Here is a 46,020-nt window from a genome sequence, read left to right as displayed (position 1 = left end):
GGATATCCCCTAGGTCGGGAAGGATATCCCCTAGGTCGGGAAGGATATCCCCTAGGTCGGGAAGGATATCCCCTAGGTCGGGAAGGATATCCCCTAGGTCGGGAAGGATATCCCCTAGGTCGGGAAGGATATCCCCTAGGTCAGGAAGGATATTACCTAGGTCAGGAAGAATATTACCTAGGTCAGGAAGGATATTACCTAGGTCAGAATGAATATTACCTAGGTAAGAATGATTATTATCAGAGTCAGAAGAATAATTTAATAAGAATTGCCCTGTTTTTCCTTATTTTTTTTGATGATCCCTTTGCGATCTCATCATCATGGGGCAATTATTTATTTCAAACTTTGTTAGCAACTACCCGGGTAAGGTTCATAATACTCCTGGCACAGGGTTTTGGGTAAGTATTTATAGAAAGGCATTATTATTTGGATTAAACAATTGTAATATTACAGCAGAAAATGAAAAGAAAGTTATTATTTTTAACAAGATTAACAAATTGGCTGTCCTGGGCTTGATGGAATTATTATTATCTTAGCAGATCACATTATGCTCAAATTCGTTTATATTTTAAAGCTGCCGGACTTAAAGTTGGTATTCTTGTTAACTTTGCTAAGGAGAGTGCAGATTTTAGAAGAATAGAAATTGATCAAATATCTCCAAATCACTTTAATCCCCACATCTACTTGTTTTACACAAAAAGATGTGGGCAGAAGTCAGATGAATGCAGGGGAATGACATTAGCTGGGTAGTCGCGCGCATCTTAAGAGTCACAGAAACAGAAAGTAAACGCAGCATTGACCAATATTTTAATTGTCCCCGTCTCAAATTCATTGAGTTTTTTCGTTAGGCGAGTTATTATTCAGGTAGAATGATGCAATTAAGTAGGAACATCCTTATGGACAGAATAGCGGATGAATTGGGGACGGATCTGACAATGGGGCAGACTATATAGTGTCTTCGAACTTTTGGCTTTTTCATGCTTTTCCAGCATTTTTATCATTGCATTCAAATCAACATAGAATGATCTACATCATGTGCAGTGGAAGTTGGCAGAATGCCTGCTAGTCACCAGAATTACACTCCTTTTCCTTTATATAAATCATTTTTGTTGATATAATTTTGTACAGGATCAGGTGCCATCCCTGCAATAGATTTATCAGATTTTATTCGTAATCTAATTTCAGTAGAAGAGATGGCCAAAAGTGGCACTTCTATTATTGTAATGAAAGGTTTAAAAATATCCGGAATTTTATTTCCAATCTCTATTTCATCATACCCAGGTCTTGTTGCAGCAATAAAATTACATATTCCAGGATATGTCCTCGCTTTATCCCAGTTAATAATAGCAAGAATCACATCAATGCCGCTAATAAAATAGATTTCCTTATCATCTCCATAATTTTTTTTAAATCTTCTTATGGTATCACCCGTGTAGGTTGGGCATCCACTCTCAATATCTATTTTAGATGATTCGAAATATGGCCTATCCCTTATTGCCAGCTCAACCATGGATAAGCGGTGATGTGAAGAAGACAAATCATTTATTGATTTATGAGGAGGGCAATGAGATATTACAAAGAAAACCATATTCAAATCCATCCTTTCTCTGGCGAATTCAGCCACTTGCAGATGGCCAAAATGGATAGGATCAAAAGAGCCTCCCATAATCCCAAACTTATTATTTCTTGCTTTCATATTTATTAATATTTCTTGAAGTAATTAAATTTTAGCATGTCTAGAACATAATCGTATTATAGAACATTTAACCTGCGATTGATCATTTATGGCCACAAGTGTCTCCTCTCCTATCATTTCAAACCTCTAGGTTTACTAAGGCTTGAGTTTCTGAATCTTCTATAAGGGTGAATAATATTTGACTTTATTGAATATAATACTAATATGTCAATCCAAACTATGTGAATAATGCCTCGCCTGTGATTGTATTAAACATATAAAAATCATTAATTAATATTTCAAGTGTGATCAAGTCATCGTGATAAATTGATATGTAGGCTCGCTATGTATGTCATTTATTTATCCTTAAGGTTGCTACATTTTCATTGCCATTAGATGAATTCCCTGAATAAGGCGGGATTTCATTTGTATTTCACTTTGCATATATTACACTGAAATTTTAGTTAATGTTTATATGAGAAAACATTAGATGAATGTGTTCATTATTAACAATTACGTTTGTGATAAGAATAATATTGGCAGCAATATCCAGCTAAACTATCAAAAGGGAGTAGAATATGGGCACTAAGATTAATTCTAGAGTTTTTCATAAGATAAGCTATGGACTCTATATAATAGCTTCTCAAAAAGGAGAGAAAGTTAACGGGCAAATTTGTAATACTGTTATTCAGGTTACAAGCTCGCCGCCTATGGTCGCTGTTGCAATAAATAAACAGAATTTCACACATGAATGCATCTCTAATAGCGATTCTTTTTCAATTTCTATACTCAGTCAGGATGCCCCATTATCGCTTATTGGAAATTTCGGTTTTAAATGCGGTAGAGACTATGATAAATGTAAGGACATTAACTATCGTAAAGGATCAATGGGAACCCCCATAATAATAGAACATGCATTGGGATATCTTGAATTAAAATTGGTCCAGCGTATGGATGTAGGAACTCACACAATTTTTGTGGGGGAGGTGATTGAAGCGGAATTGATTGAAGATGGCGAACCAATGACCTATTCGTATTATCATCAAATTAAGAGGGGGAAAACGCCGGAATCTGCTCCAACATTTATTAAAGATGAGAAGAAAGATGAAAAGCATAAAGAAAATAATATCAGTTACAGATGTACGGTATGCGGATATGTTTATGAGCCTGGGAAAGGCGATCCTGAGAGTGGTGTTGCCCCAGGAACCTCTTTTGCTGATCTTCCAGCAGATTGGGTATGCCCTATATGCGGGGCAGGCAAGGATAAATTTGAAAAATTATAGATTCTACAGAATTGATACAATCAATTGGAGTGAATTTCAGTAGGGAAGGGGGATAAATAAAACATCCTAATATTTAGGCTTTCCAATCACAAAAATGATCTGTTAGATTAATCTGTTAAAAATAGCCTACGAGTATGTTAGATTATAGATGAATTTTGATAATAGAGGAGGATGCGAATGGTTATGGAAAGGCATAGGGTTAGTGCTGATAGATTGCGCTGGCAGTGTGATCCTGATCAGTTACATTTTACTTGTACAGAGGAATTGCCTTCTTTAGAGGAATTTATTGGGCAAAGTAGGGCTATTGAGGCCATACGATTTGGTTTGGAAATGAATCGATCCGGTTACAATATCTATGTTGCTGGCTTGACAGGGACTGGCAAGACAACAGCGGTTCAGGAGCATATAAAGAGGCTCATAAATGAACGACAGGATAGTGAAGAGTCATATCATCCGGATGATTGGTGTTATGTCTATAACTTTGATGATCCTGATCAACCACAGATATTGAAACTTCCTCAGGGGATGGGTAAAACTTTTTCAAATCAGATGTCAACATTATTGCTGAGGCTTAAGGAGGAGTTGGGGAAGGCATTCTCTAGTGAGGAATATGGAGCGGCGAGGGGCAGGATTGTTGAGGAAGGCCAGAATGAGGAGAGACAAATTTTAGATCAACTAGAGAAGAGTGCCCAATCCGAGGGTTTTCTGTTGCAGATAACACCCACTGGGCCATTGTTGATTCCAATGACTGTTAGTGGAACCATGTCTCGAACCGATTACCTTTCGTTACCCGAAGAGCAGAGAAAGGTTTTGGATGAGAAGCGTGATAATCTAATGAAACAGATGGGAGCGAGTTTTGACAGGTTTAGAGAATCGGAAAAAAACATGCAGGACCGATTGCGAGAATTGGACCGCAATATTGGAGAAAATACAATCCATTCAATATTTCATGAATTGCTGAACGATTTTAGGCATTATTATGGTATGGATCGCTATTTAAAAGGCTTGCAAGCCTATACATTGGAATATTTAGGCATATTCAAACAACAGGAGGCGCCGGCTCAGGCCTACCCTGGTATGCCAAATGCTCCAATTTTTGGTGAAAAGGACCCCTTCCTTCCTTTTAAGATCAATTTGTTCGTGGATAACAGCGAAACAGTAGGCCCGCCTGTGATAGTGGAGAGCAATCCCACCTATATTAACCTTTTTGCAAAGGTTGAAATGCGATTTTCCTTTGGGGGTTACTTGAGTGATCACACAATGATAAAGGCTGGCTCGCTAAGTAGAGCTAATGGCGGTTATTTGCTTCTGAATATTAGGGATGTGCTTATGAGGGTAGGAGTATGGGAAGCCTTAAAGCGAGCCATAAGAATAAAAGAGGTACGGGTTGAAAATCCCTACGAGCAATTTGGTTTCATCGCTCCTGTAGGGATGAGGCCTGAACCGATGCCAGTTAATGTTAAGATAATTCTTATTGGTGATAACTATATTTATCATATGCTGTCTGAATATGATGAAGAGTTTTGGGAATTGTTTCGTGTGAAGGCGGAGTTCGACTCACAGGTTGACCGCTCTCCAGATAATATGCAAGCTTATGCATGTTTTATTGCTAATTGTTGCAAGGAGGAAAAACTTCTCCCTTTTGACTCCTCAGGGGTTGCTAAGATGCTTGAGTATGCAGCTCGGATGGTGGCTGATCAACAAAAGCTTTCCTCAAGATTCGGGCAATTGAAGGAGTTGCTTTTGGAATCTGATTACTGGGCTGTCAAAGCTGGGGTGTCATTGATTTCTGCTGAGCATGTGCAAAGGGCGTTTGATGAAAAGATATTCAGACATAATCTTATCGATGAGAGGATGCGTGAACATATTGATGATGGCACGGTTATGATTGATGTTGAGGGTTTTGAGGTTGGGCATGTAAATGGGCTTAGCGTATATAATATGGGCGATATTATGTTTGGTCGTCCATCAAGGATTTCTGCCAAAACCTTCATGGGGCGTAGCGGTGTGATAAATATTGAACGCGAATCGGAGCTTAGCGGTAGAATACACAATAAGGGTGTTATGATATTGAGCGGATATCTCGGATGGAAATATGCGCAGGAGAAACCTCTCTCCCTTTCGGCAAGCCTTTGTTTTGAGCAGTCCTATCAGGGGATAGAGGGGGATAGCGCTTCCTCTACAGAGCTATATGCAATACTCTCTAGCCTTTCAGGAGTGCCATTGAAGCAGGGGATCGCTGTTACCGGATCAGTGAATCAAACTGGCGAGGTTCAGCCGATCGGTGGGGTCAATTACAAAATTGAGGGATTCTATAAGGTATGCAAGGCAAGAGGGCTTACAGGGGAACAGGGTGTCATGATACCTCACACAAATATACGCAATCTGATGCTGCATGAGGAGATCGTGGATGCTGTATCTAAAGGCATGTTCCATATCTATGCAGTTAAGACCATTGATGAGGGGATTGAAGTTTTAACAGATATTGAGGCTGGGGAGAGAAGGGAGGACAACACCTATCCTGAGGGCAGCATAAATTATTTAGTGAACAAACGGTTAAAAGAGATCGCAGATGGATTAAAATCATATTCATCAGGGGATGAGGAGAAATAGATTACATTTTTTGCAACAATGATCTAATAAATGGAATAATGAAAGCTGAAGAACGTCAGGAGTTACTGATTAAACTGCTGGAGTCGCTCAATCAATCAGGCGAAAAGAATGATACAATTAGAGATATCCTTTTGTTGATAAAAAAATATACGGGATTTCAAGCTGTAGGCATACGTTTAAGGGAGGGAGAAGACTATCCATATTATGAAACATCCGGATTTACAGAGGAATTTGTTGAGGCTGAAAGAAATCTCTGCGTTTATACAGGTGAGGATGAATTAGTACGCGACTTTGATGGATTCCCAGTTCTTGAATGCCTGTGTGGTAATATAATCAGGAATAGAATGGATTATAATATGAAATATATTGCCAAAGGCAGTAGTCTTTGGATAAACGACTCAACCGAGTTTATGGCTTCAATTTCACATAGAGACAGCTTGGCCTATTTCAGGGGTCGCTGCTTTAGCGAGGGATATGAATCTGTAGCTCTGATTCCCCTTTCATCGGATGGAGATATAATTGGACTCCTTCAATTGAATGACAGGCGTAAAAATATGTTTACCTGCGATATGATACAATATTTTGAGGGAATTGGGGCCAGCATCGGGATTGCCATGAATCGGAAGCTCGCTGAGGAGAGTCTTCAAAAGTCGGAGTATGAACACAGAGATCTTTATAATTATGCACCAAACGCATATTTTACAGTTGGAATAGATGGCGTTATTCGCAGATGCAACAAGAAGGCAGGAGAAATCTTGGGTTTTGATGTAATGGATATAACCGGTAAATCTGTTTTTTCGCTATATGCTGACACATTACACGGTAAGGTTAAAGCATCTAATATCTTCGAACGATTTCGGGCAGGTGAGAGGATAACCGATGAAGAGTTGCAGATGCAGAGGTCGGATGGAACCCCGGTGTGGATTAGTCTCACCAATAATCCTGTGATGGATGAGTATGGAAGGGTTGTTGAAAGCCGTTCAATGGTTGTGGATATTACCAATCACAAGGAAGCCAAGGAGGCGTTAGAGAAGAGTGAGGAGAGATATAAACTTGCTCAGCGGGCTGCCAATATAGGCAGTTGGGACTGGGATATCACAACCGGTAATCTTGAGTGGTCCGAGACAATAGAGCCGATGTTTGGTTTTAAGCGCGGAGAGTTCGGATCAACCTATGAGGCATTTTTAGAGTGTGTGCACCCATGTGACAGAGAGAATGTAATTGATTCGGTCAACGCATGTATAGAATTTGATGAAGAGTACTCAATTGAGCATCGCATCATATGGCCGGACGGCACAATTCGCTGGATTTCCGAAAATGGTGATGTTGTGCGTGATAAGGATGGAAACGCAATTCGAATGCTTGGCATAGTTCAAGATATTACAAAGCGAAAGGAGGCGGATGATGTTTTAAAAAAGTATCAAGACATGCTAGATGAGACTGTAAAGGAACGCACTACTGAGCTTAGAAGGGTTAATGAGCAACTTCACAGGGAGATAGCTGAACGCAAGCTGGCTGAAGTGGAGAAGAGTAAGGCTTACGCTGAATTAAATCAAATATTTAATACAATTACTATTGGAGTGGTTTCTATTGATAGAGAATTCAATTATATTAATTTTAATAAAAAATTTATTAAGATGTTTCATCTTGATAGAAATAACATAAGAAAAACAAAATGTTTTGATGTTTGGAATGAAAGCAGATGCAAGACAAGTAATTGTCCAATGGAAAGGGTATTAAATGGCGAAAGGGATGTTGAATATGAAATTAGCAAGTTATTGCCGGATGGTAATGTAATAAAATGTCTTGTTCATTCCGTGCCATATATCTCAAAGGAAGAGGAGATATATGGCATTATTCAATATTATATTGATGTTACAGAAAAGGAGCAGATTCAAAGGGAGGTATTACAGATAAGTGAACAGGAAAGGCATAGAATCGGGAATGATCTGCATGACATCCTGGGACAAAATTTAACTGCCATTGCGTTTTTAGTGGAAGCGCTAAGACAAAAGGTGCCTGAAAAATTATTCATAGATGTTTCGGATAATATAGAGAAGATTGACAGGCTTATTGGAAGCGCGATTGTGCAAACAAGGAAAATTACAAGAATGCTTTGTCCCGTTGAGATGGAGAGAAGGGGTTTAAAGTCAGCCCTTGAAGAGATGGCTGCTTCTACAGAAGAGATATTTAACGTATCATGTAAGTTATTACAGAAGGGTTATTTTATTGTTGATGACATTCAAATAGCAACACATCTATTTTATATTGCTCGAGAAGCAGTGAATAATGCAATAAAGCATGGAAAGCCTAAAAATATTTATATTTATTTATCTTCGGACGAATTATATACCAGTATGATCATTCGGGATGATGGAAAGGGTATCACTGATACAAAAGTAGATTCAGGAATGGGATTAAGAATAATGCGATATAGGGCGAATATAATTGGTGCAGAATTTTATACTGGCAATCACGAGGATGGTGGATATCAGCTTGAGATTCGGTTGAAAAGGTGACATATCCAATAAAGAATTCTTTATACTGTATAGTTCTCAATAAAAAATAATGTCTTTTTATCCCCACATAAATTTTATTTCGGTTTAAACCAATCTATTTTATCTCCTATTTCAAATTGTATATGCTAATGAATTTCTGGTATGATTTTATAATGAATATTGTTAATAATAAATAGTGTTTTCCAGGGATTGACAATAAATGATTAATTTATTATTAATTTATAAAAAAAAGCTGATCAGCAAGTTAATTTGCTGATTAAATTTCATTTTGAGGAGAATAAAATGAACCAAGAATTACCTCAACTTATCGATGAATCGATAAAACTGGAAGAAAATGTGGCCAATCTTTATCTGTATTTATACAAACAATTTCCAGAAGATTCGGATTTTTGGTGGGAAATGCAATTGGAAGAAAAAAAGCATGCTACTCTCATAAGGGATAGCAAAGACCCTCTCTTATCTCAAGATATCTTTCCATCTGAATTATTAAGTTCATCATTGGAAACCCTAATTGGAGTGAACAACAAATTGATTTCACTAATGAATGACTTCAACGAAAATCCCCCTTCAAGAGAAGCGGCATTTAATGCTGCCCTCGAAGTTGAAAGGTCAGCAGGGGAGATTCACTTCAATAATGCTATGGATAAAACATCATCCTCAGGAGTAATGAAAGTCTTTCAAGAATTGACTGATGATGATAAGGATCATGTTAATAGGATTCTATACTATATGAAGGATAAAGGGATAGGCTAATATAATTATTGATTTATGAGTACAAAAAAAAAGAATAATGTAAACATTGTGTTAGTTGATGATCATCCAATTATCAGGGAGGGAATAAAGCAGGTAGTTGAGAAGGCTGATGATCTAAAGGTATGCGGCGGGGCTTCAGATGCAAGTGAGGCAATGGTCCTAATCAATAAACATAAGCCTGACATTGTGATTGTGGATATCTCTCTTGGAGGTAGTATAAATGGCATTGATCTAGTAAGATCCATACGAGAGAGATTCCCGGAGGTGTATACTCTTATGCTCTCTATGCATGAAGAATCGCTTTATGCTGAGCGTGCCATAAGGGCTGGAGCAAGGGGTTACATCATGAAGGAGGTGGCGCCCAAAAATATAATTGACGCTATACGGACTGTTCTGAAAGGCGATCTATACATAAGTGATATCCTCTCAAAAAAGATTATTGACAAGCTTATTCATGGATCCGTTGATACAGATGGGCTGTCCATTGATACACTGACGGATAGGGAGTTTGAAATCTTTCAACTAATCGGTAATGGATTCAGCACAAAGGAAATAGCAAAGAAATTGAATCTAAGCATTTATACAGTTGAGAGTCACAGAAGAAATATTCGAACTAAGATGAAGCTGAATAATTCTGCTGAGTTGACTAAACACGCCATTCAATGGATCATTATGCAAGAAAAGTAAACCGAACTATTAATGAACCTAAAGTGTTAAGGCTTTGATGATCTGCTTATAGTCTTTTCCCATGTGGCAGTGTGAATAAATCCTCTGAGAATTCAGTGCATATCAGTGTCAATGTTGGTTAGTACAACTGATAGATTATTTCATTTGGTTTCATTATTATACTAAAATTATGCAACGCTGTTTCATTAAAAAGCAATAATAATCGATCTTCAGTTTTATATTTTATCCTAATCGTTTAATTAACGATTTTAATATGCCTATTAATCGTTGTGGGTATGGGCCCTTCATAAATACTGAGGGAGAGAAGAATTTACGCTGATAGAGAACCGCCTTTTTGTGGGAGAACTCAACAAAACCGTCAAATCCATGGTAACTTCCGGTCCCACTTGATCCTACGCCTCCAAAGGGCATATTCATATGTGCAAGATGCAGCATAGTGTCATTCACACATGCACCTCCAGATATGCTTTGCTTTATCATCCTATCTATTCTTTTCTTCCTGTTGTCGAAATAGTATAATGCAAGAGGTCTTTCTCTGTTTTTGACATATTGTAGAGCCTCCTCAAGAGTCTCATAGGTTTTTAGTGGTATAACCGGCCCGAATATTTCCTCCTGCATCACCTTCATGTCGTCAGTTACATTAGTAATTATGGTCGTTGGGATGATGCATTTGCCCTTTGGGAGGCTATCGTTATTGGGATTTACCTGGATAATATTTGCCCCTTTCTGCTTTGCGTCATCAATAAGACCTTGAATACGTTTGAAGTGACGATCATTTATAATACAGGTGATATCTTCGTTATTGGCTAATGAAGGATAGCGCTTTGCTGCTGCCTTGGAATACTCGTTAATGAAATCCTGTTCTTTGCTTTTGGGCAGCATAATGTAATCTGGCGCAACACAGGTTTGTCCAGCATTAATTGATTTACCCATCATAATTCTTGTGACTACCTTCTTAATCGGATAATCTTCGCTTATTATGGTTGGCGATTTGCCTCCCATTTCAAGTGTGACTGGTGTCAGGTTTTTTGCAGCAGCCATCATCACCTTGCGACCAACTTCTGTGTTGCCTGTATATATAAGATGATCAAAGGGCAGTTCGGAGAAGGCGATTGCTGCATTCACATCCCCTGTGATAACAGTTATATATTCCTCATCAAAGTGTTTAGCTATCATTTTTTGAATAACCTCTGAGGTCCTTGGGGTGACATCGGATGGTTTTATCATGGCATGATTGCCAGCGCTCAGAACTCCAATTAGGGGAGAGAATACTAGGAATGCCGGGTAGTTCCATGCTCCCATTATGCCAACAACACCCTTGGGTTGATAAAGGATACGCCCGGTGGCTGGCATTACAGCTATGCTCATAGGAGCCTTTTTATGTTTCATCCAGCCCTTGAGCTTTGCCTTCGTTATGCGTATCTCTGCCATGGAGGCCAGCACCTCTGTAATTATGGTTTCATGGTGAGAGCGATGACCGAAGTCAGCCTGTATAGCGGAAACCAATTCCTCTGAGAATTCCCCCAACGATTTGTTCAAACGCATCAATGCATCAACCCTTTCCTTATAGGTTCGAATATCATTTGTGTTGAATGCTGCCTTTTGTCGCTCAAGAATATGCATATATGGATTAGCAGCAGCCGACTTGCCAGCTCTCTTAGTTGGTGCTTTTTTTGATCCAGAATCAACAGTTTTTGTTTTATTCATGTGTTTTTAACATCCTTTTCATTATTGTTATAATTTTCTAATATTATTAACTTTATATACATGCATTTGTGTAGATAAATTAGAATATAATTCTTCGATGAATTGTCCAGATGTCTAATTAAATTAATTTCTAATGATGTATCCTAATTGAATTGTGCATATAAAAAAAGGAATTCAATTTAGGTTACATTCCAATTATCGATAAACAAAATGGGGGAAGGAGTACATGGCGCATGTTATAATTGTATCCCCAGAATGCATATCTGATACAATCATTAGAACATGAATGAAAAGTGGTTATATATCCTAACTTTATATTGAATCACATCTTAAGATGCAAGTAAAAATAATCAACAAATATTTTTTCTTTCTATATCTTTTATTTGCACCTCAATCAGTTATCGGTTAACTATGTTTCTATCAACCACATGTGTGGATAAACTGCTTCTTGTGGACTAGCGAATTAACAAATTTTGTTAATAGATATTAATAATAATTTACTAATAGAAATATACGAATTTTGCTATTTAAAAATAACAATTAATCTGAATTGACATTTCATTTAAGATACTATACTTTTGTAAAAAACTTAGGCCTCCAGTTTCATATTATATATGTCGTTACATTTGAGGGAAGTATATCATTCCTAAACATAATTTATGAGAATGCGATTATTGATGAATTTTGTTAACTATTAATTGATTTTTAATATTTTACAATTAGTTCATAAGTGGAGTAATAAAATCATATTACTTTAGGATAATGTTGATAACAATATGCAATTTATAGGATATGAAAAGCATAGAGGAGGAATCAATTGAATATGAATTCGTTACAACCAAGAGAGCCACAGGCTAATTTGAAAAGTTACGAAGATGTATACGATAAGTTTCAATGGTCAGATGTTGAAAGGGATTTTACTTGGTATAACACCGGTAAGGTGAATATAGCCTATGAGGCTATTGATAAGCATACCGAGAATTGGCGCAAGAACAAGGTGGCTCTCTATTATATAGATGATTTTAGGGAAGAAAAATATACCTTTATGGAACTTAAGTATCTTTCAAACCGATTTGCCAATGTGTTAAGATCTATAGGCATTAAGAAGGGTGATAGGGTTTTTGTTTTTATGCCTCGATCTCCGGAACTTTACATTACCTTTCTGGGCATAGCTAAGATTGGAGCTGTGGTAGGGCCATTATTCGAAGCATTTATGGAGGAGGCAGTTAGGGATCGATTGGCTGATAGTGAGGCAGTGGCAATTATTACTACACCAGAGATGAAACATAGAATACCAAATCGGGATTTGCCATTTCTGAAACATATAATCTTGGTTGGAGTTGAGGATAGATTGGAATCTGGAGAGATTAGCTATGAATTAGAGATGGAGAAGGCATCTGAGAAGGCTGAGATAGAATGGTTAGGATTGGAGGATCCTTTAATCCTGCACTACACCTCCGGGTCTACTGGCAAGCCCAAAGGTGTTCTTCATGTTCAGAACGCAATGATAGGGCAATATCAGACAGCTAAGTGGGTGTTGGATCTGAGGGATGAAGATATCTTTTGGTGTACTGCGGATCCTGGTTGGATAACTGGAACAGCTTATGGAATCTATGGACCCTGGCTCAATGGCGCAACAAGCCTCATCAGGGGGGGGCGATTCAGCGTTGATAGATGGTACTCTACAATAGAGAAATATAAAGTATCTATATGGTATAGCGCTCCGACTGCCTTTAGATTGTTCATGGCAGCTGGGGATGAAGAAGTTTCGAAATATAATCTTGAAACATTGAGATTGATTTTCAGTGTAGGAGAACCATTAAATCCAGAGGTGATTCGTTGGGGATTAAAGGCTTTTAATCAATCCATTCATGACACATGGTGGATGACTGAGACTGGGATGCAGATTATAGTCAATTTCCCGAGCATGCCTGTAAGGCCTGGTTCAATGGGAAAGCCCTTCCCAGGTGTTGAGGCAGCAATTTTAGATGATAAGGGCAACAGGTTGCCCCCAAACAGTATAGGCAATCTTGCAATTAAGGCAGGCTGGCCATCAATGATGAGAAAGATATGGAAAAATGAGGAAAAGTATAAGCAATATTTCTCTTTTAATGGGTGGTATATCTCTGGTGATTCAGCCTACCAGGATGCGGATGGTTATTTTTGGTTTCAGGGTAGGGTGGATGATGTTATTAAGACTTCTGGAGAGCGTGTTGGTCCCTTTGAGGTGGAGAGCAAGCTACTTGAACATCCCGCAGTTGCAGAGGCAGGTGTAATTGGGAAACCAGATGCGCTAAGAGGACAGATAATTAAGGCATTTATCTCTCTTAATAAAGGATATTCGCCTTCAGATGAATTAAAAGGGGAGATATCACAGTTTGTTAAGAAAGAATTAGCTGCGCATGCAGCGCCTAGAGAGATAGACTTTCGCGATTCATTACCTAAGACCAGGAGCGGAAAGATAATGAGAAGAGTCCTTAAGGCTTGGGAGTTAGGCTTGCCTACTGGTGATCTATCCACAATGGAGGAGTAATATGCCCAAATACATGATAATACATCAGAAAGATCCAAAGTTTGTATCGCACCATATTAATAATTTTTGTAAAACATGCGCAAGGGAAAAGGAAGCTAGCTGGATGAGGGTAAATTACAACTTGAAGGAGGGCAAAATATATTGTTTGTGGGAGGCTTCTGATCGAGAAACCCTAATCAATATCTTAAATAAACATCACCTGCCATCCGAAGAAGTCGTGGAGGTTGATGAGATGACACCTGACGAGTGTTATTGGGATATTCATGGAGATATGGAGGATTAGAAAGTAGCTTATCCCATTATGAGCATTGGATTTAATATATTATTTTGAGGAGGAATGAAGAATGGATTTTAAAGGAAGTAAAACAGAAAAGAATTTATTAATCTCTTTTGCTGGGGAGTCTCAGGCCAGGAATCGATACACCTACTTCGCTTCGCAAGCAAAAAAAGAGGGTTATGAACAGATAGCTGCGATATTTAATGAGACCGCTGATAATGAGAAAGAACATGCAAAGCGGTTTTTTAAATTATTAAAGGGTGGAGATGTCGAGATTACTGCTGCTTATCCTGCAGGAGTTATTGGTGATACTGCCTCAAATTTAAAGGCTGCGGCGGCTGGTGAACATCATGAATGGACAGAGATGTATACTGGATTTGCTGATGTGGCTGATGAGGAGGGATTTAAGGATATTGCCATACAGTTTCGGTCAATTGCTAGAGTTGAGGAGCAGCATGAGAAGAGGTATCTTGCCCTGCTTAAAAATCTTGAGGAGGGGAAGGTATTTAAGAAGGATTTCACTGCAAAATGGAAGTGTCGAAATTGTGGGTATGTTCATGAGGGAGAAGGTGCGCCGAATAGATGCCCGGCATGTGATCATGAACAGGCCTACTTTGAACTGCATGTAGAAAATTATTAAATGTAAAATTGAGAATTAAATCATGGAAGGGAACATTGTAAAAAAAAGTATTTTAATACTTATGAGTTGTTCAATAATTGCTCTAAGTAGAACTGCTATAATAAGCCAGGATAAATGTATTGATTGTCACAAGAAGGTTAACCCGCAGCGTGTAATAGACTGGGAGAGTAGCAAGCATAGCGAAAGTGGTATCACATGTTTTTCATGTCATGGTTCAGAGCATAAGTCGAATAATGATATTGATTTAGTCGAGATGCCGCATGAAGAAACATGCGGAGAGTGTCATGAAAGGCAGTTCGATCAGTTCATAAAAGGTAAACATAATCTGGGATGGTCATCGATGATGGCTATGCCCGTGACACATATGGAGCCTGAAATTCTCATGATAGGTGGTAAGGGTTGCGGTGGCTGCCATAATATGGGTATGAAGACTGAGAAGCAGAGAGAGGAACTTCGCAAAAAGGGATATAAATATCGAACCAATTCTTGCGATGAATGCCATACTAGACACACCTTTTCGAAAAAGGAGGCTCAGGATCCAAAGGCTTGTCAGATATGCCATATGGGATTTGATCATCCTCAGTGGGAGATGTATGAAAGCTCTAAGCATGGAGAGAGGTACGCAATGAAGGAAATAGGGCGTTTGCCTAAGCAAGCATCCGCTCCGACATGTCAGAATTGCCATTTGCCTGAAGGCACTCATACAAACAAGGTGGGCTGGGGATTTTTTGCTGTCAGACTTCCCATGCCTAAGGACAAGCAATGGGCAAAGGACAGGGCTACCATTCTTAAGGCCCTTGGTGTTCTTGATCCAAATGGCACACCTACTGGTAGATTGGATCTAGTTAAGAAATTAGATTTTGCTAGGCTAACTGAAGAAGACTGGAGAAGGGAGCGGGAGAAGATGGTTAAGATCTGTTCTAACTGTCATTCTGAAAGATACGCTCGGGGTGAATTACAGAAGGGAGATCAGATGATCAAGGAGTCTGATCGCCTGATGGCTGAAGCGATTGATGTTGTGGCAAAGCTTTATACACAGGGAATTATAAAAAAGCCAAAGCATTATTCCTACGCATATCCTGATTTTATGTATTTTTATCAAACAGGCGGTTCATATATTGAGCAGGTTCTGTTTACCATGTTCATGAAACACAGAATGCGAACATATCAGGGAGTATTTCACGCAAATCCTGATTATGCTTATTGGTATGGATACGCTGCGATGGTAAAAGATCTCGATTATATAAAGGAGATTGCTTCTACTTTACGACTTAAAGCAAAAAGTAAAAGAAAATGATTATTAATTTTTAAGGAGGATAACCTATGTCTGAAGAAGTAAAAATTTACACAACTCCAACCTGTCCTCATTGCCGCACAGCGAAAGAGTATCTTTCTAAAAAGGGAATAAAATTTATAGCTTACGATGTTACGCAGGATAAGGATGCATTAAAGGAGATGATTGATATCTCTGGTGCGAGATCTGTGCCTGTTGTTTCAGCATGCGGAGAGGTTATGGTTGGATTTGATCCACAGAAAATTGATCAGATGTTGAATTGTATTGAAAACAGATCAGATGTGTAAATTTGTAAATATTAAACATTTGATTATAATGGATTTTATTTAATTTTAAAAAATGATAAGAGAGAGAGATCATGTTAAAAAAGCTTGTTTGTTCAGAGGAAAAAATTAAAAATCTTTATCCAGTTGATGTATGGGACATTCTGCGGGGAGATAGTAGGGATGAATACATTATACTTGATGTAAGAACGCCGCCAGAATATGAGGAGGGACATATTCCTGGATCTCGGTTTATTCCTTTAAATGAGTTGGATCAAAGGTATTCAGAGTTAGAGAGACTGAAGAAGATTATAGTATATTGTCGTTCAGGAAAGAGAAGCATGGGAGGGGCTATATTGCTCTGTAACCTCGGATTGCAAAATATTCACAATATGATTGGAGGAGTAAGTAATTGGCCCTATGAGCTAGTGAAGGGACCTCCTGATGAAGCCAGGGAGTTTTTTAAGGATGTAAATGATATTAAGGAACTTTTTTTGTTTGCTCTTCAGATGGAGAAGAGCAGTCAGGAATTCTACCTTAAAGTTATGCAAAAAATTGAGGATATGGAGACAAAGGATTTAATGGAGAAGCTTTCTAAGATGGAGAGTAAGCATTTAGAGATGATTTATACTCAATTAAAGGAAGTATGGCCAGATGCTCCTTCTGTTCAGGATATAAAGGAATCAGAATTTATGGAGGGGGGCATATCCCTACCATATTCCCTTCTAAAGTTTGATGAGGAGTCAATAACAAGTAGGATGGAGGCTCTTGAATTAGCCCTGGAGATGGAATGCAAGGCCTTTGATCTTTATCATACAATGGCTACTAAAGTAGAGCCATCACTTATAACATTTTTCCAGAGTCTTGCATTGCAGGAGAGAATTCATATAGATCAACTCTCTCGTATTCTCTAACGAGGTTGATTGAAATATCCATGTAGTAAAAGAATTATTCCAAAAGGGGTACTGAAGATGTATGTTCAGCAAATAACAAGTGATTTAGAGAGTGTAAATCAATAAACCGAAAAGGAGTAGATGTATGGCTGAAGAGATTCCTCTTGGTTGTGCTCGTCCAACTGGTGCATCCATTGGTGATAGTGGAACAATGGAGACAGAAAGCAGTAATGATATTATAAAGAAGGAGGAGAGACCAATGATTAAGGTAGGGCATAAAGCCCCTGATTTTACAGCACCGGCATATCATAAGGGCGAATTTATCAATGTAAAACTTTCTGATTATTTGGGTAAATGGATTCTCTTATGTTTTTATCCGGGAGATTTTACCTTTGTTTGAGCAACAGAGATATCGGCAGTTGCTGATAAGAATAGCGAATTTGAGAAACTTGGAGTTCATGTACTCTCAATGAGCGTTGATAGCATGTTTGTTCATAAGATGTGGAATGATTATGAGTTGTCAAAGATGGTTGATGAAGGCGTCCCCTTTCCGATGCTTTCTGATGGTGGAGGTAGAGTTGGGAGGGTATATGGAGTTTATGATGAAGATGCTGGTGTTGAAAACCGGGGTAGATTTATTATAGATCCTGACGGTGTTGTACAGGGATATGAGGTGTTAACACCGCCTGTTGGAAGGAATGTTGAAGAGACATTTCGCCAAGTACAGGCATTTCAGCATGTTCGTGCAAGTAAAGGGACTGAGGCAACACCTTCAGGTTGGAAACCAGGTGGTCAAACCTTAAAACCTGGGCCAGATTTGGTAGGTAATGTATGGAAGGAATGGAAGCCTTAAGTAGAATATAGTAATCAGATAAACTAATTCGTAAGAGGGTACAAAAATATGGGAGTAAAAGAACTGTTACATAAAGCATACACAGGTGAGGCTAAGGCTGTGCTTCGGTTGAAGGTCTTTGCTGATAAAGCAGAGGAAGAAGGTTATCCTCAGATAGCAAAACTCTTTCGTGTAATTTCTTTCTCTGAGGAGATACATGGCACTCGTTCGCTGAAAATGCTTAAAGAGATTAAGAGCACTGAGGAAAATCTTGCATCAAGCTTCGAGTCAGAGACTCAGGTGGCAGAAGTTGCATATAGTGAATTTCTCAAAGAGGCTGAGAAGGAAGATAACAACCAAGCAGCCCTGCTGTTCAGTCAATCCAGAGATGTTGAACAAACTCATTCTAAGCTGTATAAAAAGGCTATGGGACATATGGCTGCGGAAAGCGAGACCACATATTATGTCTGTAAGGTATGTGGATATGTTGCGGATGCAATTTTACCGGATGAATGTCCTGTTTGCAGCGCAAAGAAGGAGCAATTTGTGGAGTTTTAATATATTATTTTGTCTATATTTTATAATAATTGGGGAATAATGGATAATAAGTCCCCGAAAAAATATTAGGAGGAGACAAATGGCAGAGAGATATGAGGTTTACAAGTGTGAGGCGTGTGGTAACATAATTGAAGTTTTACATGGAGGGAAGGGCGAGCTTGTCTGCTGTGGTGAGCCTATGAAACTATTTAAGGAGAATACTGTTGATGCTGCAAAGGAAAAGCATGTCCCAGTTGTTGAAAATACTGATCATGGTGTAAAGGTTAAGGTGGGAGATGTTCCTCATCCAATGGAAGAGAAACATTATATCGAATGGATTGAAACCATACAAAAAGATGGGAAGATCGATAGAATATACTTAAAACCAGGCGAGGCACCTGAAGCTTCCTTCTGTTGCGTAGAGAGTGGTTCAATATATAGAGAATATTGCAACCTTCATGGATTATGGAAGGGATAGTGATATGATGAATAAAAAGATATTAGATGCTTTGAATGAACAGCTTAATGCTGAACTCTACTCATCTTATCTATATCTTGCGATGTGCGCTTATTTTAAATCTATCAATTTAGATGGTTTTGCAAATTGGATGAGAGTTCAGGCACAGGAGGAACTTGTTCATGCAATGAAGTTCTTTGATTATATTAACAATAGAGGCGGTCGAGTAACGTTTGCTTTAATAGAGAAACCTCCATTGGAATGGGGTTCGCCTCTTGATGCATTTGAAGATGCTTATAGACATGAGCAAAAGGTTACAGGATTGATTCATGACATCGTTGATCTTTCCCAAACAGAGAAGGATTATTCCACATTTAACTTTCTACAATGGTTTGTATCAGAACAGGTTGAGGAAGAGGCCTCAGCGGATATGGTGGTGCAGATGCTAAAATTGATTGGTGATCAGGGGAATGGACTCTTTATAGTAGATCGAGAATTGGCCCAACGTGTGTTTACACAACCCAATGAGACAGCAGATGGAGGAATAAGATGATAGTCAATTTTAGCCCTGATGAGATTCTAAAGATTGCAGAGCAGATGGAGCGAAATGGAAATAGCTTTTATAGCAGTGCGGCTAAATCAAGCACAAGACAAATAACCCGTGATCTGTTGAATAGGCTTGCAGATATGGAGGTGGAGCATGAAAAGGTGTTCGCCGGGATGAGGAATAAGTTGTTAAGTCTAGGAGAATCTACATCTGTATACGATCCTGAGGATCATGCAATCTTATACTTGCAAGCATGGGCTGATGGTCAGGTTTTTGATGAGAAGGGTAATTTAACGGAGCAACTTATAGGAAATATTGATATTGAAGAAATTCTTCAAACAGCCATTGGTTTGGAAAAGGATTCTATTTTGTTTTATATTGGTATGAAAGAGATGATTACTGAGGAGCGTGGGCGTAGTGAGATTGATGTGATTATAAATGAAGAGATGAAGCATATTGCCCTTCTTAGCTCAGAACTAAGATCATTGAGGTCCTGAATTACATAGTGATCTGAAAAAAAAGTACATAATTATTCGGTATGTTATGATTCAGTAGTTATAAATGTGTATTAAAAGCCTGGAAGAGTGAGGGGAAAAATATGGAGAGGAGTTATTTGAATATTATGATAGGTGGGCATGCTGGGCAAGGTCTGGTTACCATCGGGCAGGTTCTTTCTAAAGCGTTGGTGCGAAATGGCTATTCAATAGTTGTGACTCAGAGTTATCAATCAAGAATCAGGGGTGGTCATAACACTTTTGTCATTCGGGCTAGCACTAGTGAGATCAGCGCTCCTCAGGAGACTTTAGACATTCTTGTGGCCTTGGATGCAGACACTGTTACTGGTCATCGTGAAGAGCTATCATCTGATGGTATTGTCATCGCTGATAAGGATTTAAAGATTAGTAATATCAATTCACTAAATATTCCCTATGGAGAGTTAGCTCCGGATAAACTCTTCAATGTTGTAGCTCTGGGTTCAATAGCTTCAGTTATAGGTCTTAGCGAAAAGTCGGTTGCACAAGCATTGGATGATCATTTTGAAAAAAAAGATGAGAGCACAATTAAAGAAAATAGGAGGGTATTGATTGATACCTTTTTATGGGTAGAGAAGAATTATTCAAGTATTCATAAACTAGCCACAATAGAAAATCCTCAAAGTCGCATAATGATAAATGGCAACGAGGCTATAGCGCTTGGAGCATTACAAGCGGGAGTTAAATTTTGTTCTTTTTATCCGATGACGCCAGCAACCTCTATTGCTTTAAATCTCGCACATGATGCTAGGGAAATGGGTTTGATAGTTGAGCAAGCAGAGGATGAGATAGCTGCGATCAATATGGCAATTGGTGCATTCTATGCTGGTGCTCCAAGCGTCGTGACTACCTCCGGCGGAGGATTTGCGCTCATGGTAGAGGGAGTGAGCCTATCTGCAATGACAGAAACGCCAATAGTAATTGTTGTAGCTCAGCGTCCTGGGCCTGCGACAGGCCTCCCTACACGGACAGAACAGGCAGATTTGGAGTTTGTGCTTCATGCCGGTCATGGTGAGTTTCCTATAGCTATACTTGCCCCTGGCAGCATTGAGGAGTGTTTTCATCTTACTCGAAGAGCTTTTGATTTGGCTCTAAGATATCAAGGCCCAATGTTTATTCTGACTGATCAGTATCTCGCCGATTCGTATCGTGCGGTAAAACCCCTTGATCTAGATAATCTATCTCAAATTCAGCCTACTTTGAAAGCTGAATCAGTATCATCTTTTTATTATAGATATGCCATTACTGAAAGCGGGGTTTCTCCTCGTTTAATTCCTGGTATGACAGAGAATCTAGTTGTAGTTGATAGCGATGAACATACTGTAGATGGTCATATAACGGAGGATCTTTCAATACGGAAAGAGATGGTGGAAAAACGACTGAAAAAAGGTGAGGGAATAAAAAAAGAGGTTATACCTCCAGAGATGGATGGAGACGATAATCCGGATATATTATTGATATCATGGGGTTCAACCAAGGGAGCTGTAAAGGAGGCTTCTGAAATAATAAGGTCTAATGGAATAAGGACAAGCACCCTTCACTTCTCCCAAGTATGGCCCCTTGTTTCACAGAAATTTCTAGGTTATCTGGAAAGAGCAAAGAGGGTTGTTTGTGTGGAGTCCAATGCTACAGGACAATTTGCGCGTTTAATTCGACGTGAAACCGGATTTGAGATCGAGAACAGAGTCCTTCGATTTGACGGACTCCCAATTACACCGGACTATATCATAGGAGAAGTTAACTGTTAACTAAAGCCTACTGTGAGGGAATAAAATGGTAACGATTGAGGATTATGGTAATTATGAGACAGCTTGGTGTCCGGGCTGTGGCAATTTTTCTATTTTAAAGGCAGTTAAACAGGCCTTGGTTGATAAACAATTGAAGCCACATCAGATTCTATTTGTTTCTGGTATAGGTCAGGCGGCTAAGTTGCCGCATTATTTGAATGCCAATGTGTTTAATGGTCTCCATGGACGGTCGCTACCTGTGGCAACAGGCGCAAAGACTGCCAATTCAGATTTGACAGTAATTGTTGAGAGTGGCGATGGATGTAACTATGGAGAAGGGGGGAATCATTTTTTAGCTGCAATACGCCGTAATATTGATATTACGCTCCTAGTTCATAATAATCAGGTGTATGGTCTAACAAAGGGTCAGGCAAGCCCTACATCTGGTGAAGGTTTTGTTACTAAAGCTCAGCCAGAGGGAGTAACATCCTCTCCCTTTAATCCCATTGCAGTAGCAGTAACTTTGCGTGCTGGCTTTGTCGCACGTGCTTTTTCAGGCATGATTGATCATTTAACTGAGCTAATCAGTAGGGCAATATCACATCGAGGTTTTTCACTTATTGATATACTACAGCCCTGTGTCTCATTTAATAGAATCAATACATTTTCTTGGTATAAGCAAAGATGTTATTCCCTGCCTGATGAATATAATCCTACAGATTGGGAGGAAGCAAATAAGATCGCTTCACAATGGGGGGATCGTATCCCCATTGGCCTTATTTATAAGAATAACAGGCCAAGTTTTGAAGATCATTTTGATGTGTTGAATCAAGGTCCTCTAATAAAACAGAAAGTTGATGGATCTAAGTTAAAGAGTATCATGGAGAGATATGGATGATGCGTATTTTAGTAATAAATTTGTAAGCACTTGCCTAATTATTGATTAGGTTGTGTGGGTAAGACTATTACTACATTTGCATGAACTATAGGTTTAGGATTATTATTTATTGTACTTAATATTTTTATATTGCTTCTTCAAAATGGGAATGGAGCAATATATAAGACTATAGCTTGGGGATTACTATAAATTACCGAAGCAATGAGATATTGCCGTAGCCAATACTGATATATGTTTTCTGTTTTCGTAGGTTTAAACATATTATAATCTGCTTTAATAATATGGTTCCTGAGGGAAGTTATTTTGGAGAAATTTGGGATACCAAAAAGTAAGTGATAATTATTAATTAACTTCATGTGAGCATAATGATAGTTAAAGATATGATTACAAAATTTTCAATTGACCATCCAAAAGTTATAGTTTGGTTGATGGCTATTATCACTTTATTTTTTATTCTAATCACAACTCTTCCTGCAATATGGCCAAATACATTTTTCTTTTTAAGCTCTCTCAAGATTGATACAGATCCTGAAAATATGCTTCCTGAAGATGAGGCAGTACGCGTATTCCATCATAAAATGAAGATTGAGATGTCGCTAAACGATATTGTTGTATTGGGTGTTGTTAATGAAACTCATCCTGACGGGGTTTTTAATCCCCACTCGCTTACTAAAATATTTGAACTGACTGAATATGCAAAAACACTACGCTGGCAGGATGAGGATAACCCAGATAAAAAGATAGGTGTTGTATTAGAAGATATTATCTCACCGTCAACAGTAGATAATATCCAACAGGTAGGAGTGGGAACAGTTCGATTTGAATGGCTCATGTCGTCTCCGCCTAAAACCCAAGATGAAGCACTTGCCATTCGAGACAAAGCGCGTCGCATTTCATTTTTAAACGGAACGCTTATTTCAGAGGATGGCAAGGCAATATGCATCTATCTCCCAATAACCTCTAAAGATTTGAGCAACCGAATTTATATAAGGTTAAAAGAAGAGATATCAAAATATAGAGGGGATGAGAAGTATTTTATTACTGGTCTACCTGTAGCAGAGGACACCTTTGGCGTGGAGATGTTTCAGCAGATGGCAATCTCCGCACCTCTTGCCATGGTTGTAATATTCATTCTAATGTTTATTTTTTTTAGAAAACTTGGTTTTATAATATCTCCCATGATAGTGGCTATGGTTTCAGCTATCTGTACTATGGGGCTTTTAATCTCAACAGGAAATACCATACATATTATGAGCTCTATGATCCCCATTTTCATTGTGCCAATAGCTGTTCTTGATGCTGTACATATCCTTTCTGAATTTTTTGATAGATATAACGATTCAGAAGATAGAAGGGATATTGTTGTTCATGTCATGGATGAACTCTTTAAGCCGATGTTATATACATCTCTTACAACCTCCATAGGATTTGCTTCCCTATCTTTAACGCCTATCCCTCCTGTTCAGATATTTGGAATTTTTGTAGCAATGGGTGTAATAATTGCATGGTTCTTAACAATTACTTTTGTGCCATCGTACCTAATACTGCTCTCAAATAAATCATTAGAGAGATTTGGGAGTGCCAGAAGAGATTATTCGGACCAAAGATCTCCCTTATCTTTCATTCTAAAACTTACTTCAAAGCTATCATTCAATAATGCCAAGCTCGTACTTGTATTAGCATTTATAATGGTGCTTGTTGCTATTTATGGAATAAGCCGAATCAACATAAATGATAATCCCATAAAGTGGTTTGCTCCAAGTCATCCAATCAGAGAAGCTGATAAAGTTTTAAACAGTCATTTCGGCGGCACCTATATGGCTTATTTAGCTTTGGAGGCAAAAGATCATGAGATTCCTTTAAGCTCTTATCAAGAGACATTTTATTCCAATCTTGCTAAGAGAGAGAAGGAACTTCAGGACTGGGTGCCTGGTGTTTTAAAGGTTTTTGAAGACATAAGAAAAAAGATACCAGAAATTCAAGTTAATATTTCATCAAAATCCAATCTTTTATCTAAACTTGAAACTTATGCATCATCAAAGAGAGATAAAGCTGAAAACAGTGAATTAGAAGCCTGGGATGAGTTTTTTGTTTTTTTAGAAGATGAGCGACGTGGAGTTGAGATATTTAAAGAGCCAGAAGCTCTTAAATTTATTGATAAATTGCAAAAATATCTTATAAAAACTGAGGTGGTTGGCAAAAGCAATTCTTTAGTTGATATTGTTAAAACCGTATATAGGGAACTCGTTTCTGGGAAGGAAAAGGATTTCAGGATTCCAGATTCTTCAAAAGGTGTGGCTCAATGTTTAATCACATATCAAGGCAGCCATAGACCACAGGACCTTTTCCATTTTGTAACGCCCGACTATAAAAAGACAATAATCTGGACACAACTTAAAAGCGGTGATAACAGGGATATGAATAGGGTAATTGATAGTGTAAACCAATTCTTTGCTGAAAATGATATTCCCTTTTCTATTGAGCATAAATGGTTTGGTCTAACTTATATCAATGTTATATGGCAAAAGGAGATGGTTTATGGCATGCTTCAGGCTTTCTGGGGTAGTTTTTTGTTTGTGTTTCTAATAATGACTATTTTATTCCGATCTGCTTTATGGGGTATTGTGTGCATGCTGCCCCTTACTGTTACAATTGGTTTGATCTACGGCATTATTGGGCTTCTTGGGAAAGACTATGATATGCCTGTAGCTATACTCTCTTCTTTAAGTTTGGGGCTTGCTGTAGACTATTCAATCCACTTCCTTTCCCGAAGCCGCAGTTTTTATGAGAAATTATTATCCTGGGATAAAACTATTGAACCGTTATTTAATGAGCCTGCAAGGGCTATTTCAAGGAATGTAATAGTGATTGGTATGGGCTTTTTACCACTGTTATTTGCCAATCTTGTCCCATATCAGACAGTGGGAACCTTTATAGCTGCTATACTTCTTTTTGCAGGCATAATAACACTTTTTATTCTTCCGTCTATTATAAAGGTTCTGGAAAATTTTATGTTTCCAAACACCCAAGCTTGTTCTTTCTTTTGCAACTGTTCAACATGCATAATTTCCGGAGTTGCAGTTGTTTTTCTTTTAATAATAAATATTCGTCAGTTCCTTGATGTCGGTTGGTCAACTCTTTCATGGATCAGCGCCATAGTTATTTTAATTTTTGCAATTAATTGCTTTGTTCTTGGCAGAAGGGATAAATGTAAAACAGACACTTTTTATGAAAGAAGGGGAGGTGAATTACAGCAATGAAGAGAAAGATTAATATTATTGGTTTGGCGCTTCCTGTATTTTTCTATCTATTTATACCGGTTAACCTGCAGGCAGAGAAAGGAAAATCTGTTGATGAAATAGTAAACAATACGAACAAGACCTCTTACTATCAGGGCAAAGATGGACGCGCCATGGTTAACATGACTATCATTGATAGCCAGGGTAGAAAACGAATTCGCAGATTTACAATTTTACGAAGTGATGAACCACCCTCTAAGGATAAGACAATTAAGGCAGACAGTTATTGTAAAGATCAGTGGTTTTATGTCTATTTTCATTATCCTGCTGATGTAAAGAAGATGTCATTCTTAGTATGGAAACATGTAGATAAGGATGATGACCGATGGATTTATCTTCCTGCATTAGATCTGGTAAAGAGAATATCTTCAACTGAAAAGCGTACAAGCTTTGTAGGTTCCCATTTCTTTTACGAGGATGTTTCGGGAAGGAATATTGATGAAAATAGGCATGAGCTTATAAAGACTACAGAGAATTATTATGTATTAAAGAATACGCCCAAAAAGCCGGAAACAGTCGAATTTTCTTATTATAATATGTGGATTCACAAAGAGAAGTTCATTCCAGTCAAGGTGGAATATTTCGATAAAAATTCTGAAAAGTATAGAGAATATGAGGCTCTTAAGGTAGAGAAGATAAATGGCTACCATACTGTAACGCAGGCGAAAATGAAAGACCTGCGTAATAATGGAGAAACGATAATCAAATATAATAAAGTTAAATATAATATTAATCTCCCGAAAGAGGTTTTTACTGAGCGTTCCTTAAGACGCCCTCCATACAAATATTTAAAGGGTAGATAGTAAGTTTTCAATAAGTGGTAGGTTATCCCCACCGCTGGGGGGATAAACCACACTTTACCTACCACTTATTGAGAACTTACGGTAGATAAAGTATTTACTGATAATGGGAAGAATTGTATATATCATATATTTTGTAATAATAGTATTTCTTTTCTCAGCAAAAATATATGCACAGGTTGAACCAGCGCTCCCTTCTGGGCTGGAAGATAATGCAGGAGATGAGGAAGTCGAACTCCCTCGCGGTCTTGATGAGAGCGGCGAGGGAGGACCTGCCTTGCCAGAGGGTATGGATGAGAGAAAGAAATATGAAGAAGAAGCTTATTTTGATTCACCGGGAGATAACTTTTTTGAGAATATCCCATTTGATTTAGGAGGATTCATAGATGGTCGTTTGGGAGGGAGGACTCAAGATGATCCCTACGAAAGGGATCTATCAATAGGTGAAACTCGTCTTCAGATGGATGTAGAAAAGGATTGGTCTATATTAGTCTTCAAGATTACTACAGACTTTATTTATGATGAAGTAGCAGATGATCACTGCATTGATATAGATGACGGGGAAGGATGGATAGATTTAAGGGAGCTGAATTTGTCCATGAGGCCCACTGAATTTATGGATATTAAGCTTGGGAGACAGATATTTACATGGGGGACTGGGGATTTGCTTTTTATAAATGATCTTTTCCCAAAGGATTGGAAATCGTTTTTCATTGGCAGGGATTTGGAGTATCTAAAATCTCCGTCTGATGCATTTAAAGCTTCTTTATTCAGCCGGATAGTCAACCTTGATATTGTATATATCCCTTATTTCAATTCTGATCGTCATATTGAGGGTAAACGAATATCCTATTGGAATCCAATTCTTAATGACAGGTCGGGCAGGGACAATATCATAAGAACAGAAAAGAGGGATGAATGGTTTGATGATGACGAAGTCGCTTATAGGTTATTCAAGAATATTAAGGGTTACGAATTAGCCCTTTATGGATATTACGGTTTTTGGAAAAGCCCCGCGGGTATTAATCCAATTTCAGGCAAGTGGGTTTTCCCTGAATTGCTTGAGTATGGCGCAAGTATTCGAGGAGTTATTGTAGGGGGGATAACTTCATTTGAGATAGGATATTATGATTCAAGAGAGGACTCCAGTGGAAGCAATCCATTTATAAATAATAGTGAGTTCCGTTCGCTTGCAGGTTATGAAAAGGAATTGGCAAAAGACTTTACTTTAGGAGTTCAATATTACCTAGAATATATGATGGATTACGGCCAATACAAAAGCTCCTTAACTTCATTAGAATATGCAAGGGATGAATATCGTCACGTGATTACTATGCGGTTAACCAAGCTTTTGATGAATCAAAATTTAAGAATATCGATTTTTGCTTTTTACTCTCCCTCTGATAATGATCTATATATTAGACCAAATGTTCACTATAAAATAAATGATTATTTATCAGGAGAATTGGGCGGGAATATATTTCTAGGCGATAGGGACTATACATTTTTTGGTCAGTTTGAAAATAATACGAATATCTATGCAGGCATAAGATATGCAGTAACATCTTAATGAGTAGTCTGTCTAATTGTAAAAAGAATTACTTTGAGTAAATATAAATTTAGCACATAGAATATATATTAATTATTTATTTTTTTGCATTTTTTATATTTAGATATTATTTTATACAGAAAACTTATAGTGAAATATTAGGTACTTAGTATTATCTTATATTCATAGATTTACTATCTGGATGGTTATGATGACAGAAAAAGATATGATTAAACCAGACAAGGTTATTGATACTGTGGGGAAGTTTTGTCCTGCTCCATTATTTGAGACACGAGAGGGAATTGATTCTGTTGATGTTGGTAATGTATTGGAGGTAATTGCAGATGATCCTGCCGCTGAGGAGGATATTAAACGTTTTGTTAAGCGCACAGGACATGAGTTGTTGCACTTCGAGAAGGATGAGGATGTCTTACGGTTTTTAATTAAGAGAACAAAATAGGGAGGATTTAATATGGCTAGTAATGAGAAATTTTTGCTCTATGTTCAGACAAGTGATGCGCCTGAAAGGCAGTATTCTCCACTTGTATTAGCACAGAGTGCTAGAGCAATGGATATAGAACCTAAGGTGTATTATCTAGGTATGGGATTAAAAATACTAAAACCAGGAGTTGCTGATGAGATTAGGCTGGGCTCTTTTCCATCAGTTAAGGATATGATCGATAAAACCTTGAGTATGGGTATTGAGATATATGTATGTGAAGCTTCAAAGCAGATGCTTGGATGGGATAAAGTTGAGTTGATTGATGGAGTGAAGATCGTAGGAGCAGCTACCTTGAACGATCTGGTATTGGATGCAGCAGGCTCAATGTGGTTTTAGGGAGGTTGGTGATGAATAGGAATATATATTTAGATTATCAATCATCTAAACCTGTTAATACGGATGTTCTAAATGAGATGCTTCCGTACTTTTCAATAAAATTTGGTAATGCATCTGCGTTACATAATGATGGTGATATAGCGACTAACGCATTGGAGGATAGCAGAAAAAGGGTAGCTAGCTTCATCAAGGCTGAGAATCCAGACGAAATAATATTCACCCCTGGTGCCACTGCATCAAATAACATGGCAATAATTGGATGCGCAATGAGGAATAGGAGAAAGGGGCGGCACATTATAATCTCTGAAGTTGAGCATATATCCATTCACAATATTGCTAAATACCTGGCTAGAAACGGATTTGAAGTCTCTAAAGTGCCAGTTGATATACATGGGGTTGTGAGATTAGAGAAACTAAGAGAACAGATAAGAGAAGATACAATCATTATTTCAATTCAATATGCGAACAATGAAATCGGGACAATCCAACCCGTTGCTGAGATTAGTAAGATTGCACAAGATAAGGGAATATATTTTCATTCAGATGCTGTTGCAGCGGAGGGGGTAATTCCAATTGATGTTGTAAGAGATCAGATTGACCTCTTAACCCTTTCTTCAAATGACCTATACGGCCCCAGGGGCCTGGGCGCTCTATATATACGTAAGGGTGTATATGTTAATCCAATTATCATTGGCGGTGGACAGGAGAGGGGGCTGCAATCCGGAACAGAAGATATTGCTTCCATTGTGGGAATGGCAAAGGCGTGTGAGATAGCCCAGAAAAATATGGAAGAGGAGGGTCGGAGATTGAAGAATTTGCGTGATCATCTTATTAAACGGGTTTTGGAGATCATACCAAGATCATATCTAAACGGACATCCGGAAAACAGATTGGCAAACAATGCTCACTTCAGATTTGATTATATTGAAGGAGAATCCCTTTTATTATCTATGAAGGATGAAGGAATTTCAATATCCACAGGATCTGCATGTACATCGAAAACCTTGGAGCCATCACATACCCTAATAGCAACGGGATTATTACATGAAGAGGCCCATGGTTCTTTAGAGGTTACTCTTGGACGATATTCCACAGAGGATGATGTTGAGAGATTAATAGAAGTTCTTCCAAGGGTAGTGGAACGATTACGGGAGTTATCACCATTATCAAGTTAGGCAAGGAGTGTTGTATATGAAGTCAACAGAGTATTCTGAGAAAACATTGGATCATTTTAGAAATCCTCGAAATGTTGGGACCCTGGAGGGTGAGAATGTAGCAATGGGTCGTGTCGGTAATCCTGTTTGTGGAGACCTGATGGAGATTTATATTAACGTAAATAAGGATACAGACACAATTGAAGATATTAAATTTAAGACATTTGGTTGTGGCTCAGCAGTTGCGACAAGCAGCATGATAACAGAGATGGCAAAAGGCAAAAGCCTAGATGAGGCATTGAGGATTACTAGGCAGGATGTGGCAGATGAGCTTGATGGCCTTCCTCCAATAAAGATGCACTGCTCAAATTTAGCCGCAGATGCACTTCATGATGCCATAAAGAATTATAGAGAGGGTAAGAACGCTCAAGAAATAGAGTCTGAAGAGTTTATAAACTATAGGGTATGTAATTTGAATGAAATATCCGGTGGGAATGATTTTGTGGGCAGGGGTGTTTACGTCAAGGATATCAATTTTAATGAATTAAAGGACAAACGAATATTGGTATTAGAAAATGGCGATAATAGTATAGAGGTAGCATTAAAATTAGAGGCTATAAGTGGCAGGGTTATACTGCTATCTATGGGTAAACAAGTAAAAGCATCAGATGAATTGAAGACAAAGTTGAAGCAATCTCATGTTAAGATATTGAAGCAATCTAAATTGAAGGAGATATCTGGCTCGAACTCAGTCGAGAAGGTACTGATTCATGACCTTGACGAAGATGAGACATACGAATTATTTGTGGATGCTGTTGTTTATTCATAGGCAAATTATTCTATAAAAAGTTTTTTGTAGATTTGGATCATAATACTTTTTTATTACTAATTTGGTAGTTATTGATTAGTTGTTACGAATTACATTATGTGTAGTGTAGGGAAGAGTTAAAATAAATGATAACCGGAAGAGCTTTTAATATATAGGGAGTAGGATATGAATATTATCTGTGATCATTGTGGATATGAAGGAGATCAGAGTGAGTTTGATATCCAATATCCCCCAACCTGACCATCTAAAGGGGCGGTTGAGTCCAGGACATGTCCCAGTTGTGGGATTAAGTATGAGAAAAAGAGAATTGAAGGATTGGATCAGGAGGAAGCAGAGATGATAAGGCTATCTCAATGGCTTACTACCCTTACTAAATCTTCTGATAGTGATTCACTTAAGAAGGCAAGAAAAGTAATTTCTGAATTAAGAGACGCTAATCTAAGATGGAATAATCAAAAACTAGATGACTTTTTAACAGAACGTCAACGAATGCTTTTTTATAGTTAAAATTAACAACATATAAAGGAGGCTTATAGAGAATGGATAAGTATGTATGTTCAGTTTGTGGATATGTTTATGATCCTGAACAGGGAGATCCGGATAATGGTATTGATCCTGGCACAAAATTTGAGGATCTTCCCAATGATTGGGTATGCCCTGTATGTGGCGCAGGGAAAGAAGATTTTGAGAAAGAGTAGGTATGTAAACAAACATTTTCATTAAATGAGAGAATGATGATAGATTTTATCCTTAAATATTACAATAAGCTTATAGGAGGCTAAGATAGTGGCGAATGTGACCGTTTTTTCAACCAATGTTTGCCCATACTGCAATAAACTAAAATCCTTCTTAGGGGAGAGAGGCATCGAGTTCACTGAGGTCGATTCGAAGCCCGGTTCCCAGGAGTGGGAAGAGATGAGGAGAAAAACTTCCAGTACCTCTCTTCCACAGATATTGATAGATGATAAATCTGTTGGTGGTTACAGTGATATCGTGAACCTCGATGCTACCGGAGAGCTTTCTACGCTTTTAGGTCTTGCTAAAAAGGAATCTCCATCAACAATCTATGATGTAATAATTATTGGGGGTGGCCCTGCAGGTTTAAGCGCTGCAATATATGCAGCTAGAAAGGTTTTAAAGACTATTATCATCACTAAGAACATTGGAGGGCAGGTGGCTGACACCTATGATATTGAGAATTATCTTGGATTTAGCCAGATAGAGACAGCAGACTTAATCAACAAGTTTGATGAGCATGTTGAAAAATATGGAGTAGAAAAGGTTGAGGGGGAGGATGTTGTCTCCATTGAACTTACAGGTAAGATAAAGAAGGTGGTAACAACATCTGGTGATGAGTATTATTCTAAAACCTTGATCCTGGCAACCGGAAAGCGTCCGAGGCACTTAAATGTGCCGGGAGAGGATAAGCTCGTTGGAAAGGGTGTTGCTTATTGTTCAACATGCGATGCCCCGTTATTCGCTAATGCTGATGTAGCTGTTATCGGCGGTGGCAATTCGGCTCTTGAGGCTGTTATTGATTTAGATAAGGTTGCCAAGAAGATACACCTTATTTCACTGACTCCACTAACCGGAGATCAGGTTCTAAAGGAAAAGGTTGAGAACTCTTCTATTGTAGATATTTATACAAAATATAATACACTTAAAATTATAGGGGATGCAATGGTGGAAGGTATAGAGATACAATCTCTTGATACCGGGGAGAAGCTAAGGTTTGATGTTGAAGGTATATTTATTGAGATCGGACTTTTGCCTAATTCAGAGATCGTTATTGATACATTGGATACTAACAGGCAGGGGGAAATTACAGTAGATAATCTATGCAAAACGGGTATAGCGGGGGTTTTCGCATGCGGGGATGTTACAACGGTGCCCTATAAACAAGTGGTCATAGCAGCAGGTGAAGGGGCAAAGGCTGCGCTCTCAGCTTATGACTACATTATAAATCAGAAATAGAGATTGGAGAAAATATTCATATTTTTATACTAGGAGACAATAAGCATGCAAGGAGGAATAGATGAAGCCGGTTGAAATAGCGCCTGATATATATTGGGTAGGAGCAGTTGATTGGAATATAAGGGATTTCCATGGGTATTTGACTAAGGAGGGAACAACATATAATGCTTTCTTAGTGATGGATGATAAGATAACACTTGTTGATACAGTGAAGAGGGAATTTGTCGGTGACCTTATAGCCAAGATCAGTCATATAGTAGATCCGAAAAGAATAGACTATGTCATTAGCAATCATACAGAGATGGATCATTCAGGTGGTTTGCCCGATGTTATGAAGAAGATTGGAGAGGATAAGCCAATATATTGTTCTAAGAAGGGATTTGAAAACCTCTCCCACCACTTTTATCATAATAGATTTAATTATCAAGCAGTTGATGATGGAGGTGAGTTATCTATAGGCAAGAGGACGCTGACTTTTTTGGAAACAAGGATGCTTCACTGGCCGGATAGCATGTTTACATATGATAGAAATGATAAAATTTTATTTTGCAGCGATGCCTTTGGACAACACTACGCCAGTTTGGAAAGGTTTGATGATGAGATTGAGGAAGATATTATGCCGCATGCAAAAAAGTACTTTGCAAATATTCTTTTAGTCTACGCTCCTCTGATCCTTAAGCTACTTGAGAAGGTACAAAAGCTTGGTTTAGAATTCAACATTATATGCCCTGATCATGGGATTATGTGGCGCAGGGATATCAATGAGATAATAGAGGCTTATGTTGAGTGGAGCGAACAGAAACCTAAAAAGAAGGCCCTGGTAATTTATGATACTATGTGGCACAGCACAGAGATGATGGCTGAGGCTATTATTGCTGGTATTTCAGAGCAGGGTGTAGCTGCTAAACCTATAAACATAAGGAAATCTCATCGCAGTGACATTATGACAGAATTGATGGATGCGGGGGCAGTAATTGTCGGATCGCCAACGTTGAACAATGGCCTCTTCCCTACAGTCATAGATGTTTTAACCTACATTAAGGGATTGAAGCCAAAGAATAAAATTTGTGCAGCCTTTGGTTCATATGGATGGAGTGGGGAGGCTGTGAAGTTGATTAATAGGGAATTTGAGGAGATGAAATTGGATATTATCGATCCGGGTATCAATATCCAATTCGTTCCTGATGAGGGGGGACTAGAGGCATGCCGTGTGCTTGGTAGAAAAATTGGAGAAGCCCTATCTAATAGGAGTAAATGATTAATAATTGGAGGATACGCATGAAAAAGGCACTAATCGCTTATTATAGCAGAACGGGTAATACGGAAAAAATGGCAAATTATATTGCTGAGGGTATTCGCATTGATGGCAATGAGGCGGTTGTAAAGAGTATCTCTTCTATCAAAAAGGATAAGGATTTACAGAACTATGATGGTTATATTCTGGGTTGTCCCACATATTATAGTGATATGACTGATGGGATGAAGACCTTCCTGTTTATAGTTGATAAAGCTCAGCTTCAGAATAAGATTGGGGGCACCTTTGGGTCATATTCCCATAGTGGAAATGCTCCGGCAAAAATTTTTGATACAATGGAGCATGTTTTCAAGATGGATATGACTGACCTTGGAGCATTCAATCTAAAGGATGATATATTAAAAACTGATGAAGGCTTGAGGGCCTGTCAGGAATATGGCAAGAGCTTAAGCCAGAAGATGGGAAAATAAATCAGGTATTTCACTATAGATGCCTTGATTGATAGAGGTAAAAATAGTTATATTTGCATCGTTTTATATTACTGGAAAGGGAAAAATATGAAAAAGATAGAATATGAGATAACCAAGCATGAAGCTGAGACTTTTGATCAATTAACCTATTTTTGTTCAGAAGCTGGGAAATGTAAGCTTGAACAGATAACTCTGAGCCAAATGAACATCCTCAATAATCTATTAAACGAAAGAGGGAAGCAGGGGTGGGAGATGATTCAACTCTTCTTTGGAAAGGACGGCATAATTGTCTTCTGGAAACGAGAAATTAGAAGAGGAAGTTCCTCCACCAAATAAGATGAATCGCAAAGTTACAACAAATATTGTGAAAGGTGTTCATTATACAATACTCTATCAACAGGAGAAGGATTATGAAAAGGTTAATTCCCCTATTGTTCATTAATTTATTACTCTTTAAGGGAACAGCGCTTCCCCATTGTGAAGTGCCATGCGGCATTTATGATGATGAAATGAGAATTCATATGCTCAAAGAGCATATAAGAACGATCAGGAAGTCCATGGTGTCCATCATGGATTTATCAAAAGAGAAGAAAAAGAATTATAATCAGATAGTACGGTGGATCAATAATAAAGAAACACACGCAAATTATATACAAGATATAGTATATCAATATTTTATGGCTCAGCGTATAAAACCGGTTAAAAGTAGCGACAAAACTCTATATAACAAATACATTAATCAAATAACATTGCTCCATAGAATGATTGTCTATGCAATGAAGGTAAAGCAGACAAATGATATCAAATATGTGGAAGAGTTGACCAAGCTTGTACATGAGTTTCAAGGAATCTATTTTAGTAATAAGAGATAATTTATAAACATATACTCTACACCTTCATTGAAGGATATTACGGTATTTCCCTAACTTAAATATTAAGAAATAACAATAATCAGAAGGCATATACAAAGGAGGATAATATGAGTTCAGAGCAACAGGTTATAAATACAATTCAAGAGAGGAGATCAATCAATTTTTTTGATCCTGAAAGGGCTATTAGTGATGACACAATCATGGAATTGATTAAGATCGCCAATCTCTCACCATCTTCATTGAATTTACAGCCTTGGGAGGTTGTAGTAGTAAAAAAATCTGAGAAGAAGAGTGTTTTAAGGGGTTGCGCCTTTGATCAGCCAAAGGTTGAGGAGGCATCTGCTGTGTTGATTATGATTGCTAATCCCAATGCAGTAGAGGAGAATATAGACAAGGTAGTTGATAGCTGGCTTAAATTAGGCTACATCCAATCAGATGGCGTTGAAAGAACCAAAGGAACAGCCCATAATCTCTACGGAGATAAGGATAGCCTACAAAGAAAGCTCTTTGCTGTAAAGAATACAGCGTTATTTGCCATGACCCTTATGATAGCCGCAAAAGGGATGGGGCTTGAAACTCATCCTATGGATGGAATAGATGAAGGGAAGATAAAAAAAGAGTTTAACATACCTGATGACAGAATAATTCCGATGATCGTTACTCTTGGTTATCTAAAGTCAGGCATTGACTTGTTGCCGAGGGCTTTCAGGAGGGAAGTATCGGATTTTGTTAAGAGTGAAAACTATTAAAATTAATCAAGGGATCAATTATAAATAGAGTTTATATCTTTTAGATAAAAAATTCACATTTAATCAATATTAAATGTATGAGAACTTATATTAATCCCACATATTAATTACAATAGTAATAAATTTATTATCTACAATTTGGAGGACTTTCGTGAAACAAAAAATTTTACTAACAATTGATGGATTGGAACTTTCAGAGAAAGCAGTTGATTATGTAACTAAAGTCATAAACTCTGAAGATGAAATTACACTATATAATGTGCTGCCTCGTCCATCTGCAGTCTGTGAGTTAGATGAACCATCACTCACTCCGCTCTTTAAAAAACACCAGAAAGCATTTTGCGCCTTAGAGGATAGCAAGAGGGATATTATTAAGGATTTCATGGAGAAGGCGAAGAAGAAAATTATGAAAACTGGGATATCTTCAGATAATTTAGTGATAAAGGTGGAAAATCAGACTGAAAATGTGGAGAATCACATTATCAGGGAAGCTACAAATGGTGGATATGATACTATCATATTAGGGAAGAAGGGATCATCGAAATTAAATGATATTATTTTGGGAAGCATATCTCATAAAATATTGCAACTAGCGAAGGACATAGCTGTTACAATTATTACTTAGTATACTATTCCCTCCTCAGATAATGTCTTGAATTGTATCCCCCTACATGGAGCTATTTATGTAATTGATTAACCTTCAATGATTATGGATCCTTGATAACCAGGTGTGAGATATCCCTTTATAATGATAAGACTGCACAGATAGGGTGATAGAAATAATCACAGAGATTTAGTTAAAGTAGTAACATTCTTCCTGTTTAGGATTTATAAGTTACAATGTGGAAATATTTCTTAATCTTCATATTTATAGTCCGTTCAGCATCCTCTGTTAAGGCTCAAGGTGTTGACTATTTTTTGGATATGGCATTGAAGTACAGCCCCTTAGTTAAATCACAAATCCATAGAATGAATGCGGCAGAGAAGTTATATGACAAGGAGAGTATCTTTCAACAGAATCCAATATTCAGCATTGGCTACTCCAATATTCCTTTATCGGACTGGCCGGCTCTGGATAAGCATTCTATGTCAGGTATAAGCATTGGAGTATCTCAATACATAGCAAGTCCATGGGGGGATACATATAGAAAGCGGACATTCTATCAGAAATATCAATCCGAAAAGGAGTCATTAAAAGAGACCCAGAACCTCTTAATTTTCCAGGTTCAAAGCGCTTTTCACAATATCTTGTTTTTATATAAGAAACAGAATATCCTTAAAGAGAACATGAAAGTCCTTGCTGATGTTTTAAGACTCGTGGAGTCGCTTGTGTCGGTTAATAAAATGAACAGTTCTCATCTTTTGAAGCTAAGGGGTGATGTGTCAGCCCTAAACAATCGAATAATTGAGCTGAACGGTGATATTTCAATAGCAAAGGCTGATATGGAGAGGATATGTGGCATTGCCTTAAATTGGGACATTACTGATAAATCAATAGACTCATGGATAGATGCCAACAGGGCTAAGGGGAATTTTGAAGGGTTTCATGTAGAAAATCACCCACTCTATAGAAAGGTATATTCTCATTATGTAGGGGAGAGGGCTGCTTATCAACTTGAAATCGCAAAGCTAAATCCGGGAGTCATCTTTGGCTTTGATTACAGAATTCGCCAGGAGATTCCGGGAAAGGATAATGGCGAAGATTTTCTCTCCTTTAAGGCTTCGATGCCAATTCCTCTTTATTATGCTTTAAAGGAACGACATAGTATAAATGCTGCAAAGGAGAAGCAAGATGAACTGAAAGAGATACTCAAAGGAATTGAGATTGAACTTTCCACAAAGTGGAAGGGCGAGAAAGAGAATTATTCAAAACTTTTGGAAGCCTTTACTAGCTATGAGAAGCAAGTCCTTCCTTCTTATTGGTCGGCATATGAGGCTCAGATTGCTTCACTTTCTGGTGGCAATATTAACCTGCTCGATGTGTTAGATGCATATCGTTTATATCTGAATGCTTCACTGGAAGCTGCTCGTTTATATAGAGATTTAATGATTAGCGGACTCAGGTTGAATTATCTAATATATAAATTCCCAGGTAAAGAGGGAATAGACCAGCAGATGGGGAAGCATTAATGGGTATAATTCTGGATGAGGATATGGGATTAAAGAGATTTGCTCAGTTCATTCTAATATTCATGATAATGTCATTGGCACTAAGCGATATCACATGCACTAGGGAGCGGAGTGTTTTGTCTGATGAAGGCTATTATACATGCTCAATGCATCCTCAGGTGCTTCAGCAGGAATCCGGCGAGTGTCCTATATGTGGGATGAAACTGACATTTGTTCCGAATGTAGGGGGAAACAATGGTGATGAACATGCTAAAGATGATTTTGATAAGGATAGAGGGCTAGGCCATAAAACAGATAAGGATGATAAAGTGACAGGTTTTTTCCAATTTTCCATGGCTGATGATTTGCTCCAGAATGCGAAGGTGTACACTGTGCCGGCTAAAAATGAGCAATTTACAATGAACAAATCATATTCAGGTCACATCGACTATAATGAAGATCCAAATAAACTCGTTATAATTACAACAAAGTATGATGGTTGGATTGAAGAATTGTATGTTTCCAAGGAGGGTCAGCTTATACATAGGGGAGAACTTCTCATGGGTGTTTACAGTCAGAAGATACTTGCAGCCATGGAAGAATACATTACTACCTTTCAGTCATTAAAAAAGAACTATGTATCACAGGGAAAGGGTGGGGGTGATCTTTTAAAGGATCCTACAATTGTGGCCTCAAGGCGTAAGTTAATATACCTAGATGTTCCTGCTTCACAGATATCATCCCTTGAGAAAACCGGAAAAGCTGAGCGCTTAACATATTTTCGTTCGCCCATAAGCGGAGTTTTAATCAAGAAAAATGTGCTTCAGGGTTCGCATATTAAATCTGGGCAGGAACTCTTTAGGATTGCAAATCTAAAATCACTCTGGGTTTTCATACATATTTTTGAGAAGGATATTCAATTTATTATAAAGGGACAAAGGGTGTCAATTCAGACCACAGCATATCCAGGGAATAAATTTTCAGGGAAAATAGATTTAATCTACCCTTTTTTAGATATGAAGACCAGGGATATTAAGGTTCGAATTGTTGTGCCGAATGATAGATTATTATTAAAACCAGGAATGTATGCGAGTGTAAAAGTTCATTATCAATTGCCAAGTAAGGTTATAACTGTGCCCGAGTTCTCGATTATTTATTCCGGGGAAGAAAATTATGTTTTTGTATCATTAGGTAAGGGGAGTTTTGAGGTTCGTCCTGTTGTGGTTTTGGTACGATCAGGAGGAACGGCCATAATTTCAAGCGGTTTGGAACGTGATGAACTGGTTGTGGCGAATGGTCAATTTCTTCTCGATTCAGAAGCATCATTGAAAGAGGCGATGCACAAGGGACAGATGGCCGGTCATCGACATTAGTAAAGGCAAATTAAACATAATATTTTATTATGAATAGATTAATTGAATGGTGCATCAATAACCGTTTGTTGATAATAATATTAGTTGTTACGCTTTTGTTTATGGGAATTTGGAGCATGTTCCGGGTAAAGATGGACGCCATACCGGACCTCTCTGATACACAGGTAATAATTCAGGCAACATATCCTGGGCAACCTCCGCAGGTTATGGAAGACCAGGTAACCTATCCCCTCACAACCAAGATGCTTTCAGTGCCATTCGCTAAAACGGTTCGTGGGTATTCGTTTTTTGGGTTTAGTTTGGTTTATATTCTCTTTGAAGATGGAACTGACTTGTATTGGGCGAGAAGCAGGGTGCTTGAGTATTTAAGCGGAATGCAGGGTAAGCTACCGGATAAGGTTAAGCTCGAACTTGGCCCGGATGCCACATCTATTGGATGGATTTTTGAATATGCTCTTGTCGATAATAGCGGAAGGCATACTCTCGCAGATTTAAGAGATTTACAGGATTTTGTTCTTAGATATGAATTAACCTCTCTGCCAGGTGTAAGTGAGGTCGCTTCAATCGGGGGTTTTCAAAGGCAGTTTCAGATAGAGGTTGATCCTAATCTTTTATTGCAGTTCGGCATCTCTATTGGGGATATTGAAAAGGCAATTCAAAAATCAAACATGGAGATGGGCGCCCGCCTTTTCCAGCAGGCTGAGACTGAATATATGATCCTAGCTAAGGGTTACCTGAAGGCAATTGAAGAGATCAGGTCAATCCCCATCCGATTCTCACATCAGGGCGCAGTGCTGAAGCTGGGCGATATCGCTCATATTACAGAAGGGCCAAATATTCGGCGTGGTCTTTCTGATCTTGACGGCAATGGAGAGGTTGTAGGCGGCATAATTATTATGCGCCATGGTGAGGATGTGCCGAGAACCACGGACAGGATTAAAGCAAAACTTGATATCATTAAGAAGGGCCTGCCTGATGGCGTTACAATTGAGATAACCTACGACAGATCAAAACTAATCTATAGGGCAGTAAACAATCTTGGAACGAAGATAATTGAAGAATTAATAATCGTATCAATTGTTACTATCTTCTTTCTGCTGCATTTTCGCTCAGCAATGGTAGCATTGATTATTCTTCCCCTTGGAGTCATCACCTCTTTCTTGCTGATGTATTCCCTTGGTGTTGCCGTTAACATAATGTCACTAGGCGGTATTGCCATCGCTATTGGAGTGATGGTGGATGCCAGTGTGGTGATGGTGGAGAATACTCATAAACATCTGGCACAATTAGAAAAAAGCAAGAAGAAACTCAATGATGCATTATATTGGAAGGCGGCTAAGGAAGCAACGCTAGAGGTTGCACCTGGCCTTTTTTGGTCCATGATAATCATTATAGTTAGTTTCTTTCCAGTCTTTGCCCTCCCTGAACAATCCGGGAGGTTATTTATTCCCCTTGCCTTTACTAAGACCTTAGCCATGACATCCAGCGCTTTGCTCGCTGTTGTCTTTCTCCCAATACTTGTTGGTTATTTCGTAAGGGGTAAGATCCCATCGGAGGAGAAACATCCAGTAAGCAGTTTGTTGATTAGGATATATCATTCGGTTATTAGCTATAGCCTGGATAACAAAAGGAAGATAGTGATGGGAAGTGTTATTGTGTTACTTTTTAGTTTAATACCGATCATGGGAGTAAAAATTCCATTCACCGATGTTGTTTTGCTGAAACCTATAGGTTCGGAATTTATGCCTCCGCTTGAAGAGGGAGATCTTCTATATATGCCTACCACCATACCTGGCATATCAGTGGCGAAGGCGCGTGAGATTTTAATTGAAACTGATAAATTGATAAAAAAAATTCCTGAGGTTGATAAGGTTTTTGGAAAAATAGGAAGGGCTGAAACAGCGACTGATCCTGCGCCACTCAGCATGATAGAGACAACCATACTAATTAAGGATAGATCAGAGTGGCGTGATGGCATGACAATGGAAAGGATTATCGATGAACTGGACAGAACGGTTAAGCTTCCGGGTCTTGTTAATGCTTGGACTATGCCTATTAAGACAAGAATTGATATGCTGTCAACAGGGATAAAGACTCCGTTAGGCATAAAGGTGATGGGTGATAATCTTGGAAAGCTCCAGGAGATAACCGGGAGTCTCGAGGGTCACATTTCAGCAATACCAGGTGTCAGTAGTGTAATAGGCGAGAGGGTGGAGGGCGCTAACTATGTTATATATGAGATTGACAGGGTGCAAGCAGGCCTTTATGGACTATATGTCTCAGACATTCAGAGAGTGCTCACCTCTGCTCTTGGAGGCAGGGGAGTGACTCACATTATTTCCGGAATCTATAGATGGAGCGCAAATATTCGCTATTTGAGAAGTTATAGGGAATCAATCGATTCATTGAGGAATATCTACATCCCCCTTCCCAGAGGGGGACAAATTCCAATATCTGAGGTTGCCAGTATTAGGATTGAGAAGGGGCCGGGTGGGATTAAGACAGAGAACGCGCGTTTAACCTCTTGGCTCTATGTTGATACCAGATTATCCGATATCGGAGGTCTTGCAGATAAGATAAAAAATCATATCGATCAGATGATTAAAGAAAAAAAAATTCCATGGGAAACTGGCTATACATATATGATAAGCGGTCAATATGAGCAGATGAAACTCGCTGCGGATCGAATGTGGGTATTGATCCCAATAGTAATTCTAATAGTATTTGTTATTCTCTTTATTCATTTTAAGAATGCCTCACATCCTTTATGGGTAATGATTACTGCAATCTTCTTTGCGCCGCTAGGAGGATTGTGGTTTATGTATTTTGCAGGGCATAATAGGTCGGTTGCCTCAGATGTTGGATTCATTGCGCTCATAGGATTGGCCGCTGAAACCGGAGTAATAATGCTGGTTTATCTTGATGAGGCATTGAAGCAGCTTAGAGAGAAGAAGTTTAAGAGGCTGCGCGATGCAGTGATCCACGGCGCTGTGATGAGGGTTCGCCCTAAAATAATGACAGTAATGACGACTATGCTTGGACTGCTTCCGATATTTTGGGGAACAGAGGCAGGCAACACAGCCATGAGAAGGATAGCCTCGCCAATGGTTGGGGGTCTTATTACATCTACTGTTGTAACACTTATACTTGTTCCGGTAATATTTGAATGGTGGTATGAAAAGAGGGTGGAATAAGCTGCAAAGGCTGAATATTTTATCCTTTTTACATATAATAATAAAGACTAAATATAATATTAAGGAGGTTTTACTATGGGTAAAACATTTACGTTTTTTTTGATTCTCTCCTTTGCATTGTTCTCCTTCTCAGGGATATCCTGCAAGGAGGATGTTAAGCTTGGTGATGCAGGGGGACAAATAAAATGTCCGGTTATGGGGGGGAATATCGATAAGAATTCTTATCAGGATTACAAGGGCAAGAGGGTATATTTTTGTTGTCCGGCATGCAAGGAAAAATTCGATAAGGATCCTGACAAGTATATGAAAAAGCTTGAAGGTGTAAAACTTGATGATGTCCCTGCTGAAAAGGGGATGCATAAGGGACACAGTCACGAAGTATATTGAGAAGAGCAATTATAGTATGTATGTAACTACTCAGCTAATGCCATTCCTGCGGATGCAGGAATCTTATTGTCTAATAGTGTATATGAAAAAAACATTAGAGTAGTTACGTTTGTATTTATTTTGAGTTCAATAGCTGTTAATTGTTCTGGAGTATTAATGATCTTCTGCTGATAGTCAGCGCACAGAGTAATCAATACATCCTCTCAAAGCGGATGAAAAAGCTGCGTGAAGTGATCTCGAAGGGGTTATGAAGATAGATAAGAAGGCCAGAGTGATAACTTTTATGGAAATTATCACTCTGGCTTAGGTAATATTCTTCTAACCTGGGTGATAATGCTTCTCATCTTGGTTAGAATCCTTCATACTTTAGATTATTGATTTTAAATGTTAATTAATCCTGTGCATAAATAATATCAAAGAAGATAAAAAACACTCTAATATTATGAAAAGTGTTGATATATGTAAAAAAGCCCTCAGCAAAAATAATAGATGTGGCGAATTGATCAACATGAAGAGCTTATTTTATAATTTTTTTTTGTGCTCTATGTGGTAAAAAAAAAACATATAACCAGGCAATACAACCGACCTTTACTTCACTGCACTCTGTAAAGGTGGTTGATTTCAGCGTTGAGTCGGTTGAAGAAGTACAATATTCAACTATTAATAGTAGATCTGTTATAGATCTATTATCGACTTCATTTACTAATTTGGGACATTTACAATGGAGAATTACAAATGGCTGGATACAGTTGATACGACCATGATCAGTTGATGATGAAAAAGGAGATATAATGAAAATTTATGATCTTTATACAGATAGGGGGGGTACATTGCTTGCTGATGGTACGAAACTTGGCAAAGATGACCTCTGTGTGGAAGCCATTGGAACAATAGATGAAACCAATTCGTTTCTTGGTTTGATATACGCGCAACTCATGGACGATGATCTCAAAGAAATGATTGATGACATTCAGCGAAACCTATGTCGCATCAATTCTGTTTTAGGGAATGCTGAAGTAAGCTTTGATGAACATAGGGTTAAAGCAATAGAAAAGATGATTCAAAAGCTTGAAGACGATCTTACGCCTTTGAGTAATTTCGTTCTGTCGGGATCAGGTGTACTCTCTGCACAGATTCAATTTGCCAGGGCACTGGCGCGAACAGCTGAACGACGTGTAGGGGCGCTGAAGGTGGAAAACGAAAACGTTTTGCCGTTTCTCAATCGGCTTTCGGATCTGCTATTTCAAGTGGCCCGCACAGTCGATAAGCGGGCCCATAAGCCTGAAAGGCTATGGACAGGTGGGTGAGGCAGATTGTCAATCGTTAAGAATAATGGTATGAATATAGTAAGATTAGCCATTTATGTAACTATGTATTCTTTCTAAAAGAGTCAATACATTTAAGGAAAATGTCTTTCAGAGATGTAGCATGTTAACCTATCAAGATTACTGAAAAACAATTCATTCATTGAGTATGAAAAAAATTTATGTTGTATATAAAGTGATTGCTCTTGAGTAAGTGGTAATGTTAAAAATCAATATCTAATCAACAAGGAGTTAACAGATGAAAATAATAATTACAAGCCAATGTATGGGAGACCGTAATTGTAACAATTTATGCCCTGAAGTATTTGAATATGATGAGGATGAACTGAAATCCATTGTCAAATTTGATGAGATACCTGATCAATATAAGGATATTTGTCGACAGGCGGCCAAGGAGTGCGGAGCCGATGCAATTCAAATCGAAGAATAGTAATTATTAATAAATCATTGAGGTTATCGTTATGGGTAGGTTTAGGGAGAGTCAAACAGCTAAAAATTTGCTAATATCATATGCTTTTGAATCTCAGGCGACAACACGTTATATTTTTTTTGCCAATAAGGCTATTGAGGACGGTTATATCCAAATAGCTAGTATTTTTAAGGAAACAGCAGATCAAGAATGTGAACATGCCTTGCGTTTTTTCAAGTTTTTCAATGGAGGAGAACTGGAAGTTACTGCTAGTTTTTTAACCGGTGTGATTAAAACAACCCTAGATAACCTGATGGCGTCAGCTGATCTTGAACGATATGTTCATACTGAACTGTATCCTGGCTTTGCAAAAGTCGGCCGAAAAGAAGGTTTTGATAAAGCTGCTGGTTTTTGGGATGCGATATCTATTGCAGAAGCCCAGCATGAAAAAACATTTTTAGCCCTGTCAGAGAGTATTAAAAATAACACGATTTTTAACCGACATAAAAAAACTGTATGGCGATGCATGAATTGCGGTTATATTCATGAAGGTGAAAGCGCTCCGGATAAATGCCCAGCATGCGTTCGACCAATCGGATATTTCGAGCTTTTTATAGAAAACTGGTAATATGCAGCGAGCTATTACCAAAAGTTGTGGATTGATAAAATTATATCCACCAGCAGAATATATATTCTAAGCTGCTTCCTTCAAGACAGCATCCTTGAATATTTTATCCTTTAAAACTAAGGGTATCATTTCATAACC

General features: G+C 38.2%; 46 protein-coding genes. 43 read left to right on the top strand and 3 right to left on the bottom strand.

What is annotated here, in order from left to right; translation table 11 throughout:
• A partial coding sequence (locus tag SVZ03_01095; GenBank protein MDY6932800.1) for a hypothetical protein occupies positions 1–402 on the top strand: 402 nt, incomplete at its 5' end.
• Positions 403–1,075: 673 nt separating this feature from the next.
• Here SVZ03_01095 and nadD read toward each other — a convergent pair.
• Positions 1,076–1,696: a nicotinate-nucleotide adenylyltransferase gene (gene nadD, locus SVZ03_01090; protein ID MDY6932799.1), complete on the bottom strand. Its 621-nt coding sequence runs from the start codon at positions 1,694–1,696 to the stop codon at positions 1,076–1,078.
• A gap of 557 nt (positions 1,697–2,253) precedes the next feature.
• Here nadD and SVZ03_01085 point away from each other — a divergent pair.
• The 5 genes from SVZ03_01085 (at position 2,254) to SVZ03_01065 (ending at position 9,530) form a co-directional block, all read left to right on the top strand.
• Positions 2,254–2,958: a flavin reductase gene (locus tag SVZ03_01085; protein ID MDY6932798.1), complete on the top strand. Its 705-nt coding sequence runs from the start codon at positions 2,254–2,256 to the stop codon at positions 2,956–2,958.
• A gap of 177 nt (positions 2,959–3,135) precedes the next feature.
• Positions 3,136–5,571, top strand: a complete 2,436-nt coding sequence (locus SVZ03_01080; GenBank protein MDY6932797.1) for an AAA family ATPase — start codon at positions 3,136–3,138, stop codon at positions 5,569–5,571.
• A gap of 38 nt (positions 5,572–5,609) precedes the next feature.
• On the top strand, positions 5,610–8,090 hold the full coding sequence (locus SVZ03_01075; protein MDY6932796.1) for a PAS domain S-box protein: 2,481 nt from the start codon (positions 5,610–5,612) through the stop codon (positions 8,088–8,090).
• Positions 8,091–8,372: 282 nt separating this feature from the next.
• Positions 8,373–8,843 carry a rubrerythrin family protein gene (locus SVZ03_01070; GenBank protein MDY6932795.1) on the top strand — a complete coding sequence of 157 codons (471 nt, stop codon included), beginning with the start codon at positions 8,373–8,375 and terminating at the stop codon, positions 8,841–8,843.
• A 15-nt stretch (positions 8,844–8,858) separates the two neighbouring features.
• Positions 8,859–9,530, top strand: a complete 672-nt coding sequence (locus tag SVZ03_01065) for a response regulator transcription factor (protein ID MDY6932794.1) — start codon at positions 8,859–8,861, stop codon at positions 9,528–9,530.
• A gap of 222 nt (positions 9,531–9,752) precedes the next feature.
• Here SVZ03_01065 and SVZ03_01060 read toward each other — a convergent pair whose 3' ends face one another.
• The gene (locus tag SVZ03_01060) at positions 9,753–11,237 is read right to left on the bottom strand and encodes a coniferyl aldehyde dehydrogenase (protein ID MDY6932793.1); all 1,485 of its coding nucleotides are present in this window, start codon (positions 11,235–11,237) and stop codon (positions 9,753–9,755) included.
• A gap of 823 nt (positions 11,238–12,060) precedes the next feature.
• Between SVZ03_01060 and acsA the strand changes: the two genes are divergently transcribed.
• The 34 genes from acsA to SVZ03_00890 all read left to right on the top strand — a co-directional run bounded on the left by acsA (position 12,061) and on the right by SVZ03_00890 (position 43,520).
• Positions 12,061–13,770: an acetate--CoA ligase gene (gene acsA, locus SVZ03_01055; GenBank protein ID MDY6932792.1), complete on the top strand. Its 1,710-nt coding sequence runs from the start codon at positions 12,061–12,063 to the stop codon at positions 13,768–13,770.
• A 1-nt stretch (position 13,771) separates the two neighbouring features.
• On the top strand, positions 13,772–14,053 hold the full coding sequence (locus SVZ03_01050; GenBank protein ID MDY6932791.1) for a DUF4242 domain-containing protein: 282 nt from the start codon (positions 13,772–13,774) through the stop codon (positions 14,051–14,053).
• A 61-nt stretch (positions 14,054–14,114) separates the two neighbouring features.
• Positions 14,115–14,687: a rubrerythrin family protein gene (locus tag SVZ03_01045; GenBank protein MDY6932790.1), complete on the top strand. Its 573-nt coding sequence runs from the start codon at positions 14,115–14,117 to the stop codon at positions 14,685–14,687.
• Between the two features lie 22 nt (positions 14,688–14,709).
• Complete coding sequence (locus SVZ03_01040; GenBank protein ID MDY6932789.1) at positions 14,710–15,984, top strand: multiheme c-type cytochrome; 1,275 nt, start codon at positions 14,710–14,712, stop codon at positions 15,982–15,984.
• A gap of 26 nt (positions 15,985–16,010) precedes the next feature.
• Positions 16,011–16,268, top strand: a complete 258-nt coding sequence (locus SVZ03_01035) for a Uxx-star family glutaredoxin-like (seleno)protein (protein MDY6932788.1) — start codon at positions 16,011–16,013, stop codon at positions 16,266–16,268.
• Positions 16,269–16,339: 71 nt separating this feature from the next.
• Positions 16,340–17,158 (top strand): rhodanese-like domain-containing protein, encoded by an 819-nt coding sequence (locus tag SVZ03_01030; protein MDY6932787.1) that lies wholly within the window; start codon positions 16,340–16,342, stop codon positions 17,156–17,158.
• A gap of 124 nt (positions 17,159–17,282) precedes the next feature.
• The gene (gene prxU, locus SVZ03_01025) at positions 17,283–17,990 is read left to right on the top strand and encodes a thioredoxin-dependent peroxiredoxin (GenBank protein MDY6932786.1); all 708 of its coding nucleotides are present in this window, start codon (positions 17,283–17,285) and stop codon (positions 17,988–17,990) included.
• A 48-nt stretch (positions 17,991–18,038) separates the two neighbouring features.
• The gene (locus SVZ03_01020; protein MDY6932785.1) at positions 18,039–18,527 is read left to right on the top strand and encodes a rubrerythrin family protein; all 489 of its coding nucleotides are present in this window, start codon (positions 18,039–18,041) and stop codon (positions 18,525–18,527) included.
• Between the two features lie 79 nt (positions 18,528–18,606).
• Positions 18,607–18,984, top strand: coding sequence for a desulfoferrodoxin (locus tag SVZ03_01015; GenBank protein MDY6932784.1), 378 nt, complete (start codon positions 18,607–18,609; stop codon positions 18,982–18,984).
• Between the two features lie 4 nt (positions 18,985–18,988).
• Complete coding sequence (locus SVZ03_01010; GenBank protein MDY6932783.1) at positions 18,989–19,516, top strand: ferritin; 528 nt, start codon at positions 18,989–18,991, stop codon at positions 19,514–19,516.
• Positions 19,513–20,007 carry a ferritin family protein gene (locus tag SVZ03_01005; protein ID MDY6932782.1) on the top strand — a complete coding sequence of 165 codons (495 nt, stop codon included), beginning with the start codon at positions 19,513–19,515 and terminating at the stop codon, positions 20,005–20,007. The genes SVZ03_01010 and SVZ03_01005 overlap by 4 nt, the downstream gene beginning before the upstream one ends.
• Before the next feature lie 101 nt (positions 20,008–20,108).
• Positions 20,109–21,791 carry a 2-oxoacid:acceptor oxidoreductase subunit alpha gene (locus SVZ03_01000; protein ID MDY6932781.1) on the top strand — a complete coding sequence of 561 codons (1,683 nt, stop codon included), beginning with the start codon at positions 20,109–20,111 and terminating at the stop codon, positions 21,789–21,791.
• A gap of 25 nt (positions 21,792–21,816) precedes the next feature.
• Entirely contained in the window at positions 21,817–22,668 is an 852-nt protein-coding gene (locus tag SVZ03_00995) for a 2-oxoacid:ferredoxin oxidoreductase subunit beta (protein ID MDY6932780.1), read from the top strand.
• Between the two features lie 365 nt (positions 22,669–23,033).
• On the top strand, positions 23,034–25,928 hold the full coding sequence (locus SVZ03_00990) for an MMPL family transporter (protein ID MDY6932779.1): 2,895 nt from the start codon (positions 23,034–23,036) through the stop codon (positions 25,926–25,928).
• Entirely contained in the window at positions 25,925–26,770 is an 846-nt protein-coding gene (locus SVZ03_00985; protein MDY6932778.1) for an outer membrane lipoprotein-sorting protein, read from the top strand. The genes SVZ03_00990 and SVZ03_00985 overlap by 4 nt, the downstream gene beginning before the upstream one ends.
• Before the next feature lie 103 nt (positions 26,771–26,873).
• Positions 26,874–28,337, top strand: a complete 1,464-nt coding sequence (locus SVZ03_00980) for a hypothetical protein (GenBank protein MDY6932777.1) — start codon at positions 26,874–26,876, stop codon at positions 28,335–28,337.
• Between the two features lie 190 nt (positions 28,338–28,527).
• Positions 28,528–28,776 (top strand): sulfurtransferase TusA family protein, encoded by a 249-nt coding sequence (locus SVZ03_00975; GenBank protein ID MDY6932776.1) that lies wholly within the window; start codon positions 28,528–28,530, stop codon positions 28,774–28,776.
• A gap of 12 nt (positions 28,777–28,788) precedes the next feature.
• A complete protein-coding gene (locus SVZ03_00970) occupies positions 28,789–29,154 on the top strand; it encodes a DsrE/DsrF/DrsH-like family protein (protein ID MDY6932775.1) in 366 nt (121 codons plus the stop codon).
• Between the two features lie 11 nt (positions 29,155–29,165).
• Positions 29,166–30,329: a cysteine desulfurase family protein gene (locus tag SVZ03_00965; GenBank protein ID MDY6932774.1), complete on the top strand. Its 1,164-nt coding sequence runs from the start codon at positions 29,166–29,168 to the stop codon at positions 30,327–30,329.
• 16 nt (positions 30,330–30,345) lie between these two features.
• Complete coding sequence (locus tag SVZ03_00960) at positions 30,346–31,137, top strand: iron-sulfur cluster assembly scaffold protein (GenBank protein ID MDY6932773.1); 792 nt, start codon at positions 30,346–30,348, stop codon at positions 31,135–31,137.
• Between the two features lie 208 nt (positions 31,138–31,345).
• Complete coding sequence (locus tag SVZ03_00955) at positions 31,346–31,477, top strand: hypothetical protein (protein ID MDY6932772.1); 132 nt, start codon at positions 31,346–31,348, stop codon at positions 31,475–31,477.
• Positions 31,474–31,644, top strand: a complete 171-nt coding sequence (locus SVZ03_00950) for a hypothetical protein (GenBank protein ID MDY6932771.1) — start codon at positions 31,474–31,476, stop codon at positions 31,642–31,644. The genes SVZ03_00955 and SVZ03_00950 overlap by 4 nt, the downstream gene beginning before the upstream one ends.
• A gap of 32 nt (positions 31,645–31,676) precedes the next feature.
• A complete protein-coding gene (locus SVZ03_00945) occupies positions 31,677–31,835 on the top strand; it encodes a rubredoxin (GenBank protein MDY6932770.1) in 159 nt (52 codons plus the stop codon).
• 88 nt (positions 31,836–31,923) lie between these two features.
• Positions 31,924–33,111, top strand: coding sequence for an FAD-dependent oxidoreductase (locus tag SVZ03_00940; protein MDY6932769.1), 1,188 nt, complete (start codon positions 31,924–31,926; stop codon positions 33,109–33,111).
• A 61-nt stretch (positions 33,112–33,172) separates the two neighbouring features.
• A complete protein-coding gene (locus SVZ03_00935) occupies positions 33,173–34,369 on the top strand; it encodes an FprA family A-type flavoprotein (protein MDY6932768.1) in 1,197 nt (398 codons plus the stop codon).
• A 20-nt stretch (positions 34,370–34,389) separates the two neighbouring features.
• Positions 34,390–34,836 (top strand): flavodoxin domain-containing protein, encoded by a 447-nt coding sequence (locus SVZ03_00930; GenBank protein ID MDY6932767.1) that lies wholly within the window; start codon positions 34,390–34,392, stop codon positions 34,834–34,836.
• Positions 34,837–34,923: 87 nt separating this feature from the next.
• Positions 34,924–35,172 (top strand): hypothetical protein, encoded by a 249-nt coding sequence (locus tag SVZ03_00925; GenBank protein MDY6932766.1) that lies wholly within the window; start codon positions 34,924–34,926, stop codon positions 35,170–35,172.
• A gap of 74 nt (positions 35,173–35,246) precedes the next feature.
• Positions 35,247–35,708 carry a superoxide dismutase [Ni] gene (locus tag SVZ03_00920; GenBank protein MDY6932765.1) on the top strand — a complete coding sequence of 154 codons (462 nt, stop codon included), beginning with the start codon at positions 35,247–35,249 and terminating at the stop codon, positions 35,706–35,708.
• Positions 35,709–35,815: 107 nt separating this feature from the next.
• Complete coding sequence (locus tag SVZ03_00915; GenBank protein MDY6932764.1) at positions 35,816–36,457, top strand: nitroreductase family protein; 642 nt, start codon at positions 35,816–35,818, stop codon at positions 36,455–36,457.
• 151 nt (positions 36,458–36,608) lie between these two features.
• Positions 36,609–37,082: a universal stress protein gene (locus SVZ03_00910; GenBank protein ID MDY6932763.1), complete on the top strand. Its 474-nt coding sequence runs from the start codon at positions 36,609–36,611 to the stop codon at positions 37,080–37,082.
• A gap of 215 nt (positions 37,083–37,297) precedes the next feature.
• On the top strand, positions 37,298–38,587 hold the full coding sequence (locus SVZ03_00905) for a TolC family protein (protein ID MDY6932762.1): 1,290 nt from the start codon (positions 37,298–37,300) through the stop codon (positions 38,585–38,587).
• On the top strand, positions 38,587–39,939 hold the full coding sequence (locus tag SVZ03_00900; protein MDY6932761.1) for an efflux RND transporter periplasmic adaptor subunit: 1,353 nt from the start codon (positions 38,587–38,589) through the stop codon (positions 39,937–39,939). The genes SVZ03_00905 and SVZ03_00900 overlap by 1 nt, the downstream gene beginning before the upstream one ends.
• Before the next feature lie 29 nt (positions 39,940–39,968).
• Positions 39,969–43,133 (top strand): CusA/CzcA family heavy metal efflux RND transporter, encoded by a 3,165-nt coding sequence (locus SVZ03_00895; GenBank protein MDY6932760.1) that lies wholly within the window; start codon positions 39,969–39,971, stop codon positions 43,131–43,133.
• A 75-nt stretch (positions 43,134–43,208) separates the two neighbouring features.
• The gene (locus SVZ03_00890) at positions 43,209–43,520 is read left to right on the top strand and encodes a YHS domain-containing protein (GenBank protein MDY6932759.1); all 312 of its coding nucleotides are present in this window, start codon (positions 43,209–43,211) and stop codon (positions 43,518–43,520) included.
• Positions 43,521–43,546: 26 nt separating this feature from the next.
• Here the strand turns inward: SVZ03_00890 and SVZ03_00885 are convergent, their stop codons facing one another.
• On the bottom strand, positions 43,547–43,714 hold the full coding sequence (locus tag SVZ03_00885; protein MDY6932758.1) for a hypothetical protein: 168 nt from the start codon (positions 43,712–43,714) through the stop codon (positions 43,547–43,549).
• 597 nt (positions 43,715–44,311) lie between these two features.
• Here SVZ03_00885 and SVZ03_00880 point away from each other — a divergent pair.
• From SVZ03_00880 to SVZ03_00870, 3 genes are all read left to right on the top strand, one after another.
• Positions 44,312–44,827, top strand: coding sequence for a cob(I)yrinic acid a,c-diamide adenosyltransferase (locus SVZ03_00880; GenBank protein ID MDY6932757.1), 516 nt, complete (start codon positions 44,312–44,314; stop codon positions 44,825–44,827).
• 256 nt (positions 44,828–45,083) lie between these two features.
• Positions 45,084–45,275: a ferredoxin gene (locus tag SVZ03_00875; protein MDY6932756.1), complete on the top strand. Its 192-nt coding sequence runs from the start codon at positions 45,084–45,086 to the stop codon at positions 45,273–45,275.
• A gap of 31 nt (positions 45,276–45,306) precedes the next feature.
• On the top strand, positions 45,307–45,882 hold the full coding sequence (locus SVZ03_00870; protein ID MDY6932755.1) for a rubrerythrin family protein: 576 nt from the start codon (positions 45,307–45,309) through the stop codon (positions 45,880–45,882).
• Positions 45,883–46,020 lie beyond the last annotated feature (138 nt).

The sequence above is a fragment of the Spirochaetota bacterium genome, from assembly GCA_034190085.1.
Lineage (GTDB): Bacteria > Spirochaetota > UBA4802 > UBA4802 > JAFGDQ01 > JAXHTS01.
This window is presented reverse-complemented; position numbering and strand designations above follow the sequence as displayed.

Excerpts from the sequence above, each read along its gene's own strand:
- SVZ03_01045 (MDY6932790.1), top strand. The coding sequence starts at position 14,115 with ATGGATTTTAAAGGAAGTAAAACAGAAAAGAATTTATTAATCTCTTTT.
- SVZ03_01020 (MDY6932785.1), top strand. The coding sequence starts at position 18,039 with ATGGGAGTAAAAGAACTGTTACATAAAGCATACACAGGTGAGGCTAAG.
- SVZ03_01040 (MDY6932789.1), top strand. The coding sequence starts at position 14,710 with ATGGAAGGGAACATTGTAAAAAAAAGTATTTTAATACTTATGAGTTGT.
- SVZ03_01060 (MDY6932793.1), bottom strand. The coding sequence starts at position 11,237 with ATGAATAAAACAAAAACTGTTGATTCTGGATCAAAAAAAGCACCAACT.
- SVZ03_00950 (MDY6932771.1), top strand. The coding sequence starts at position 31,474 with ATGATAAGGCTATCTCAATGGCTTACTACCCTTACTAAATCTTCTGAT.
- SVZ03_01080 (MDY6932797.1), top strand. The coding sequence starts at position 3,136 with ATGGTTATGGAAAGGCATAGGGTTAGTGCTGATAGATTGCGCTGGCAG.
- SVZ03_00980 (MDY6932777.1), top strand. The coding sequence starts at position 26,874 with ATGGGAAGAATTGTATATATCATATATTTTGTAATAATAGTATTTCTT.
- SVZ03_00970 (MDY6932775.1), top strand. The coding sequence starts at position 28,789 with ATGGCTAGTAATGAGAAATTTTTGCTCTATGTTCAGACAAGTGATGCG.
- SVZ03_00975 (MDY6932776.1), top strand. The coding sequence starts at position 28,528 with ATGACAGAAAAAGATATGATTAAACCAGACAAGGTTATTGATACTGTG.
- SVZ03_01065 (MDY6932794.1), top strand. The coding sequence starts at position 8,859 with ATGAGTACAAAAAAAAAGAATAATGTAAACATTGTGTTAGTTGATGAT.
- SVZ03_00890 (MDY6932759.1), top strand. The coding sequence starts at position 43,209 with ATGGGTAAAACATTTACGTTTTTTTTGATTCTCTCCTTTGCATTGTTC.
- SVZ03_00905 (MDY6932762.1), top strand. The coding sequence starts at position 37,298 with ATGTGGAAATATTTCTTAATCTTCATATTTATAGTCCGTTCAGCATCC.
- SVZ03_00925 (MDY6932766.1), top strand. The coding sequence starts at position 34,924 with ATGAAAAAGATAGAATATGAGATAACCAAGCATGAAGCTGAGACTTTT.
- nadD (MDY6932799.1), bottom strand. The coding sequence starts at position 1,696 with ATGAAAGCAAGAAATAATAAGTTTGGGATTATGGGAGGCTCTTTTGAT.
- SVZ03_00895 (MDY6932760.1), top strand. The coding sequence starts at position 39,969 with ATGAATAGATTAATTGAATGGTGCATCAATAACCGTTTGTTGATAATA.
- SVZ03_01030 (MDY6932787.1), top strand. The coding sequence starts at position 16,340 with ATGTTAAAAAAGCTTGTTTGTTCAGAGGAAAAAATTAAAAATCTTTAT.
- SVZ03_01005 (MDY6932782.1), top strand. The coding sequence starts at position 19,513 with ATGATAGTCAATTTTAGCCCTGATGAGATTCTAAAGATTGCAGAGCAG.
- SVZ03_00985 (MDY6932778.1), top strand. The coding sequence starts at position 25,925 with ATGAAGAGAAAGATTAATATTATTGGTTTGGCGCTTCCTGTATTTTTC.
- SVZ03_00965 (MDY6932774.1), top strand. The coding sequence starts at position 29,166 with ATGAATAGGAATATATATTTAGATTATCAATCATCTAAACCTGTTAAT.
- SVZ03_00930 (MDY6932767.1), top strand. The coding sequence starts at position 34,390 with ATGAAAAAGGCACTAATCGCTTATTATAGCAGAACGGGTAATACGGAA.
- acsA (MDY6932792.1), top strand. The coding sequence starts at position 12,061 with ATGAATTCGTTACAACCAAGAGAGCCACAGGCTAATTTGAAAAGTTAC.
- SVZ03_01085 (MDY6932798.1), top strand. The coding sequence starts at position 2,254 with ATGGGCACTAAGATTAATTCTAGAGTTTTTCATAAGATAAGCTATGGA.
- SVZ03_00875 (MDY6932756.1), top strand. The coding sequence starts at position 45,084 with ATGAAAATAATAATTACAAGCCAATGTATGGGAGACCGTAATTGTAAC.
- SVZ03_01070 (MDY6932795.1), top strand. The coding sequence starts at position 8,373 with ATGAACCAAGAATTACCTCAACTTATCGATGAATCGATAAAACTGGAA.
- SVZ03_00935 (MDY6932768.1), top strand. The coding sequence starts at position 33,173 with ATGAAGCCGGTTGAAATAGCGCCTGATATATATTGGGTAGGAGCAGTT.
- SVZ03_01035 (MDY6932788.1), top strand. The coding sequence starts at position 16,011 with ATGTCTGAAGAAGTAAAAATTTACACAACTCCAACCTGTCCTCATTGC.
- SVZ03_00960 (MDY6932773.1), top strand. The coding sequence starts at position 30,346 with ATGAAGTCAACAGAGTATTCTGAGAAAACATTGGATCATTTTAGAAAT.
- SVZ03_00900 (MDY6932761.1), top strand. The coding sequence starts at position 38,587 with ATGGGTATAATTCTGGATGAGGATATGGGATTAAAGAGATTTGCTCAG.
- SVZ03_00880 (MDY6932757.1), top strand. The coding sequence starts at position 44,312 with ATGAAAATTTATGATCTTTATACAGATAGGGGGGGTACATTGCTTGCT.
- SVZ03_01050 (MDY6932791.1), top strand. The coding sequence starts at position 13,772 with ATGCCCAAATACATGATAATACATCAGAAAGATCCAAAGTTTGTATCG.
- SVZ03_00945 (MDY6932770.1), top strand. The coding sequence starts at position 31,677 with ATGGATAAGTATGTATGTTCAGTTTGTGGATATGTTTATGATCCTGAA.
- SVZ03_00990 (MDY6932779.1), top strand. The coding sequence starts at position 23,034 with ATGATAGTTAAAGATATGATTACAAAATTTTCAATTGACCATCCAAAA.
- SVZ03_00870 (MDY6932755.1), top strand. The coding sequence starts at position 45,307 with ATGGGTAGGTTTAGGGAGAGTCAAACAGCTAAAAATTTGCTAATATCA.
- SVZ03_01000 (MDY6932781.1), top strand. The coding sequence starts at position 20,109 with ATGGAGAGGAGTTATTTGAATATTATGATAGGTGGGCATGCTGGGCAA.
- SVZ03_01015 (MDY6932784.1), top strand. The coding sequence starts at position 18,607 with ATGGCAGAGAGATATGAGGTTTACAAGTGTGAGGCGTGTGGTAACATA.
- SVZ03_00920 (MDY6932765.1), top strand. The coding sequence starts at position 35,247 with ATGAAAAGGTTAATTCCCCTATTGTTCATTAATTTATTACTCTTTAAG.
- SVZ03_01075 (MDY6932796.1), top strand. The coding sequence starts at position 5,610 with ATGAAAGCTGAAGAACGTCAGGAGTTACTGATTAAACTGCTGGAGTCG.
- SVZ03_00995 (MDY6932780.1), top strand. The coding sequence starts at position 21,817 with ATGGTAACGATTGAGGATTATGGTAATTATGAGACAGCTTGGTGTCCG.
- SVZ03_00915 (MDY6932764.1), top strand. The coding sequence starts at position 35,816 with ATGAGTTCAGAGCAACAGGTTATAAATACAATTCAAGAGAGGAGATCA.
- SVZ03_01010 (MDY6932783.1), top strand. The coding sequence starts at position 18,989 with ATGATGAATAAAAAGATATTAGATGCTTTGAATGAACAGCTTAATGCT.